The organism is Magnetococcus sp. PR-3 (assembly GCF_036689865.1).
GTDB lineage: Bacteria > Pseudomonadota > Magnetococcia > Magnetococcales > Magnetococcaceae > Magnetococcus.
Window position 1 is genome coordinate 57,672 of sequence record NZ_JBAHUQ010000012.1, and the last position, 55,171, is coordinate 112,842.

Sequence of the window (55,171 nt, forward strand, 5' to 3'; positions counted from 1 at the left end):
AGGGGTATCCTCGATGCGCAGAGATTCAAGCTGATAGTGGCCTTGGCCGATGCAGTGGAGTTGATGCAGGTACTGCTGATTGTCTAAATATTCGGTGTAGGGGGATGCAGCGATATCGGGATAGATGAGGTGTCTGCCGTAGATGACCGGGATGGGTTGTCCCAGGCGGGCCTGATTACCCTGGACCCCCAGGGCATAGGTGGGGCTTGGCGCTTGAATGCCACTGCTGCCAAAGCTGGACATCTGGGGCATAGGGGGAGGAACAAGGACATTAACCAGCGTTGAGCCAACTACAGCCAGGGTTGCCGTGATGGCTGCTTCCCCCACCTTGGTGGCCCAACCAATCTTGCCTGCTATGACAGGCCCGAAATAGTAGGCCGCTACCATTACGGCAATCATCAGAACCACACGAAGAGGATTGGAGCCACCACCACCGCCACCTTGAGGTAGCGGTACGAACACTACGAGATCATCAGACTGAATAAGCTCAGTTTGCCACTCACCCCGGAGCAAGGGCTCGCCGTTTTTGATACAGATGGTGGGGAGGGTAAATTCAGGGGGTTGGCTCTGCAGGAGCCAGTCCTGGATGGTAATGGGCTTTAGGATGGGAAACTGCTGGCGGTTTAGGTGGGGTTGAAAGGGATTTTCAACAATGATAATGGAGCCGTTCATGTGGCGTTCTCCTGGAAACGGTAGTAGCCCTCTGTAAACCATCCATGCTGTTGCAGAGCTTGCAGATTCTGGAACACCACCCCTGCCCCCTGTACGCAGTGCAAGACACCGCCACCATCTACATCCAGCCAAAGCCCCACATGCACCGGATATCGAGCTTGGCGCATGAGCACACAGTCCCCCTCACAGGCCGCTTGAACTCGCTGCCAGCGGTGACGTTCATCATGATTTTGAAAGGCTCTGGCCAGTGTTGAGAGATCGTTGCCAGAGATAGGAATAAAGGGAAGTTGCCGATCAAAATGGTGCTGCTGAATCCACCTGATCAGGGTCCAGCAGTTAAAGGCTTCTGGACCTTCTGCGGTTGCTGACCAGGGCCTACCAATATATTGGGCAGCAAAATGGCTCATCGGGCCAGCCCTGGGAATCTGGAGGCGCTGTAGGTAGCTGCGGGGAAAGCTTTATTACCGATGTCCATCATGCGGGCTCGAGCTCTGACCTGGAGCATGTCCGCTTCCACCTCAGTGATGGTGAGGGTCAGAGGAGGATCCATCTGCGGGCCTTCCAGATCAGTCGAAAGATAAGGGCGGTAAGTGATCTCAATGGGGTCCATGGTCTGCACCGCCCGATCCAGATGCTTCATGATCTCCCCGGAAACATTGTCCAGGGTGACCACAATCTCCGGCATAGGGGTGGACTCCACTGGTGGCAGTTCCAGATTGAAGGCCAGAGCAATAAAGGTGACTGGCTCGCCAGGATTGAGAGGCGCTGAAGACTCCAACTTGGCGGTGAGATCCACATAGTCCCTTACCACCCGGATAGCTGTGGGCACCCCTTCATCATCCACAAAGGCTGGGTGGCGGATCTCCAGGGTATGCAAAATCACCACATCAGCAGGTGCTGAAGCATAGGCCTCCCGGATGGCCTGGGAGAGTCGATCGTCAGGCATTGAATGTTACAGACCTAAAGCAGCCTTGGCGGCATCGGCCTGGGAGACCAAACCTTCTACAAAGGCGTGATAGCCAGGGTCCCCCACCCGCAAGGCTCGGAGCTCATCTTCCAGACCATATCGATCACGGATATCTGCTTGTAGCTGCTCATTGATCTCCAAGCAGGGCAGCGCTTGCTTACGCAGTTGATGCTTCAGGCCTGGCTCTTCCGTGAAATCAACAGGCCCTTGCCACTGCTCAGCTTTGGGATGATCCAGAGGAACAGAGAGATAGATCTGACCATCCAGCTCACAGAGGTAGACCACAGGCTGGTTGGGATCGCCCCCTTCCGGGTAGCGGATCTGTAGGTAAGAAGAATATCGATAGATCTGACGCATAGCGACCTCCATCAGAATAGAACCGTGGAGAAGGCATAGAGACCGGAGTTAGAAGAGTCGGTACCGGCCTGACCATGGCCGTTATAGCCAGATGAGAGTACTCGGCCATCGGAAAGCAGAACATGGGTACAGAACCCTGAATTTTCCCCATTAAATACGATATCCACCGGTTTAACGCCGAATGAACCACCCAACCCGATACCACAGGCCGGTTGGAAACTGGTTTGGTAGGTCGTATGTCCCAGCCCAAGCTGACCGTTACCGTTGTACCCTGCGCTCCAAAGAGTACCACTGCTGTCCAGCGCCATGGAGAACTGATAGCCGTAGTAGCCGCTTCCACGAATCTGGACGATATCGGTTAGACCCGGATCCTGGGGCGTATGCTGATTGGTAGTATTGCCCACCCCCAGTTGGCCATAGTTGTTTCGCCCCCAGGTGCGGATGGAGCCATCCCCCAACAAGGCCATGCCGTGGGCAGTTTGACCGCCACCAATAGAGACATCCACCACATTGGCCAGAGCAGAGATTTCCACCGGAGTGGTGCGTTCGGTGGTATCCCCCACCCCCAGTTGGCCATAGGTGTTGTACCCGGCTGCATAGAGCCGCCCATCCTCTAACTGCCAGAAGGTTGAAGCGTAGGGGTTACCGTTGCCATCCCCATCGCAGTTACCCACGATGGTGTTCACATTACCGGGCAGGGATACTGGGGTTGGTCCATGCTGGTCGGTAGTATTGCCCACTCCAAGATTGCCACGACCGTTATAGCCCCAAGAAAAAGCATTACCACTGGCATCGATGGCAAAGGCATAGCTGCAATTAGCCCCTGCACATCCCACCCACACCCAGTTTTGTGCCCCGGAAACCTGCACCGGCTCCAGACGGTTGGTGGTGGAGCCATCTCCCAGTTGACCATAACCGTTAAAGCCGCAGGCCCAGATGCGCCCCTGGTCATCCAGAAACCAGACCGAGGTATAGTCTCCCCAATAGGATCCCGTTGTGGCCATCTGGGTGATGCCGGTAAGCCCTACAATCTTGGTAGGCACATAGCGCAGGTTGGTATCCCCCTGCCCCAGCTGGCCATAGCCGTTGTAGCCCCAGGAGTAGACAGTGCCATCCTCCATCAGAGCAAAGACAGAACGCCCAGCCAGATGCACCTCTTTGACCACGGTGGTCAGGCCAGCGGGAAAGGCACAGGTCATAGGCTGTAAGCGGCGACTGGACTGGGCACCGATGCCCAGCTGTCCCTGACCGTTGTTGCCTACGATTCGAACGGTACCATCGGTCATGAGATAGGCGCTGTTGTACATGCCGATACCACTGCCGCTACGCTGGACCTGCAATGCTTTCACCCGGCACCCTGGGCGATCATGCAGTGCGGTCCATGAGGGGTCCCCACTCACCCCACCTGTTTGCAGAATCTGACCAGCCGTTCCCGCTGGCAGTCGAGCAGGACCTATCCCATCGTGAAAAAGCAGGTCGCCTTGCTCAGTCACCTGATTGGTACCGGCCGCCAGCAGACTCCAATGACCACTGTCCAGCGGTGTGATTCCGGCAGTTGCATCAGCAATGCAGATATAGCCGGAGCCATTGAAGTGCACCCCATCGTTTTCCAGATAGCTCAGACCTGAATCGTAGGCCCCTTTCCATTTGATGGTCAGGGCATCATTGGCAGCGGCTTGAGCAGCGGTTGCTGCGTTTTCAGCCTGATCCTTTAAGGTCGTCAGACTGGTCATGTTGGCATTCAGGGTGGCATCCATATCCGCCTGGGCTTTGGCCAGAGACTTAACCGAACCACCCTCTGTGCTCACCGTGGTGGCATCATCCCCATGCACCACCTGATGCAATAGATCACCATCGGATTCCAGTTGGTTGACCAACTGTTCCAGTTCCGTAGAAGAAGACATCTCAACACCTACCAGTGATTGGGCCAGGATTGATGGATAAGAGAGTGAAGGCGATTGGCTTGGATCATAAAGGCATCACCCTCACCTGAGAGGAGCAGATCCAGAGCAGCAGCTCCCATAACTGGGGGATCTCTAATTTCTAGGTTAGCGGTAACCTCCCAGAACAGCCCTCGAAACAGGGGCTGGGCTTTGTAAGGGCCATGAAAGCGTCCCTCCTGCTCTTGCAGTCCCATGCCGTTGGCTAAAATGATCGAAAACCAAGCAGCTCCCGAGTAGGCCTTGTGGCGAAACCAGGATTGGAACAGGGCGAACTGCTCTGGATTCATACGCCAGCGAACGGTAACCACGGTGGGAACATGAGTAAAGATTCGACGCTGTCGGGCAGGCCCTGCGTCCATCTCCGTACGCAGCAGGGCATCTTCCGGTTTGATCACATAGCCCTGCACGGTGGGTTTGGGCAGTTGCCCAGGCCAGGATTCCATCAGCGGTAGCTACCCACAGCTGGGTTTAAGCCATATCGCCGTTCCAGGGTCGGTGCAATACCCTCACCACGACCGATGTTGCGGTTCATACGGCTCTCCACCTGATCCACAAACACATCCAGGGTCAGATCCCCATTGCCTTGCTGCTGCCACTGGGCTTTGGCCTCCACGTTTTCGGCATTATTGTGGATATTGACCATCACCTTGACCTCAGGCTTGCGGTTGAAGCCCTCTCCCAGCAGTTGCATCTGGCCACGGGTAAAGACCGTTTCACCTTGTTGCAAAACGGCGGGCACCTCACCGGGTCCGATGACGCCACCACTGTGATATCTGGGCGCTTGCTCGTAGAGAGAAGCTGGCACCAGACGGGAACTACCCTCACCACTGCCCACCACACCGCCACCGTGATAGACCAAGGCGTTGCTCATGCCGGGCTTAGGTGTGAGCACAGCGGCTTCCGCCGTTCCACCACCAAGACCGATACCACCGAAGATGGCGCTGCCGATGGTAGAGAAGAGACTCTCCATGAGACCACCCAACGGTTTGACCACCGCCATGCGATAAGCAGTGCGAATGGCTTCCTCCGCAATGGTGTTGAAAAGATCCGTAGCCGACAGCTTTCCGGTCATAGCCCATTTGACAAAGGCGTTTTCACTCTGCCGCAGTGCACCACTGGTGACCTGTTCAAAGGTTTGGGAAGCATTGGTGGCTTCATCCAGATAGTCGCGAATAGCCCGCTTAATACCATCAGACCAGTGGCTGCTGGCATCCAGCATTCGGCCATGGGCTTGCTCAACAGCCTGGGAGAAAGTCTGCTGATTAATGGCTCCTTCAGCCAGGAGTTCATTAAGATTGGTTAATTCTGACCGGTACTGTTCCTGTGCAGTGCGATACTGCTCGGAGAGGTCTTTTCCCTCTTTGAGCCGCTGCAGCCTTTTTTCTTCGGCCTTTTGCTGAGCCTCAATGGCATGTTTTTCATTAAACAGCATGGCTGCCAGTTGCTCCACTTCAGCCCTCTGCTGGGCAGTGGCCTCGGCAGATAGTCTGCGCAGGGCTTGGGAGATGAAACGCTGGCGATCGGTCTGGCTTAACGCATCCTGTTCTACTTTGAGGGCTGTCACCACCCGCTGGTTTGCCGCATGGCGTTGATCCGCCAGCTTCTGCTCCTGGGCTGCCAACTGGGCCAGTTTGGTACTGCGAACATCCGCCGCAGTTCCCAGCAGTTGGTCCACCTTTTTTTGGTTTTGATCGGTACGGATCTGCCCAAGCTGCTCAACATGGCGGTGATACTCTGCTTCAATACGGGCTGCGCCTTGTTGGGTTACGCTGAACAGTTGCTGTTGCAGCGTGCGCTCAAGCTGAGCCAGCTTTCGGGCTCTCTCCTTTGCGCTTTGCAATTGGCCTTCATCACCAGACGCAGAATCAGGTGTGGACGTATTAGGAGATTGTGCCTGACTCTCCCGTTTGGCCTGCTCAATGTTGGCATCCTGGATGGCTCGAAGCTGTTCATTGATGGCGATGATTTCCGTTTTGAAACTGGCCAGACGATTTCGGGCAATGGGGTGCAGGTTACTGCGGCCCGCCAGTTTGGCCACCTGCTCTTGAAGGCGCAGACGTTTGGAAAGCAAGGTGTTAAACCGCTCATCATCGGAAGGATCACCAAACAGCTGTTGATAGCCTTTACCCACCGTAGAGAAGAAGGTGGCAAAGGCGCTGGAGGCGTCGGAGATCAGTGGGGCTAGATCCAGAAGGGCTCGGTTGAGGTTGGCTGAAATGACCTTACTGAGCGTATCCAGATCGTCCCTGGCCTGTTCTGCATTGCGGATTAGGTCCCCCTCAATAACGATGCCCAGATCCCTAGCTTTGAGCATAGTCTGTTCCAGGGCATCGGAACCGCCCCGCAGCATGTTAATCAGGCCGACACCACCGGAATCAAACAGCTTGAAGGCCAAGCGCACCCGCTCTGAGCTGTTTTCGGTTTTGGAGAGGGCATCGGCCACTTCCAAAAGCAGATCTTCGGTTTTGCGGATCTGACCATGCTGATCTCGTAGGGTAATGCCCATCTGGGCCAGAGCATCCTTGGCTTCTCCACTTCCAGAGGCGGCTTCTGCCACCCGGCGGGTGAAACGCTGTAGAGACATATCCAAGGTATTCTGGGAGATGCCAGCCGATTCGGCGGCATAGCGCAGGGCTTGCAGAGACTCCACCCCCACGCCGATTTTGTCTGCTGTCTTACCGATGGCATCCGCTGTGGTAATGGAACGATTTACCAGGGCGGTCAAACCACCGGCTGTGGTCAAACCTGCAACCACCCCTGCCAACATGCGCATACGGGATTGTAGTCCACTGGCCCGGCCTGCCAGAGTCTCCAAGCTACGGGAAGCATCGGAACTGGCGGTGCGAATACGCTTAAAGGAGCGCTCCCCACCCTCCCCGATCTGAGCCAGTTCAGCGCGCACACGTCCCCCATCCTCTACGGACAAGCGGATGGAATAGGAGTGTCGTGTACGGGTCATGGTTCTTCTGAAAGGTTGGCTTCAATAAGTCCGGATTCAGCAACAGGTAGAAGTTCTGTGGCCGTCCATTCATCGAGTCCTACAGATCTGGCCATCTGTAGAGCTACATTCATATCGATACCCAGAATCTGCCCCGATGGAGCCAGCCTCAGCTGATTTTGACAGGCTTGCATAATCTCAAAAAGCTGTTGCTCTTCCAGGGATTGAGGGGCGTACTCATCATAGGGACAACGCTCCCCACTCAGCCCAGGCTTTCCTCGGGCACAGGGGGCTCCATCTTCTCTACATCCTCTGCAATAGGCTGGCCCGCCGCCTTGTTGAAAGTGCCATCGGCAGAGGGCCCGGATACGTTTTTTGCGGCATTGAGCATCACTTGGTGCAGGGTGAAAGCTTGGAAAAAGCGCTCACCCATGGGATAGAGATCAAGTAGTACTTTGATATTCTCCTTGGTCACAGGAGCATCCTGCTCACCGGAATCATCCGCAACCCCCTGCCAAGCCGTGATATGGGCAAAGGCCAGTTCCTGAACCAATATCACCTGATAGTGGCCATCCCGTTCGATCTCATCATCCAGATCGGGGTATTCCCGATTGAGTCGTTTTCGGGCTGCTGCCTGACACAGAGACATCCCAGCTGAAGTGAGGGGCTTGACCGTCACCACCACGTTGTAGGGCAGTTCCAGATCATAGGGTTCTTTTGGGGGCGTAAGGGAGATCATTGGTAGTCGCTCCCATCCAGATCACTGTTTAGAGTTACGGTGAGCATGCGCCCGGCCGCTTCATTGCGTGCTCCTTGAAAATCAAAACTGGCCTGCACGCCACCGGGCCCCTCCACAGCCAGCTTGGGCTTGGGCAGATAGACCTCATGACAGGTAAACAGAATGCTGTTGTTGGCATCCACCCGGTAGCCAAACTCCAGATCCATAGGTGTACCGTTGCTGGCCAGATCGATGAGGCTGGTATCGGCAAAGCGCACATCGATACGCCCTGTGAGAGATGCCACCGTGGGATCTGCTCCATCGATGAGACCGTCATCTCGGATGGTTTCGATTTTTTCCAGATTGTTGCTGTAGGTAAGAGAGCCGCCGGTTAGATGGGCCAGAGAAGTGCCACCCTTTTTGATGGAGCCCTGAAACTGGCTGATGCGTTCAAAGGTAAGAGCGGTGGGTGTGCCTCCTTGAGATGAAGCCGAACGGTTTTCCCCTTGGGCAACCAGATTCAGCGTCGCCGCAGCAGCCCCTGAGCGTTGAAACTCCAGCGCAAGAGAATTCACCATCACTCCAGCACTGAGAAAGAAAGCTGGCACCTCCAGCATACCCACCTCAATGCTGTAGCTGGGTAGTACCTGTTCACCGGAGGCAAAGGTGTGCACATAGGGGCCACTACCAGTAGTATCGGCATTGCCCAACAATCCGGTCAACCACAGCCCCATGTAACGTAGGTCCATGGGCGTTACTACCTCACCCTCCACATTGATCACATCCTGTAGAGGGGGTAGCGGGTCTCGCCCCTGTCCCAGTACCGGATCATCTACCAATCCCTGTTCGCTACCCAAACTGCAGCGGTTGAAAGGCATGCGGATAAAGTTGCCGGAGGGCTTTTGACCGTAGACGGTTTCCCTTTTTAACAGCAGGTGGGCATTGGCCCCATAGGCTCTGGCCATGATGCAAATTCCTTAAAAAAGGCATCCGGCACTGCTGCCGGATGCCTTGAAAACCAAAGGGGGAGCCTGGGTCAGGCCAGGGTGATGCCATCGGTGGCTTCGAAAGCCAGTTCGGTTGCAGAAACCGCCTTGCCCAGATATTGAACAATATGCCCAGAACCGGTTGGCGGAGTGTTGGTGGTGGCCCCTGCAGTGTCAGCAGAGAGGAACATGCGTTCACCGGGGGTAAGCCCAGAAAGCTGATCTGACACCCCTTCAAAGTAGACCGCCACATCGTTACCCACGGTGGCGGCCTCCTTCACGAAACCGTCCGCCTGGGTGATGTTGGCATTGGCCTGGGCGGGCCGAACTTTCAGGGTACCGGCATCGTCGTAGATGTTGACGAAATCACCTGCCGCCACATCCACCCCCACGGTGATGCTCTTGAGGTCTGGTCCAATCCCCGTGGGCATCATGCCTAGAGAAAGCTTACCAGTGGTATCCAGCGCCACCACCTTACCGGCATCACTGACACCGGTGGTGGAGTCCACCGCAAGGGCCTCCTTGGTTTTACCGTCGGTGGTGTCGATCTTCAGATATTTGCTAACAGCCATGGGCCTTACTCCTTAAATAGTTGGCCTGGAACAGAAAACCCGCCGGAATGGCGGGTGGGGATTACTTCTTCTTGGGTTTATCTGGGTGGTGGCAGGAGCATCGACAACATCCTGCGGGAAGCATGCTCCTGGAGAGTCTGCCGTGCCGGTCCAGAGCTACGATCTTTCCAGCATCCTTGCGCCCTTTAGATCGGTCGGTGGCATAGGCCTCCTCGGGCTGGCCGGAGTCCCCGTTCAGTCGGATAAACTTTTGAGTGGTCATGGGTTAAACCCTTACAACAGTTGAATAGTGGGTTCGATACTCAGGAACAGTTCTGTAGGCGATAGTGCCCGCCCCACCGTGGTGAGATAACCAGATGTTGGGGGTGTTTGAGTGGGTAGACCATCCAAACCCAGAAACACCCCATCGGGATCGGTGGACCAGTTCCAGCCAGGGTTTGAGATCGGCCCAAACACCTGGATAGGGATCGCCTCCCCTTGCTGTGCAGAGATAAGATTCATCCCCAGCACCGTACCAGAGCCCACCTGATCGGCCAGCACCAGTTGGGTATCGTTGTTCAGGGTGATCAAGCGGAAGGCTTCCAGATCCTCCCCTGCTACGAAGGTGACGTTGTTGCTGCAGCTTGCAGGCTCATTAAGAGGGCCTGGAACAGCGCAGTGACTCCAGGAGGCTGGGGATTCATACTCAATCACCGGCTCCAGCACAGCAGATTTGATGGTGGCGGCTCCCTCGATCGCTTCCAGATCTGTGGAGGGTTGCCCGATGGTCATGCCGTAGGCCAGACCACCCAGAGTGGGATTGGCGGCCAACCGCTCCCCTACCCCTGCGATCAAGGCATCCAGGGCCAGATCCCGCTTTGCCGCATCACCCTCTTGCACATAGAGTTCGATCTCCACTTGATGGCTGTAATAGGCACCACCCAAGCCACCCAGCGCTAGATCCGGACTGCCAGGATCGCCATCCCTAAGAATAACCAGCCCACCCACAGGTACCTTGATCGGCACTGCAATATTGCGTTCAACTTCGGCATCAGGAACGGTATCTAATACTGCTTGGAGTATCTGAAGGATCTGTTCTGTTTGTGTGGGCATGGAATTCCTGTTCAATTTATAGCTTTTTTGCTATATGATAGAAGCATGACATGGCACGTTGAAACATTGAACGCCACGGTAGATGCCGAGTTGGCTGCATTAGATCCTCATCTTCGCGGGAAATTTCTCTACATCGCGGAGCTATTGGAGACATTTGGCCCTCAGCATGTCCGGGAACCCTATGTAAAGTCCTTGGGCAACAAGCTCTGGGAAATGCGCATGAAAGGGCCTCGCGGCATTGCCCGCGCTATTTACATCACCGTGGTGGATCGCCGAATTGTGGTGCTGCACGTCTTTGTCAAAAAGACCCAGAAAACGCCGCGTTCCGCCATTGAAACCGCTCTTTCCAGAGCCAGGGAGATCGAGCAATGACCGCCCTTAGCGAACTGAAAAAACAGTGGATGAAAGATCCCGAGTTCCGTAAGGAATACGAGGCTATGGCCCCCGAGTTTGAAGTGGCCAAGGCTTTGATCGGTGCCCGCGCCAAAGCTGGGTTGACCCAAGCCGAGGTAGCCGAGCGTATGGGGACCACTCAATCGGTAGTGGCTCGATTGGAAGGGGGAAAGACCATGCCGAGCATGAAGACCCTCTTCCGTTATGCCAAAGCGACAGGGATGAAACCGGAGATTCACTTCGTTCCTGCTTAAATCAACCGGTTGAGCCCATCTTCTGATCAATCAGCTTCGGTAACCGAGCCAACCAGCGGTTGGTGGCTCTGGCCACATCCAGTTTCTTGGGAATACGTGCCTGGGGCACCATGACGAACATCACAACCGTGGTGATGCCGCTTTTCAGCCTTCCTGATTTGGTATAGCTCCCACCCTTTGCCCGCCTGCCCATCCGACCAGTCTTGGCGCTGATGCGCACCCCATCCACCACCAGAAGTGATGGCTTTCCCTTTCGGTAGACAAACCGAAGAGGTCCATACCTGCCTTCGGGGAAATTGCCTGGGTGTACCCGTTTACCATCGGTGCCCCGCTTTGGCGCAGCAGGTGTGGGAATAGCCAGCCACAAGCCACCCTTACCCTTGATCACCGCGCCACGATCAAAGGTACGCATGATCTTGGGTGCCTTGGACCAAACCAAAGAAGCGGCATTGGTACCCTGGTTGGGGTAGGTCCGATTGCGCCAGCTTCGGGAGAGACGAACCCCCAACCCAGCAGCAACCACCTGCTGACGCAGTTCCGTTTTCAAACCCTGGCCCGCTTCTTTGGTGCCAGTCGTCACAGAGTGTTTGATACGCAGAAGATCCTGTTCCATGTCCTGACGGATGGATCCAATGATGGTGGTCGCAAGGCGCATGTTCAGGCCGGGTAGCAGTCCAGGGTCCAGACCAACCGATCCCGACCAGCCATGGGTTCTCCCTGAACGATATAAGTCACACCGTTCACCTCTACTTGATCATCAGGCTGGGGATTGGCTACTTCAGAGGTTCGAACCTCAAACAGTGAGGTTTCAGCATGGATACGGGTCTCCCCAAAACTCACCACTTCATCGGGACGTTTGGAGATGACACTCACCAAAACAGGATCACCTCCACTGGGTCTGTAGGTGACTGGGATACCAAAACTCTGAAAAGTGGCATCCACTGCCATGCTGAAAGGGTTCATGTCCTGGCCTCCAGGTGGTTCAAGATCAAGGCGTCAAGGAAGAAGCGACGAGACAGTGCGTCAGGCACGGTGAGGAGCTGATGACGCAGACAACGAAGATATTGGGCCATCCTGGAGGTCAGGAATTAGGTACGCTTGGCTTTGAGCAGTACGCGTGGGCGCGTGCAGATGGGCAGCGGATTGGACTGCACATGCAGCATCACCCAACGGGCAAACTGCTGATCCACCGCCTGCTTAGCATACCGAGGCAGACCGATGGTGTTTACGGTCTCCACAAAATCCGCCGGGGCGTTGTACTGACGGAACAGGCCGGGCACACCCACCGGGAAGAAGTGGGCCTTGCTGGGATCGTGGAATTCCACCGAGCCCACCTTACCCCGATACTCTTCAAAGATAATCCCCGCATACTCAAAGGAGCCACGAGCCTGTCCCTGACGTAGGAACAGTCCATCCATGTAGCGTTCGTAAGCAGTGCTTACCTCAGGGTGGGTGATCAGATCATCAAAGAAATCAGGTCCGCAGATGGCATGGATATGGTCATAGGGCTGGGCTCCCAGTTCATCCTCAATCTTGCGGCGGATGGTGTGGCATTTCTTTTTTACCGCACCAGCCTGGGGATTGGCATTGTCCAGATCGAAATCCACCTCGCCCTGCTGACTGACCCCAAACTCGGTGAAAAGATCATAAAGTACGGTGCTACCATCGGCATCCAGAATCTGCCCTTTAATGGCCCCGATACGCAGATGCTCCAAGGTGGCGTCGATCTTCCGGGCCATCTCCTCCAGGCGGTTATTCACCACCGTCTGCACACCCTCCAGATTGCTCTCGGAGCCAAAGGCACGGAGATTCTGCACCTCATCGGCCAGAATGGTGTCCTCCAGAGCGATGTGGGGCACGGTCAGGGAGCGGGCTTTGCGCTTATTGCTGCTGTTCTGAATGGCAGGTGCGCCACGTGCGGTGGTCTCCACCAGATTGAGGGATCCCTCCCGCTCTTCGATGAGCACCGTGGTGGTGGAGACCCCCTGTTCGTGAAAAATACCCAACTGGCCAATACGGCCTGGGACAAAGGGCATCTTGTTGATGGCATCGGTCAACGACACCATAGAGAAAGCGTTGTTATTGAATACGTCGAGTGCAGCCACGGGCGACCTCCTTACCGGGCAATGATGTTTTGATCGGCCAGTTGGCCAAGGGCGGTGGTTTTCTGGGCATCGGTGACAGCGGCATCGAAGACCAAACGACCGGCATTAACCTCTGCCAGACGATGGATCACCACCACCACGGCATCACCACTGGATGCATCCACATGGTCATAGAGAATGGCCACCGCCACCTCGGCACCACTGGTGGCGGCGGGATCGATCTCCCGGTACTTACCACTGCTGGTGATTTTGCCCAGCACCGTGCCGGGTTCCAGAGTACGGCCATTAAGGATGGTCACCGTCTCCCGGCTGATGGAGCCGTTTCCTTCGGAGACAACAAACTCCCCGGCATGGTTGGTTTCATTCATCTCAGGCATGGAACGGACTCCTATGGATTGGGCTGATTACGGGCGGCGTAGATGGCGTGGGTATCGATGGTTGACTGGGGATGTTCGTCCAGTGCTGGACCATGATGGTGACGGATATCCAGACGGTAACCTTCATCGGCTCGCGCATCAATCAAGGCTCGCCGAATCTGACCAGCCTCCACACCCTGAGCAATAAAGTTGGAAGCCCGTCCCGGCATACCGGCCAAATCGCAGATCTCATGCACTTCATTGACGTAGGCCAGGGTCTTCTTGCGCTCGTCGGAACGGACAGAGTCCAGATCCACCACATTGTTCTGGGGCTGTTTGGGTTCCGGAAGAGACATCTCACAGTTGGTCAGGCACTCAGGTGTATTCTTGAAGCGTCCCAAATCAAAGGAGGCTGCCATCTGCACTGGCTTGTCCAACCGATCAGCAAAGCCCATCTCCACCGCCTCTTCAGCGGTGAGCCAGCTTTCATTGGCCATCAGGGCCTCGATCTCCTCATCAGAGCGTCCGGTCTTTTCCCGGTAGGCGGACACCAACCCTGTCTTTATTTTATCCAGAGCTTCAGCCATGGATCGCATCTCATCCGCTGTGCCCCACACCAGACCCGACGGATCATGGATCATCATCATGGCGTTTTCCGGCATCACCATCTCATCCCCAGCCATGGCAATGACCGAGGCGATGGAGGCGGCGATGCCATCCACAACTACCGTGACACGGGCCGTGTGGCGCTTGAGGGCGTTGTGAATGGCGATGCCATCAAACACAGAACCGCCTGGGCTGTTAACACGCAGGGTAATAGTCTTGGCGTTCTCTACCGCTTTCAGTTCATCCAAAAAGCTCTTGGCGGTAATGCCGTAAGCGCCAATCTCGTCATAGATGGCGATCTCAGCGGGCGCATCCCCTTTGGCGCTGATGCGAAACCAGGTTCTGCTCATGCAGCACTCTCCTCTGGTGGTTGAATATCTTGTTCAGGTGCTGCGGAGGAATCCTCAAACCGCAGACCCAGCTCCCGTTCACGGCTATGGTCTGCTGCGATGCGGCGATCCACCTCTTCGGCGTCATAGCCTTCGCTTTCGATGACATCGGAGCGGGATTTAAGACCAGCACGAATGGCCTCTACTTCCGCTTTGCGATCTTTCAACGGATCGACCCAATCCCATTTGGGCGGAATCCACTTCACCTGTTTGAGTCCAGGTTGGTTCATGATTGCCCCAGATAGGGCAGCCTCCCGAATCCAACGTATCCATACCGGACGGCAGAGTTGAAAGACCAGGGTGTTGTGTTGGAACTGCTCCATACGCCGCCTAAACTCCAGCTTCCCCTCCCGCAGAGAGGAGTAGTTGGCTTGGCGCAGGTCCCCGGTAACATTGGTGTAGGGCACCCCCATGGCGCTGCAGCAGGCCAGTAGGGTCCGGTATTGGAAGGCTTCGTAGCTGCCCCCAACATCGGCTGGGTCGGAGAACTTGATGTCCTCTCCAGGCAACAGCAACTGCATGGTGCCGGGCTGCAACCCCAACAGAGCGGCCCCCTCATCATCACGAGGCGCATCCTCCTCCCCCATCACATCCTCAGCCTGGGGGCGAGTGATGAACGCGGCGAACATGGCCGCCACCTTTTTGCGATCCAGCTCTGCATCGTCGTACTGATCCAGCAGCCACAGCTTGGGCAGGGCTGGAGCAATCCAGGGCAGGCCCCGAATCTGGCCCTCTTGCAGGGGCTGGAAGATGTGGATGATCTCACTGGCTGGGATACGGACGGTCTGTCCACCACCCCGCTGCCGCAGATCACCGGGATGATTCTTTAGAAAATGGTAGGCCCGGCGCTGGCCTCGGCTGTCAAACTCCACCCCCATAAGGATTTCTCGCCCATAGGGAAGCTGTTCGTTCTTCTCCAGCGGTAGTTGCTCTGCGGGAAGAAGCTGCAGTTGTAATGGGACTGAAAGTCCATCTTCCACTCGTCTGGGACGAAGCCGGATGAAACACTCCCCCGCCTCAAACAGGGCCCTGGCCACCATGGCTTGCAGGCCGTAGAAGTCGGTCAACCCATCGGCATCGGCCTCATCAGTCCAATCCAGCCACAACCGCTGCAATTGATCTTTCAGTGCTGCATCCTGGGTCAGGCTGGAGGGTTTAATCCCCGCCCCCACCGCATGGGCAGCAAAGCTGGCAGCTGCATTGGAAGCATAGGGGTTGGACCGAACCAGCTCCCTGGATCGGGAACGAAGTAGGCTTCCACCCTGCAGAATCAGACTATTGAGACTCTCATTTCCGCTACGCCAGCCCGCCAGTCGCCGGGCTGCACGGGCCGCCTCAAGCTGGGCTCGAGGCATAGGGATTCTGCCGGTTGCCAGATAGCGCAACCGCTGGAGCAGATTCATGAGAGGTCAATATCCTTTGGTGGTGTGGACGCGGATCTGTCGAACTGGTTTAGTGCCACTGGCCTGAGCAATCTGGCGTTCCAGATCTGCAATGGCGGTTTGGATCTCATCTTGGCCCCGATACTCCACGGTGCGGCCATCGTAGGAGACACGAGCAATGGGGCTGTGAGCCTGGGCACGGACCGTTTCCAGGCGCGTTTGCAAAGTGGTGAGATCTGCCATAATTTATCGATTCATGTAGCCTGATTGGATGATGCGGCGACGGTTCTTCTGTTTGAAACGAGACTCCACCTCATCCGTGATGATCTGTAGCGGCTCTTCCAGCTTGGCCCAGTGCTTGTCCTGAAACCGATCCATGCCATAGATACTGGCGGCTGCTCGTGCATAAACCCGGCAATCCAGCGCCTCATTGCGGCGATTGGCTTCCTTCTCCCAGCTTGCTTTGGGAAAGCCCTTCACCATGCGGATCACCAACCGCTCTGCTGTGATCTGCTTGAAGAACTCATCGTTGTATTGGGGAAAGTGGCAGCTACCGGGCGCATAGGTCTCACCAGCTTCCAATGCTTCATCAGTGGGTCGCTCCAGCTTTAGCCAGCGGTAGAGTTCCCCTTTTGCCACAGGAGTACCGATGGACCACACTTTCAGGCCACGCTTACGGGACCCAGAGTCAGCCTTGGAAACTGATAGCAACAGCGCCGTATCCCGATCCTGCCCCTTCACCGCCACCACGGTGCGAGGCTGACGCGCCACAGCACCCGCAGGCCCCCAGGTGGCTTGGGGATGGTTACGCACCCAGGCGTAGACATCCTGGGTGGCATAACCGGAATCCACACACATTACCCGAATGGGCATCAACTGGCCCGAAGGGTGTGGGTACTCCTTAGCCAAGGCCCGGTCCAGCAATCGCCACACTTCCGGCTTGGCTGTATCGCCATCCAATACATGGTAGTCCACGGACCAGGAGATCTTATCCCGACCCCAGGCCACCACTTCGCATTCGATGCGATCCTTTTGCACATCAACGCCTGCTGTAAGAAACAGCCCGCCTACTGGCACCGTGCCGATACGGTAGTTCTCCCGCCGCTCATAGAGCCGCTGCCAGTCCGGAGCTTCGAATTCTTCCTCAAAGGGTTCCCCCAGCACCGTGTTGACGAAACCTTTCATCAGATCGGGATTTTCCTGTGCCTGTTCATACATGACCACCGCATCGGCCCAAGAGAACCAACCTACGGGGCTGTAGAGTGAGGAGAGATGGAAACCAGCGGTTCGACCATCTCCTTCAGCCGTTGGCACCCACTGCCCCGTTTCCAGCATGGCCCCTTTGCGATGCTCAGGGATGTGCGCCTCACAATGGGGACAAACATGAACCACCGTCTCTGGTTTGGCCTCCTGCCAGTGCAGATGCTTAAACTCTAAGGTGTGGCGCTCATCACATTCCGGACAGGTCAGGAAAAACTTCCGCTGGTCGCTGGACAGATACTCCCGCTCGATACGGGAGAGCCCCTTACGGTTGGGTGTACTGACCAGCAGGATCTTCCGGCGCTGAAAGGTAGCGCTACGCCGCTCTGCCAGTAAGATGGGATCTCCTTCCCCCTCCACATCCCCCGGATAGCCATCCACCTCATCCAGAAACAGATAGCGGGCGGGCATAGAGCGCAAACCCACGGCGCTGTTGGCCCCTGTGAGGATCAGCACCCCACCTGGGAAATCCTTGGAGAGCACCGTATTGCCAGAATCCCGACTACGGGCTGGCTTGACCCGCTCCCGCAGCACATCGCTCTCCTCAATGAGGGGATCGATGCGCTGCTTGGAGTTCCTTTTTGCAAGTTCCACAGTAGGTGAAACCGCCAACATGGGACCGGGAACCCGGTGGATCACATAGCCGATCCAGCAGTTGCCCGCCTCGGTTCCTCCAATCTGCGCCCCTTTCATGAATACCACCCGCCGCACCGGTGAGGAGGGCGAGAGGCAATCCATGATCTCTTTCAGATAGGGGGTGCGGTTGGTCCGCCAACGCCCCGGTTCCGAGGAGGCCCTTTGGGACAACATGCGGTGCTTATCGGCCCACTGGGAAACATTGAGCAGCGGGTCGGGTTTTATCCCTTCCCGCCACTGGCGTTCTACCGACGCCGCACCATCATAGATCTCCACATTTTATGATCTTTTTCAGTCGATTAACCTGGATAAGAAGGGCCACCGATGGCTATATGGTCACAACAGCATCACCAACCAACGGAGAGCCAAATGAACACACTCAGCAACACTCAAATCGATACTCTGGAAGCCGCTTCCAACCGCCCCGATGGCGCAATCCACCCCCTACCCCAACGGATCAAAGGGGGCGCTGCTTTGAAGGTGATCAAAGCCCTTTCTAACAGAGGGTTGATTGAAGATAAGGGAGACAACGATTGGCGCATTGCCGAAGCCGGATTGCTGGCCATTGGCAAGGAACCCAAGCCAGCCCAACAGGAAGATCCCCAGGAGGATCCCAAAGCCAAGCTTTTTGGCCAGATCGCCCAGGATCATCTTTTCATCGACACACTGGAGACCCGCAACTCAGACAGCCTGGATTTTCACAATGTCAGCGTTTGGGGCATCCAAAACGCCCTGGAAGCCGCCTACAAAGCAGGTCTGGAGGATGCCAAAACCATGCGCCGGGCCGATACCCGACAGAACTCCAAACAGGCCAAAATGATTGCCCTGATGAAACGCCCCCAAGGAGCCTCACTGGATCAGATCACCGCAGAGACCGGATGGAACAAGAACACCATTCGCGGCGCGATTTCCGGGACCTTAAAAAAGAAGCTTGGGCTTATCATCACCCGCCAAAACATGGAAGGGGTCAGCCATTACCACATCAGCGAGGACTGAGCCCTTACACATTACTCCGGCACTGCTGCACTTTTCACTTGAACACACTACGGCAGTGCCATACCACATAGGGATAAAATGCTCCCTATCCACATCTACTCACAAAAAAAACGTTCAGCGTCTCCACTGAACGTTTTCCTACTATAAAAAACAGATATATTCTTAATCGTTTACTGCATCTTTTAGGGCTTTGCCAGCCTTGAACTTTACACTCTTGGAAGCAGCAATCTGCATTTCTTGGCCTGTTTGGGGGTTCCTGCCAGTTCGGGCAGCTCGCTCGCCAATGGAGAAAGTCCCAAAACCAGGAAGCTGTACCGTCTCCCCTTTACCCAGTGCATCTGAAATGGCTTCAAAGCTTGCTTTGATTGCCTTATCTGCATCTGCCTGGGTCATTTCAGCTTTTTCAGCAACAGCTTTTTTCAGTTCAGCCAGTTTCATCATCCACTCCCATGTCTATGTAAGGTCTACTTTTTGTTCTTTCTATGATTGAAATAGTACAGAGCTGTACCACAAGCAATTCCAATCGCAGGAGCGATCAATGTCAACCCTATAACCATTTTGCTACTAGCAATAGCTACAGTTCCACCTCCTGCCATACCACCTGCCACGCCAAAAGCTTTCATTATCCCAACCTTACTGGGGCCAGCCATATGAACCCCTGAGCCATGTCCTGCAATTGGTCCATGCCCAGCACCTACTGTATGTGCAGAGGATTTAATAGCTGGCGAACTGCTTGAAACATTGGGTGTAGAAACCGTTGAAGAACTATTATTTGATGTTGCTATTGACACATCATCGAGGAGACTGGCTGGTCCATCCATGATATTGGATGTGGGCTTCTTTTTTTTAGATTTAGGTTGATTCATGATCATTCCCTGCGAAGAGTGATTAATCCCCACAGAAACTTAGTTCATGCATACCTTCAGGAGTTCCTCACACCATTTTCATTATTCAGATCAACATCTCTTTTCAGCGCAATTTCCTCATAACTCTGCCCACCCGATCCATCCAAATAGACAATCTTCCCGGTTGCCTGGATGAATCGTTTGACTGCTACATCCACATAGACCGGCGAGATCTCCATAGCGTTGACCCGTCGCCCTGCCATTTCCCCCGCCATGATCTGGGAACCCGATCCACTGAAGGGTTCATAGCAGAGCCCGCCCCGCTCCACATGCTGACGCATAGGAATAGCAAAACAGTCCAACGGTTTGGGCGTTGGATGGTCAGGACGCTCCTCACCAGAGAGACCCTGAATGTCCCAAACGGTGGAGAGAAATTCGGCATCTGCCACTTTGGGTGGCATGTTGCCTTTGATCCAGCCCATCAGGCAGGGCTCGTGTTTCCACAGGAATTTGGAGCGGGTTAGCACCCCCTTTTCCTTGTTCCAGATGATCTGCTGATGCTGAAACGCCCCTGCCTTTTCCCACACCGCTTCCAGCATCGCCTGCCGTTTGGAAGCATGCCAGCAGTACCACGCTGCATTGGGCTCAATGGCATGGTCGATGGCGGCCCGAATGAAGCCCTCATAGAGTTCCGGGCCCTGGGATGAATCATCCCATGTAACACCGTAGCTACTGGACCAATCCTTATTCAGGGATTCCCGCTTGCGGCTCTCTTTGGAGCCGGGATGGTTGGTGCCATCGTAGTCCACCAGATACGGGGGATCGGTTGCGAACAGGATCGCCCGTTCACCGTTCATCAACCGAATCACATCCTCTGGATTGAGACTACTGCCACACAGAAGACGATGTTCACCCAGAATCCAAAGATCTCCAGGTTGGGTAACGGGGTTGGCTGGTGGCTCTGGTACCGACTCCGATTCAAAAGACCCAGAGCCAGAATCACCTTCATCATCTAAAGGCTGGAGCAAGTTCGCCAACTCCTCATTGGAGAAGCCGATCATATCCAGATCAAAATCGGCATCCTGCAGTTCGGTGAGTTCCAACGACAGGAGGTCGTTGTCCCACTCCGCCCAGTTGGCAGACTGGTTGGCCAGAATACGGAAGGCCTTGATCTGAGTTTCAGTCAGATCATCGGCCAGTACCACGGGAACTGCTTCCAACTCTAACTGTTTTGCTGCCTTCAGACGCAGGTGACCATCCACCACCGTGCCATCGCTTCTGGCCACCACGGGAATGCGGAAGCCAAACTCCCGAATGGCGGCGCACATGCGATCTACTACATCGTCGTTGCGACGTGGGTTGCGCGCATAGGGTACCAACCGCTCAAGAGGCCACTGCTCCAGCGTTAGCTCACCAAATTGATCCATGATTAATTATTCCAACGAGAAGTTTTGATCAGAGATCTCTTCCAGATGCTCACGGACGTACCGCTCCAGGCAAAGATGCATCTGATGATCATCCACACCCAGTTCGGCTGCCATGCGGGAAGCGACCCTTGAAGGCCAATTTTGCCAAGCATCCCGAAACTGGCGGGCGTTCTTGAAGACGTGGGAAAGCACCTTCTCCCGATCAATCAAAGAGCGCTTCTTCTCTTCCAGCTCAATCTTGCGGAGTTGGGCCCGGAGAGCCATATCAGCCGTTTTTGCTTGCGCATAGGAAGGTGGCCCTCCTGATGGAGAAGCACTTTGCTGTGCAAGGGTGTCATTCACTACCTGCTGTGCAGAGACTGGCACCGGCTTTAAGTTTGACTTTGGGGTTCCACGCTTTTTTGCGGGATCAGAGTTCTGCTTCCACTGCTTTGAGACTTCTTCAAGATCCCATACCCCATCAGCATCTCGGCTAATCCGCCCCGTTTTTTCAGCCTTTCGAACAGCACCTTCGCTAACCCCTATGGCTCGAGCTAATGCACTGTTTGAAGAAAGTTTTTGCATGATGGCTGATCGCAAACATTGGATGGGTTACTCATGAGCCAAGACCCCTACGCCATGCCGAATCAATGTCGTTTTTTAGCTGTTTCTCTAATTTAGAGTATTGAGCCAGGATTTGCCGGATCTGAACGACGACAAGAAGCTGCCTTTCTTTCAAAGCCAACCAAAACATAAGCTTGGCTGTTTTAGAATCTTGCAGCATCCATTCAATCTTCCTGAATGCCTCATCTACCCGGCGATGACATCTGCGACAGAGCGGAATCAGGTTGCTTTGGCTATTGTCCTGGGATACTCGAAATGGAACGATATGATGAACTTCCAAATGCTCTTGTGCACCACATACACCACAAAATGGAGCACGGCGCAGTGCTTCAGTTCTGGCCGCATGCCATCCACTTCCCCGATCGTTACTCAAAGTAAGATCCCAGGTATTGATGGTCTTCTGAAAATCCCATTCAGCACGACCACATGCGTGACACTCATGCTGCAGTTTCAGATCTTTAGGAAGAGCGTGCCCCTTCTGCCCCCGAAGCCATGCCTCCCTGATCAGCTTACCGATGACCTCCGTATCAAATGATATCGACATGTTCATCTGCCCCCGGCAGCGCATGAAACCATCTCGTACTTCGTACCTCGGACCCAAAAAACGGGCCTGTCAGTAGCGAAATCCTGAGCCTTTGCGCGCCGCATACGTTCACGCCACAGAAGGAACCAATTTATCAAAGGGATACGAGACACCTGCCAAGAGATTACTGGCCACCACAGATCTGCTCCACCTGCACCACACGACCTTCCAACGCCTTGATGGCCTGATCCCGCAACGCCAGATCCCGTTGGGCATCAGAAATCCGGTAGCGATCCGAAGAGGCATCATCCACCCGAGCAGCCAAGGCATCCACCCGGCCACTGAGAATGGCCAGCTCCACCCGCATCTGCTCGATGGTGGTGAGTTGCCACCCCATCAACGCCGCCACACCCATGGTTAGGATGGTCTGAACGTGGCGCTCAAACCCTCGACGGCGATCCATGCTCTGTTCCTCAGCGGTCATTGATCATTCCCTTTTTCACCCATCAGTACCGAAGCAGCAGCTGTCCCTGCTACCAGCAGCTCAGTAATAGCGCTGGCTTCTTCCTGGGACATGCCAAACATGGCCAGCAGCACAGCAACCCCGCTCCACGAAGAAGGTTCCCGCACCCGGCTCAAGAGAGAGTTAACAATGATATTGAGGGACATGGCGTACTCCTGACTTTCTGACATGATTGCAAACACTTTCGATGTCGGTTAACATCGCAGTGCTTTGTATTTCTTGACAACTTTCCAACGGGGCTGAGCATGACCAAATCAGAGCTCATCGTAGCCATTGCAGATAAGTGTGATCTGAGCAAACAGCTTGCTGACAGAGCTGTTGATCTTGTGTTCGATGACCTGTCTAGTGCATTGGCCCGTGGTGAACGGACCGAAATTCGGGGCTTTGGTGTTTTTGAACCGAGAGCCCGCCAACCTAGAGATGCCCGCAACCCAAAGACGGGGGAACGGGTTGAGGTTGAAGCTAAGACTGCTGTGCATTTCAAACCAGGAAAAGCACTGCGTGAGCGCGTTGATTACTGAGCTTTAGTAGCTCCAGATCCAGGGCCGAGGACGACCTTGTGCGTTGTTCAGCGTGTCCAGGTGAATAAAGCGTGACTGATGTGGTCCACGCTGTTTGATACCAAGACCCGTAAAGCCATGGTGTGTTGCCAGGGTAAGCAATGCATGAGCATCGTGCCCAGCCACCTGGACATCAACGGCACACCCAGTGGTGTGTGGACCATCATGCCCCGAGGAGGACACAGCTGCGTTGTGGCTTGGGCAGCGGTATGCGCTGGTCAGGGGCATAGGCTTACCAAACGCCATGCGCAGTTCCTCCAGCTGGGCCATGAATCCCCTATCCATCAGGGCTTGACCACAGCCACAACGACACTGCAGCTCACCGTGAGAAAAATGGGGCCAGTGCTGTTCAGACATGATCCCCACCTTCGCCGAGTAAAAAACGCAGCATGACACCCAACACGGCGACCGCCACCAGTCCCACAAAAATTGACCCGGCTAACGATGCTACCAACATCAGTGGACTACCCATTTCAAACTCCATAAACGCAGAAACCCACCGCCAGGTTACCCCGGGGTGGGTTTCGTGTATTCTTGCTCAGCTCTCGCCGACTGTAGCTACGAGACTACCAAATTCAGGTCCGCATGTCCGGAATTAAAACGTCCGGACATTTTAACCTCGGTTCAAGACAGCAACGATCTGGAAGATGCCTGCTTTCCAGTGAGCAAACAGAGTCGATCTAGCACGTCCAAAACGGCGCATAATCAGCTTCCATGGCACTCTCTCAGCACGAAACCACAGTAGGCGCCTATCATCGGTTTCCAGCCACGAGAGCCACTCCAAGACCTCGTCCATACGATTGATGGCATCAGGTGAGGGTGGCCCCAACCTGACCTCCGCTGATCCCCATCCATAGGCATCGTAAAACTCATGAATCACCTCTGGCCATGACGAACGAGCTTCCTCCGGTTTCAACCCTTTCTCCGGCAAGCGTTTCATGGTTCTTGCCGCCTCTTCAAGCCGCTTGGCCACAACAGTGGCATCCCATTTTTCAGGCATAACGCACCTCCTTGTGGCGACGTCCATACAACCGATCTCCCAATTGCTGAACCAACTCCCGTTCCGGCCAGGTCAAACGATTATCGTCCTGCGAGACCACCAAGATGCCATGGCGATTCCACCCTTTGCGCTTCTGCTCATCCACATCCTCCCGGCTCTCCTGGTAACGAGCCAAGGGACTACGGGGCATGTTGGGTCCACCAATCATCGTGCACCTCCCTTCCCCAGCACGTAATGCAGCAGAGCCAAGGCATCGCTCTCATTGTCATCGGCAGGTTGGTGCCCAAGCCGCTTCATGGCGTGGATCACCTGGGCCTTGGAAGCATTACCCTTCCCTGTTGCTGATTTCTTAATCGTGCCCACCGGCACCCCTTGGTAAGGCACCTCTGAATTTTCAGCCCACTCGGTAAGGTGAGCCAAGAACCCTCCATAGACGTGGGCTGCTGTCGTGCCGATATGCCTGCGTACCTCCTCAAAATAGATCTGTTCCAGCACCACAGCGGCCCCCAGTTCATCCAGCCAGTGTTTGAACCGAACCCACTGCATACCACCCCCTTCAAAGCGGCCCAGCTTGAACGACATTGTGCCGCTGACGATGCTGCCATCAGGGTGGTGTAGTGCCCATCCCATCTGGGAGCCCAGATCCAGGGCAAGGATTGCCCTATTTTCATTTCTGCCCTCTTGGGGCACACTCGGTACAGCCATTTCTAATCCTCCTGTGGATTGTGAACTGGTCAGGGTGGCGGTGGGTGACCCGCCAAGATCTTCACCGCCACCCGTTCCAAGTAAAAAGCTGGTTGGGCAAACCGATGCCCGCGCCCGCATAAACCCCTACCTATGGGGGGCCCCGTTTAGGGGTCCCCCCGTAGGGGGGGTGGTTTAACTCCATAAACTTAACACCACACTTAAAACTCTGATTTATCACTGAAATAAGTTTGGGAAACATACTTTTACCCTTTCACATAGCCCTAAACTTAAACGACCACTTATCAAGGACTTACAGAGTAGTTTGGAAAATATAACCAAACTTCAATTCTCATAATTTTCAAAGAGTTACTTATAAGTTTGGAAAAACACCCTAAACTTCCCCAAAACTTACACTTAACAGGTTGATTTTATTGTTATAGAAACTTCCCAAACTTAATTCCCACGAACATCCTCCGGATAGATCCAGATACCAGGATTTTCCACCGGTAGGGTTGCCCCACTGAATGGACATTTGTAGTGACTGGGCAGTACATCCACCTCCCCTGCTTCCATGAGATATTTCATCTCCTCCACACAGAGGTATCCAAAGCGTGAGCGTGAGCCTTGAAGACCCAATTCCTCACCATTTTTCAGGAACTTCACATAACCCTGTGTCGCGAGAACGCTTAAACGATTTCGGATGGTGTCCTTGCCGCCCAATGACGCTTTGGTTTCAAACGCTTCTGTAAACTGGTTCATGGTGTACATACGGCCTGCCAGGGCTTCGTCATAGAGCAGTTGCAGGATCACGTCATGCTTGCGTCGACGTTCGGCGTCCAGCTTCTCCCCCATGCCCTGTCTGGCCAGTCGTTCATGCTGTGGATCCACCTCCGTCCACTCCCCCTCTAACTTGTCGATGACCATGGTGTGGATGGCCGGGCCATTACGCAGTTCAAACTGCAATCGACGTTCAGACCTCTCCTCATCAGGCCGGTACATAAGCAGACCGCTGGAGTAGAAGCTGCGTAGACTCCCTGCCCCGCTCAAGGCCTGAAAAGGGTCTTCCAGAAGCTGCTTCTTGCTCAGCTTACGAGTGTGATGGCTGAGGATGACGCCAGCCTCCGGGTTGATGGCATCCCGGATTCTTTCCACCCGCTCCTGAAGGAAGAAGAGCATGGCGTTGTTGTCATTCTCCCCTGCTCCATCAGGGCCACCATCAAATAGATTACGGATGGGGTCGATGCAGATGATGTCAGGCGGTTCATCTGGAAACGCCTGTTGAATGGTGGTGATGGTACGGGTAACACCGTTGCTGTTAAGCAGCATGCGCACCTTGGGAGTCATCACTAGGCGCTCCCCTGCCATGGCCAGGGCCTCCGGTGAGATCTGCAACTGCTTCATACGCTCCCGCAGGTAGTGGTATTGGATCTCAGCCTGGAGGAAAAACACCTGCAGCGGCCTGGGAGGCGCAAAGCCCAAGAACTCCATGCCCGCTGCCATGTGGACCAATAGATTAATAAGCAGATCACTCTTGCCCACCTTGGGGGCACCGCCGATCACCAACATGCCCCCAGGAGTGAGTAGCCGAGGGGCAATGAGATCCTCGGGCATGGGGGAGTCATCCGCCAACAGATCGTTCAGGGCAACATGGGGGAGCACCTCCTGGGCATTGTCTGGATCCATACCCTCTCCATTCTTCTCACAATGCTTTTCCCACAGGCGTTGCGCTTCTCCAGCCAGTCGATCCAATGGCCACGGTGGTTGCAGCATGGCGGCGTTGTATTGGCAGATCGCCTCCCACGCCTCAGCACGGTTCATCTGTCCCGTATGGGTCAACCGGATGTAGTGACCGATGGCGGCGCTGACGCCTGCAAAACGGGTCCAGGCATCCTGGGCTCCTTCCCGCACTGGGGTGGTGAGCACATCCAGAAGAGAAGGTTTGTTGGTCTCAGCGCTGTTGAAGTCCATGGCTGAGAGATCAATCCCCTCCATAGCTGGCATCTCTTCCACCGCCTCAGCCAGTTCCTGAAGGTGGTACTCCTGGTTGGTTTGGGATCGGAAGGTCACCAACCGCTGGGCCCCATATTTGTGATAGACCGACCCTGCCACTCGTATGGGCTGATGAGCCGACTGAAAGCAAGGATCCCCTCCCGCCTTCAGGGCAATCTGATGGCGGAGTTTACAGACCTGGACGACATCCTCCCCCTCAGCCGGTTCTGACAGCTTCCAGTAGAGGTGGAGCTTGTCCTGCCCCTCTGGGGTACGCCCCCCGGACGCCACAATGGCGGTAGGCTCCCCCAGGCAGTTGGTCAGATGTTTCCGTTTGGCTTCAATGTCACCTGAATCCAAATCCACCAGTACCACCTGGGTCTGGATGATGTCTTCTGCCTTGGCCCGTTTTGGCTCCGTGACTGCTCCGGGAATCACATAGAACGCCATGCCTTCACGGGCTGCCCAATTGCCGAAGGTGTGGGCCTTTTCCTCCATGGCCGCGTCGATCTCCAGCCAGATGGCGTGGGGACGCTCTTCCTCCTGCCCTCGTTCCGCAAAGCCACGCAGTGGGGCCCAGCCTTCGCAGTAACCAAACACCAGATCCAGATAGGTGTTGATGGCTTCGAAGTCAGGCTCTAGATCTACACTGGGTTCAGCAACTGACAGTGATGCAGCTGTGTTAAAATCGAGCCAGACATTCATAGCGACAGGCTCCAACAGCGGTCCTGCCAACTGCACATTCGGCATTGAAAGTGGGTGGAATCCCGAGTGATACGGGGCAACAGTTCCTGGGCCTCGGTCGCCTGGATCACCCGCACTGCTCGATCCGACATCTTCTGCGCCAGTGCAGTATCGAACGGCACCAGTTCATGATGCAGTTCTGCGGTATCCTTGTTGATGGCAGTGAACAGAGCTGGGTTGGCGGAAATCCCGTTCACCTGAGGTTCCATGTAGGCCTGATAGATGGCTATCTGTGCGGCATAGACCGGCTTGGAAACCGCTACACCCCGCTTGACCGTATCCTTCCACGACTTATTGTTGAGAGATTTACACTCCCACAGGCAGGGGAAGCCCATAAGCACACTGGGTGGACCGGACATAATGATGCCATCCACATGCCCCTGAATGCGTCCACCCGCAGCTTCAAACCCAAACTGTGCTCCATTAGGGCGATTGCCCTTGGTGGTGAACAGTTCAAAACCCGCCATGCGCAGCCATTGGATGGCCATATCCTCAAACAGATGCCCCGCCGCAAAGATGCGCAGTAGTTGACCATCAAAGCCCCGCTCCGGATCCTTGGGCGCATGGGCATACTCAAACTGCAGAGCCCGTTCGCACGCCACTCCTAAGCGAGAGGCCCCCAGGTAGTTGCGGGGTGTCTGTGCTTGGTTTTCTGCTTTCAGCGCCTGATCAATAAGGTGGTTGATGGCTGGAGCCACACCACCGGCACCATGGTTAAAGTCCAACATGGCCACCTCCTAGAACGGGATCTCACGGCTGTTGGCGAAATGATCCTGGTAGGCGGTGATCACCACCTCCACCAGTGCCAGAACCTCCTCCTTGCTGTATTCCGCCAAGGGGCGCTGCATGCCAATGCTGGCCACATACTCCCCCAATGGCTGAAGCGCTGCCGTCATGGCTGCTTTTTCAAGTTCGGTGGCATCCACCATGTCCGTTCCTCCTCGAATCATCCCCCTGGAGACCAAGCGCACCCGCCCGGCCAGATAAACCAGAACTCGGCCCCGGTTTCGTTTCATCAGGGGTTTGAAGATCTGTCTTTCTTTGAGCGGCAGCTGTTTGAATGGCACCCTTTGTCCCTTTATCCCAGGAGGCAACACGAAGAAGCCTCGCCCTGGCTCATGCCACTGGCTTGGGCATCGGGTCCATACGATTGGGCCGTTCACCTCACGCCACCTGCTGAATGTCGTGTTGATGATCCGCTTCAAAAATCAGGCGGCGAATCATCGCCTTATTGAATCGAAAGCTGAGCAGTGCTGAAGCCTGATACCGGGTCAGCCCCATATCATGGCGATAGGCCACCGGCAGGTATTGAAGCTGCTTTTCCGTAGGCGGTTGTTTCAGCCAGGAACGGCTTTTGTGGGCCGACTCATCAGTCTCATTCTCATTGAGCCAATCATCCGCTGTGGCCAGACAGATGGAACGTTCACCAACGGCCAGCAAACGGGTCGCTTGGCCCTTGGCTCCCCCTACTCCATGCCAACGGCCATTGAGGAAGAAGATCCCGCTCCAGGCGTTAAAGCCGTTGGCCATCATGGCGGCATCATCGCCAAACAGATCCACCCAGCGGAAACTAGAGCGTTTGAGCAGATCCACTTCGGACATGATGAAATCCATGACGGGCTCATCACCGGAATCAGAGCTTGGTTCCCAGAAGTAACCACACAGAGGACACTCCCTTACCCCAAGCGGAACAAGGGCCTCGCACTCTGGACATTCCTTGGTTGGCGCTTCCCCTTCTGAGGTCTGGTCGTCCAGATTGACATCCTGCTCCAAAGAGCCATGCAGCATGGATGAGGTCCCAAAATCCAACACGATACAGTCGGTTTTCACCACCCCTGGGTATTCATTGGGATCGACGATGCGTAAGCCCCGCCCCACCATCTGGATCATGGTGGACTTGTAGGAGCTGGGACGTAGCAGCACCACACAGGAGGTGGGTGGATAGTCCCACCCTTCCGTGAGTACGGCCACGTTCACCACCACCTGGGCACCCCCGTTTTCAAATCGATCCAGTGTCTCTTTGCGCTCATCATGGGAGAGCTTGCCGTGGATCATCACCGTATCCACACCGGCATCCTGAAAAGCCTCAGTCACATTGCGGGCATGATCCACCGTGGAACAGAACACCACCGTTTTTCGGCTGCCAGCTTTTTCCTCCCAGTGATCCACCACTGCCTCAGTGATGGCAGAGCGATTCATAATGCGATCCACCTCCCCCATATCGAAGTCGTCTACAGTTTTGCGAACATCCTGCAACGCTTCCTGTGCACCCACATCGATGACGAAGGTGCGTGGTGGCACCAGATGACCCGACTGGATCAACTCCCCCAGCCGTACCTGATCCGCCACATTGGAGAAGATAGGGCGAAGGCCACGGCGATCCCCCCGGTTGGGGGTGGCGGTTACCCCGTAGATATGGCAATCGGGATTATCATCCAGCGCCGCATCGATGATGCATCGATAGCTGCTGGCTGCTGCATGATGGGCCTCATCAATCACCAATAGATCCAGCTTGGGCATCCTTTCCAAATTGGAGGGGCGCGCCAGGGTGGGCACCATGGCGAAGGTGGCATCCCCCCGCCATGATTTCTCCCTGGCATCCATCACTGAAGTAGAGAGCTCCGGATTGATGCGCTCAAACTTCATACGGTTCTGGCTGGTAAGTTCATCCCGATGGGCCAGCACACAGGCCTTGCCAGGGGTCTCCTTGAGGAGGTTTCCCACCACAGCAGAGAGCATCACCGTCTTCCCTGCTCCGGTGGGTGCCACCCCCAAGGTATTACCGTGTTCGTGGAGGGCCGTTACCGACCGCTCCACGAACTGTTTCTGTCTGGGTCGCAAGATCATGCTTCACCTCCTCACTGCGCCCAACTGGGGGTTTGAGGGGGTACCGCTTCTTGTTGCTGAGGTTGTGCAGACTGTTGGGGTTGGGGTTGGGGTTGCTGCTGTTGCTGATTGGCCTGCTGCCATCCCTGGTTAGGCGGGGGAGCCGCTGGCGCAGGAGTGCTTCCACCGGCAAACCCCTGGTACTCCTTATGATCCGGCGTCACGGCAAGACGAATTTCATTCTTGTCGTCATAACCCCCCGTTCCTTTCTTTTCATCCACCTTGGCCAGGAAAACCAATCCATTCAGATCAGCCAGCCCGTTGAGTCGACGTGCCTGTTGGGCTGCAGGGGAGTTATCCTTGTCTTTCAGACCTCGTGATGAATTCAAAATGGCACGAATGAAAGAACGCCCCATATTGCCCCAATCAGGTCCCTTCTCACTGTGTAACCCAATCAAACTCCAGATCTTGCGCTTGGCATACGGGCCTTCAAGAACAACAAATTCACAATCCAAGTAGATTGCGCCGGTATCTGGGTTACGCTTCGCATACCCGCCGGTCCATCCTCGGTTAGGATCATCAAATCCACCCGGCCTGATGGTCATACGGACCGGTACAACCGTTCCTTTGGGTATAAGATCAAAGCTTTGGGCGTCTGCATCGTTGAAGTCGTTCCAGTTGCCATTCATGTCATGCTCCTTGATTGTTGTTCTGTTCGGTGGTGGTGGCTTCAGGGGGACTGAAACGCATGCGTTCGGATGCAGAAATACCGGGCTGATGGATTTTCTCCATGAGGCGTCCCAGATGGGGCTCTTCAACTACAGTGAGTCGTCCACTACGATCCTTGGCGGGATAGCTCCAGGGATTAATGGTGTGGCAGACGAAGGCACGGTAGGCATCACCCTCTTCCGGTTTGATCTCCGCCATGGTGATCACCTGATCGACGATACCGGGAAGCTCCAGCCCGGTTTTGGAACCTTCGATCTGAGGCGCGAAGAAGACCCGGTTAAAGTCGTCATGCTTCTCATCGAGGATGCCTACGAACCAGACGTTCTTGCCTCGGGTGTGCTGTAGGTGGGTGATCCAAGCGATCATCTCCTGACCGTGCAGTCCATAAGCGCCACGCAGATCGGGCTTGCCGGTTTTATCGGAGAAGGCCTGAGGTTGGCCCTTGCACCACTGAAAGCAGAGCCGCCCAGCTACGGTGATGCTGTCAACAAAGAGGGTCCTGTATTTGGCCAGTACGCTGGGGTCGCCATACTTTTGCAAAACCGCATCGTAGTGGGCTTGGCTGTAGGCTTGGTCCTCACGCAGGGCAGGATTTGGGCCGCCGATGAAGACGGCAAAGTCACGGCACTCCTCCCAGGTGCGGGGGCGGATGGTATCCCCCTGCCACCCTTCAACGGCCAGATCCCCCGCCTCCAGATCAAAAAACAGGGTGGATGGGGCATCCAGAGTCCAGAGTAGAGAAGTCTTACCGATACCGGACTTGCCGAAGATGCAGCCAGTAGATCCCCGCTGTTCTGTCATGCGCTGATCGGCGCTGATAATGGGAAGGCCACTCATTGCATGCCTCCCATGCCCATGGAGGATTGCATGGACTGGCTGGGATTACGGGTGTGGGCTAATTCGTATTGCTCCACATCCTCCAAACGGTAAACCACACGGCCACCGATTTTGATGTAGGAAGGCCCCTCATTGAGGTGCCGCCACCGTTCAAGGGTGCGATGGGATATGCCCCACCGCCGGGAAAGCTCGATTTGATTCAAATGTCTGATGGTCATCTCTATCTCCATCGCTGTGTGTTTTGCTGATGGGTGTAGGATAGAAGGGTCACGGGGAGGAAATGGGGGCCCTCAAAGGGAGGAGATCAGGGAGGAATTATGTTGACGAACGGATTGCAGATTTTTTAATACTGCAAGCCTCTACATTGATAAGAAGTGCGAGGAGATGGTTATGGAGGATGAATGTGTGGAACCGAAAACAGAGTCCGATGACCAGATAGCGTGTGCGAAAACGCCTGCCCCCTGTTGTCCCGTCTGTGGGGGAGAAGGGCCGGAGGTTCCACAGGTTACGCCGCGATTTACCCTCAAATCCTCTTTCCGGAAGGATGTGCTGGAGCACGGCCACTACCACTTTTGTGAAACTCCCACGTGTGATGTGGTCTATTTTTCCTGTGACGGTAAACAACAATTTACCACGGCGCAGTTGATTAACCGCGTGACGGTCAAGGATGAGGATCCCAAAACGCCCCTCTGTTACTGCTATCGAATCTTAAAACAACATGCCCTGAAGCAGCTTGAGAAACAGGGAAACACTGATGTGGTGGCCATGATTAAGGCCCGTATGCAGGAGCGTCCCTCCCAGTGCTTAAAGTTCAATCCCCGTGGCCGCTGTTGCACGGGGGATATCGAACAGTGGTTACAGAAACAGGGGGTGGAGCTTGCAGAAAAAAACGAAGGGGACGACCGCTGTTGCAGCAAGTCGGATGATGCGTCCTAGAGTCCTGCCCAAGATACAAACTTACAATCCATTCACTATCAGATTTTCAACCAACAAAGCCCTCTATCCCCATAGCCAATGATCTCCTTCCAAGCCTCATCAGCTCCTTTAAAGGCACGGCGGATGCTGGTGGCGTTGGACTCAGCCTCTTCCAATATCTCTGACATGTGAGATCGGGGCTCCCCCCGTTCGTAGCGGCGAACAAGCGCTTCCACAATTTTACGCTGTTTAACGCCACGAAAGCTGTAGGTTCGGCCATGCACCACAACGGAGCTGAAATCACTGCTGTAGCGGAGGGGTTCAACCTCTCGGTTTAGGGAATCCCCGCGAAGCACCCCTTCCAGAACCGGCATATCCAGTTCGATGGTTTCAGCGGTTGGATTTAGACAATCCGATAGCATCACCATGCGGTGACCACCGGGGAAGATCGGCATGGGTTTGGGCAGGTCAAAGGCGCTGGTGAGAATGAGGCCCGGGGGCTTGCCGGCCCGGTCCCTCAATCGGTTAATGATCTGTTCCAGGAGCTCCCCTCTGGATGTTCCCCTGGACAAGAAGATGGAGGCCTTTCGCTTGCCAAAACGCGCCTCGCCGAAGTCCCACAGCACTCCTTCCAGCAGCTCAATGGGTGCTGCACGTACGTTCAACCCTTGCTGAATGCTTTCAACCAACCAGTATCGGTTGACCACATAGCTCCGCATGTCTGCTTCTTCAGCAGCCACGTATTGCCCGGAATCAACGGCTACATAGCAGTAGGCTTCCCGGTCTGCATCCCACTCCACATCCACGGGCTCTTGGCCAAAGCTGTGGCGGTCCCTCACCACGTACTCAAGCGGCCCACGACTGAATGCTCCAGATTCCAACATGCGCTCGGCAAAGCCATCAGGATAATCATCCCGTAGGATATACCCAGCGATAGATGGATCCTTGGCCTCGAACTTCCTGAGTGCCAGCCGCAGCAAGGGATCTTTGAACTCCCGATAATCAGACATCACCCAGCAGGCCCCACCGCTCCAGATACTTCTCACAGATCAGGCGCTCCTTCTCTGTGGAAGTACCGAGGCTACACCCGTTGGGCAAGGTAATCTTCACCGTGATGATTTTACCCCGTGAACGCCCCTTTTCAGGGAGGAAGCGCACCGACAGCTTAGCCTGATGGATGGAGAAGGATGCCCCATCGGCCCGGCTATCCCGCTGCCAGTTAGCCATCTCTTCATATACCGTGGCCTTGGTGCGTCGGGTCGCCTCAAAGGTGACCCGCTTACTGCCGTTGTCATCGGGCCGAAGTTGCAACAGGGTGACCTTCACCGATTCAATGTGGTCTTCCGGTTCTGTGGGGAAGTCGAATGGCTTGATCAGATTGGAAAGATCATACCGGCGCAAGGGCACCCGCTTATCGGTAAAGTCAGTCTCCAGCAGGGTCTCAGCAAAGATCCGAGCAACAGCCTCCCTACTCTCTCGCCCCTGGGTGACCACTTCGATCACACCACTGTCTGCCTCATAGGTGAGGACCATTTCAAATACAGGCCGATGGGGTCTGGTGACCAGATCATCCCCTTCAAAGGCCAGCAGGCTATCGGGCAGCCCTTCCCGATAGACCACAACCTGTACCAGATGAACTGGCTCCCCCTTGAAGATGATGCGCTCACGGGGAAACACCTCCACCTTTACACGAGATGAATGGAAGTGCTCACGGATCCGCTGTTCAAACTGTTGATGATGTTCAGGGGATGCGCTAACGGTAACATCAGCCGGGCCCATGAAGCCTTCCCACATCCGCCCCAAACGACGGGTATCGGCGTAGTGGACCTCCTCAGCCCGTTTGAAGGTTTCAGGCTCGTTGAGGAACAGCCAAAGTGCCCGAGCATAGCCATTGCGCATGCCCGCCAGCGGTTCACGCTCCTGCTCCCCCACGGTGGAGAAGATGGCATCCTGCCCGGATTCGGTAGAGAGAGCATGGATACGGTCAGCGTCCAATGCCAACACGCTGCGGTCCTGAGCGTCCATCTGCTGGGCCGCTTGAATCAAGGGGGTGGCGATCTGTCGGGCGTCCGATGCCCAATCGATCTCGTGGCCAATGTGCAGACCAGCCGTAGCAAAATAAGCCTGCAAGCCATCAGGTGGTGTGTTTCGGATAAATCGTGCGATGTTAGTCATAATACCTCCACATGGTTTGATCCAATGTTGAGGTTATTATCCAACAGGTAGTGACTCACCAGATGAGCCACTGAGAGAAAAATTTCGTAATGATGCGTTTTTTTGAGGGGGGATGTCGACTCTTGGCAGTTTAGAAATGGGGCTTAGGTCACAAGATTCCCATATCCAACAACTTTTCCTGAACCACTCGGGACAGTTCATACTGCTGATGATAGCGTAGCTTTCCCGAGTTAAGCACAACCAGATCCGCCACCACTTCAGCGTGGAGGGTAAGAAACCGCTGTTCATCCTCATCACGCTCAGCTTCTGGCAGACTCTTCAACTCCTGGTAGCGCTCCTCCAACTCCTGAAGGCTATCCTCCAGCACGGTCACGATACGTTCCCGGAATCCTGCTGCTGCATCACCCGCTGCACATGGCCCGAACTCATTACAGTCCATTGAAGTATACCCGTTTTATTTAGCCTGCTTGCGTAACTACCCACCCTTCAATCGTCACCACTTACTCAGTTAGGCAACTATTATCACAGGATTTAAAGTAGGCCTCAAACTCATCCGTTGGCAGTGGCTTGCTGAAGAAGTACCCCTGTATATGCCCACACTGCTTCTGTTCAAGAAACCCTAACTGTTCTTCTGTTTCTACGCCTTCTGCAATCACAGCAAGCCGCATTGCCTTAGCCATTGAGATGATCGACTCAACAATCGCCGCATCATCGCTATCTACTGTAAGATCTCGAACGAAGGACTGATCAATCTTGAGGGAGTGTAGAGGGAATCTTTTCAGATAACTCAATGAAGAGTAACCGGTGCCAAAGTCATCAATGGAGATATAGATCCCAAGCGCCTTTAGCGCATCAATGGTCTCAATAGCTGATTCCACATCATCCATCACCACACTTTCTGTAATTTCAAGCTCAAGCAAACGCACTGGCAGCCCTGTTCGCTCTAATGTGGCTTGGACTTTATTCAACAACTCAGGATCCTGGAACTGCTTTGCAGAAAGGTTAACAGCTACGCGAAGCTCTGTGCCTGTGGTATCCAACCATGCCTTGGTTTGAGAACAAGCTGTTTCCAAAATCCATTCACCCAGTGGGATAATCAGTCCAGTTTCTTCAGCCAACGGAATAAAATCAACCGGTGAAACCATGCCTTTTGTCGGATGTATCCAGCGGATGAGAGCTTCCATACCCGAGATTTTATTACTGCCAACTTCAATCTTAGGCTGATAAAAGAGGGTGAATTGCCCCAACTCAAGTGCTTTTCTCAAATCGGCTTCAAGGGAAAGGCGTAGCTCACTTTTCAGGTTCATCTCAGGGGTATAGAATCGGAGCGTTCCTCGACCCGCATCCTTAGCTTGATACATGGCCAAATCAGCATTTTTAGTCAGCGTTTCAAAGTCATTACCATCTGCGGGGAACATGGCAATCCCAACACTTGCCCCGATAAAGACCTCATGCCCCTTAAGCTGAAATGGCTTTTGTAAAGCTTCAATAATGTGTCTTGCAACCTGACTGACCGATTCAGCACTGCCAGGATCCGGAAGGATTACTGTAAATTCATCCCCTCCTAAACGACAGACGGTATCGCTTTTACGTAGGCAGTCAACGGTACGGCTAGACACCTCAATTAAGAGTTCATCTCCAACGTCATGGCCGAAGGTGTCGTTGACATACTTAAAGCGGTCCAGATTAATGAAAAATATGGATAAGGAGCCGCCTATTCGTGAGGTTAATGACATTTCATGATTCAAACGATCACGAAAGAGAGCACGGTTTGGTAGGCTGGTAAGAGGGTCATAAAAAGCAAGCTTCTCAAGGTTTTCCTCTGTAGACTTTTGCCGACTGATATCTGTGAAAATTCCCATATAGTGGGAGATCTCGTCACGTCGATTCTTGATCGTATTGATGGTCAACCATTTGGGAAAAACCTCACCATTTTTCCGCCTATCCCAAATCTCACCTTCCCAGCGACCAGTCTGACGAATCTTGGCCCACATGGCATTATAGAACGATTTGTCATGCCTACCTGACTGGGTGACGTTGGGATTTTTTCCAATAACCTCACTTGCCGAATAACCCGTAACCTGCTCATAAGCAGGGTTCACATCAACGATTTGACCTTTATGGTCGGTAATCAAAATGGCTTCACTGGCATTTTCGATCACAAGTTTGGAGAGAATCAGCTTTTCTTCAGTACTCCGAAAATCTGTAACATCCTGTACAGTACCCCGCATATAAATGGGTGTGCCTTCCTGGTTTCTCAGTACATGTCCTATTTCCCGAACAATACGTTCATTTCCATCAGGCTGAACAACCCTGTGTTCAATTTCATACTCAATACCAGCATCCTCCAAGGATGCTGCAACAGCGTTTTGGACCAACTGTCGGTCATCTGGGTGAATGGATTCCACAAAGGCTTCATAGGTCGCCGCAAAAGCTTGTGGAGATTGACCAAAGATGCGGTAGATTTCATCTGACCAAGCCAGCGTGCCATTCTCGATATCCCAGTCCCAGTTACCGATATGGGCAATAGCCTGGGCTTTATCAAAACTCTCTTTACTCCTTTTGAGATTGATCTCCGTTTGATGGCGTTGCTCAATCTCTGCTTTGAGTTCTAACTCAGTTTGATGACGTTGATTAATCTCTGCTTTCAGCCTGCGGTTCCAATAGATGATGAAACCGATGATCAAGCCCCCGATGGTAATGGCATAGCCAACGATGGTGTAATCAACCTGCTGTGAAAAGTCGACGCGGATCCATTTATTGAAGATCTGGTCCTGCTCTTCCTGAGTGATGCTATCCAATGCCTTTTGAAGAATAGGTACCAGTTCAGGCCAGTCACTGCGGACAGCCATGGAGAGTTCAAACCGGAATGGCGTTTGCCCAGAGATCTTCAAATTAGTTAGACCGGACTCACGCATCACTTGGCTTACCACGGCAAGGTTGCCGATAAAACCGAACACCTGACCACTGGAGACCAACTCCAGGCCCTCTTTCACATTGGCCGAGGGATGGAGTGCAAGCTTGGGAAAATTCTGGACTAACAGCTCATGGGAGGCATAACTCTCGACCACAGAAACCGTATGGTTATGTTTTATAAGATCTTGGATACCATCAACAAATGACTGATCTTCCAAAGTCACAATAACCATGGGAAAGGTGAGGTAGGGCTTGGTAAAGTTGGCGTATGTTTCACGCTGGAATGTTCTTACAACACAGGAGAAAATATCCAAATCACGGTTTTCAACGGCTTTGATCATTTCAGGCCATTTACGCTGTTTGTCGATCTGAAATTGAATCCCCAACTTTTTTTCAACCAGACGCATATATTCGGCGGCCATACCCCGATAGTTTGCCTGAGGGTCGACAAACTCAAAGGGAGCCCAGTCGGTGTCCACTGCCATTCTGAATTCTGGGTGGTCTTGCAGCCAAGAACGCTCTTCTGCTGTAAGGTCAATGGTGGGGGAAGCCGTTGCATGACCAACCATTGACCATGCACAGAAGATAGAGAACAGAACCTTAGCAAGCCTAGAAAAGCTTGACCGTTTTGTAGATGAGCTTCCCATAGCAACCTCGTCATGCCATAAAAACGACTAATTCTTGCAAAGCTGAATATATCACTTTTCCTTGTACTGGGGTATTCATATAAGAGATTCAATATTCAAAAAAAACACAACATCTTGCTCCCACCTTACTGCTAAACTCCAGCCCTTATCATTTTGTTATTAGTCATACTTATTTAAGGATCAGCAGGCGTTTTGCCAGAGTCTAATACTTACTTATAGCCATTTTGAGTTTCTCTTTTACGCTTTTACGTAAGGTTGGAGGCTCCAACACCTCTACACCAGAACCATGGCGGAGGATGTCCATGATCAGTTCGGTATCGTTGGCGTAAGGCACCTTTAGGATGTAATAGCCCTCTGCATCGAATTCCCCCTCCTGCTGGGAGTGCCAATGCTGATGGGCAACCCAGCGGGCTTCTTCTGGTGAAAAACGCAAAACGGCGGTTTGCACATCGGTACCGGAGAAAATGCCATACCCCGCTCGGACATGCTCATCCAGTTGGGTACTATCCACCTCAATGGCCGGTTCGTTCAGCGACTCCACTTGCCTGATGGCATCCATACCAAAGCTGCGTAGGGCATCCCGCTCATGGCACCAAGTGTCCAAGTACCAGCTATCCCGGTAAAACACCAGCCTCTGGGGAGAAACTTCCCGATCCAAATGGTCATCCCGGCGTCGGTTATGGTGACGGATCTTCAGCCGCTTACGGGAAAGCACTCCAGCAGCTACCTCCTGAAACAGCCTGGGCTCCACTGTGCGCCCGGCGATATGTACTACGCTGATATGGTTGGCCACCTCATCAGCATTGTGGCCTCCGGATTCCAGCATAATACGCAGGCGAGTTTTCAACGGTTCGATCTGACTGCCCAGCAAGCCCGGTTGAAGATTGCTTAGCAGATGCTCCATGGTGAGAAGCGCGTAGATCTCTGAGGCGTTGAACCAGACACCCGGCAACGTCGTCTTGTCCCAGCCGTTCTTTCCCCCCTCAAAACGGTATCCACGCCCCTTACGATCCCAAATGATAGGGGCGCTAAGGCGATCCCGCAGGTATTCGATATCCCGTTTCACCGTGGCACGAGAGACCTCCATCTCCTCCACCAATTCATGAATGGAAACTGCCCGCCCTGCAGAGAGCAGGCCGGTGATGCGATAAAAGCGTTCGGTGCGATCCATAGGTACTCAACCCATCTTCTAGTTCTTCGATCCCCAAACAGATGCAAGCATCATACGCACCTTTTCGCTACGACTTATTTGTTTTCTACACTCTACATCAACCCATTGATTTCTCTGTTTCTTCGAAAGTTCTCCTGCTACATCTGGTTCCCGAACCATAAAGACGAACTCGGTCAAAAATCGGATTGGTTGGGAATCATGAAAACCGGATACGACCCAGATTTGATGAGTGCAGAAGAACGGCTGGAAGAGGTGGCTTCCATCATTGCCACAGGCATCGTTAGGCTGTTCAACAAGCGCGCAAAACAATCTGAAAACTCAGAGATTATTTGCCTGGATAAAAGCGCCGAACAGAGCGTACATGTCATGGAGAAAACAGACCACGGGAGAAGCCCATGACACAGAACATAATGAAACGATTGGCAGAACTTCCAGAGATGAGCACCCAAAAACTCAAAACCTTATGGCGCGAATTGTTTAACAAGGAGCCCCCAGGATATGACCGCCGCTTCATGATCAAGCGTTTGGCTTATCGCATCCAGGAACTGGCTTACGGAGGCCATTCGGAAGAGACCAAAGCACGACTTCAACAACTGGCCAACGATGATGTGCTTCAGGCCCGAGTACACATCAACCAACGATCAGATGGCTACCCCTTGCCGGGGACCAAACTAATTCGGGAATGGAAAGGAACCGAGCACAGCGTAACGGTTCAGGAGGGTGGATTTGAATACCAGGGACGTCCCTTTGGAAGCCTCTCAGCAGTAGCTAGGGAGATTACCGGCACCCGCTGGAATGGATGGACTTTCTTCGGCATTAAACGGCCAGGAAAGGTGAAGCAATGAACCGCAAGAAAACCACGACACCCAAAGTAAGGTGCGCCATCTACACCCGGAAGAGCACCGAAGAGGGGTTGGACATGGAGTTCAACTCTCTGGATGCTCAGCATGAAGCTTGTGCAGCCTACATTGCCAGTCAACGATCTCAAGGGTGGCACCTGCTACCGGACCGTTACGACGATGGCGGCTTTACCGGTGGTAATATGGAACGCCCTGCCCTCAAACGGCTGATGGCTGATATCGAGTCCGGCTTGGTGGACATTGTGGTCTGCTACAAGGTGGACCGCCTTTCTCGCTCCCTGCTGGATTTCTCCCAGCTTATCCAGGTATTCGAAAGACACAACACCTCCTTCGTCTCCATAACTCAGCAGTTTTCTACGACCACCTCCATGGGGCGGCTGACCCTTAACATGCTGCTGAGTTTTGCCCAGTATGAACGGGAGGTAATCGCCGAGCGGATCCGCGACAAGTTCGCAGCCTCCCGCCGTAAGGGCATGTGGATGGGGGGCGTCCCACCCCTGGGTTACGACGTTGTGGACCGGAAATTGGTGATTAACCAGGAAGAGGCGGATTTAGTGAATAAGATCTTCAAGCGCTTCACCCAGCTTGGATCTGCTACAGAACTGATGCGTGAACTTAACGATGCTGGCTACCACACCAAAGCGTGGACTACCCAGTCAGGCAAATTTCGCATAGGAAAGCCTTTTGACAAGGGGGCCCTCTACCGGATTTTGAATAACCGCACCTATCTGGGGGAAGCAGTACACAAGGACCAAGCCTATCCGGGAGAGCATGAGGCAATCATATCTCAGGATTTATGGCAGCGGGTACGTAGTATCAATGCTCGAAACAGCCATCAAAGGGCAAACGCTAGCCGTATTCAAACCAGCTCCCCCTTAAAAGGGATCATCCGCTGTGGCCACTGCAACCGCTCCATGAAGCCCAGCCACACCCGTAAGAAGGGACGGCAGTACCGTTACTACACCTGCATGAAAGCCACTAAGAGCGGCCACTCGGCCTGCCCAGTGAGAAGCGTGCCTGCGGGAGAAATAGAAAACATCGTTTTGGATCAGATTCAATCCATTCTGACCACGCCAGAGATGGTGGTGAAGATCTGGCGCTCTGCCAACCAAGAAGGGATCTCCATGACTGAACGTGAGGTGGTTGCAACTCTACAGAGCATACCCCCCATCTGGGAAGAACTATTCCCCTTGGAACAGTCCCGCTTGATTCAGCTACTGGTCACCCGAGCAGAAGTGACCACCAGCGGCCTGGAGTTGGAAATTCGCGGAGATGGCCTGGAAGGATTGATCAAAGAATTGCGGGAGGAAGAACTATGCACACTGAACTAAGCCCCGACGGGCGTAACATCATCATCCGTATCCCGCTGCACCTCAAAAGGCAAGGAGGGCGCAAGAAGGTCCTTCCCCCTCAAGGAATTGATAGCATTTTTGCTGAGCCACATGTGCAAGATGAGGCTCTACTCAAAGCCCTGGGGCGTGCGCATCGTTGGTTGAATATGTTGGAGAATGGCAAGGCTGCATCCATCAAAGCGCTTGCAGCAAAAGAAGATATGGACCCCTCTTACATCATGCGTACTTTGCGTTTGACTCTGCTGGCCCCTGACATCGTCAAACAAATTTTGGATGGTCGTAAACCAGAAAACATCACGTTGGAGCGCTTTCGAAAATCGTTTCCACAGGCATGGAAAAAACAGCATGTCTATTTTTTAATATCTAAAGGAAACATATATTTGTGAGTTCTGCAATTCAACTTACTGTAATGAGACAACAACACTTCATTACCATCACAACTCAAAAGGGGCCCAATTAATTTGTTGAGGATAGATTATAATTCATCCGTTCAGCTAAACCCCCTAAAAATGCTAATAGCTCCTTTTTCTTAATGGGTTTGGTCAGATGACCATCACAGCCTGCATCCAGGCTATGTTGATTAGCTTCTGAAAAAGCATGGGCAGAAAGTGCATAAATAGGGACTTTAGAACGTGAATTTTCTTGCTCCCAGGCTCGGATTTCCCGAGTAGCTGTGTAACCATCCATTTCTGGCATCTGGACATCCATGAGTACCAAGTGATAGTTGGTGCCCTGCCGAAACGCTTGAACAGCATCCAACCCATTGGTCACAAAAGTAAGCTGGTGGGGACTATTCTTTAGATAGGCTTTAAGCAGCGTGATATTGTCTTCGGCATCTTCGGCAATCAAGATGTTTAGTGATGTGATCTTCTCTTCCGTCAAAGGCTTTTTTTGGACTGCCCTTGAAACATGTTGATCAGGCTTGGCCTTTGGCAAAGGGATCGAAAATGAAAAGCTACTACCCTTATTTTCTACACTGGTAACACGAATCGTCCCCTTCATTTTTTCAATGATTCTTTGACAGATGGTCAAACCCAACCCAGTCCCACCAAATCTACGACTGATACTTGAATCCGCCTGTGAAAAGGGTTTGAAAATTATGTCGAGCATTTTATCTGGAATACCTATGCCCGTATCCTTTACGCTGAAAAGACAGTGACCCTGGTCGTCCGGCTCTACTTGAATATCAATGCCACCCCTAGAGGTAAACTTCAGTGCGTTTCCTGTCAGGTTTATTAATACCTGACGTAATCGGGACATATCACCCACTACCCACTCGGGAATGAGAGGGTCGATCGAGATGGTTAATCGCAACCCTTTTTCACGGGCTGGATAGATAAAAATATTATCGATTTCACTAATGAGCGCCCTCACCTGGAAGGCTTGTGACTCCAACATCAATTGACCGGATTCAATTTTTGAAAGATCTAAAATATCATTAATCAAAGCTAACAGCCCTTCGCCAGCACTATGAGAGACCTCAAGATAGTGCTGCCGTTCGGTATCTTGTTCGCTTTCAAGAAGCAACTCTGCCATACCCAGGATCACATTCATTGGGGTACGAATCTCATGACTCATCGTGGCAAGAAATTCGGTTTTTGCACGACTGGCTTGTTCAGCTTGACGCTTAGCTTCTTCTGCTTGTGCTTTAGCTTTTTCAAGCTCCGCCTGAGCTTTTTTTAGATCTGTAATATCCTTATGGATTCCACTCATTCTCAACGGAGATCCACTATTATCTCGGGCCATTACGCGCCCACTGTTTAGAATCCAAACCCAATACCCCTGCTTATGGCGCATTCTAAGTTCAAGCTCAAATTTCGAATCAATATTTTCCAGATGTGCACGCAGAGCTTCCTGAGCCTTCTGTTTATCATCTGGATGGATTAACGCTTGCCAGCTCTGAAGAGTAGGATTGATCTCTTCTCGATCATAACCCAGCATGGCAAGCCATTCATCACTGAGAAACGCATCATCCGTTACGGGATCCCAATCCCAAAAACCTGTATTAGAAGCTGCTAAAGAGATCTTCAACCTCTCTTCACTCTCTTTAAGGGTCTTTTCTGCTTTTAACCTGGCACTAATGTCACGGAACACCACGACCGCACCGACGATCTCAGACTCTTCCCGGATAGGGGCCACCTTGAACTCAACAGGAATGGCGTCACCATTACGGGTCCAAAAGGTATCATCATCGACAAACCGGACAACACCATCCTGAGTCGTTTTTAAAACTGGACATTCTTCTGGGCGATATTGCTCACCATCAGGATGGGCATAGTGGATTCGTTCATGTTGGGGGTTCTGTAAAAGCTCTTTGGCTGACCATCCCAATGATTTTTCAGCTGCTGGATTAAGGAATGTCATACACCCTTGTCGATCCACACCGAATATACCGTCCCCCACGGCATTAAGAATGGATTCGTTATAGCGGCTTAATCTTTCGATCGCCTGTTCGGCCTCTTTTCTTTTTGTAATATCCTCCTTTACAGCAATGTAATGCGTGCTAACACCATCTCCATCACGTATAGGGGAAATGGAAGCGTGTTCCCAATAGATACTGCCGTCCTTCCGTTTGTTCGCAAAAACACCTGTCCATTGACGCCCTTGTGAAATTGTTTTCCACAACTCTGTATAGTACGACTTGGGTTGCAAACCAGAACTTAGAACGCGAGGATTTTGCCCTTTAACTTCCTCCGCATGATATCCAGTAACCTGTTCAAAGTGCGGGTTTACATATTCAATGGCTCCTGTCAAATCAGTGATGACAACGGAGACAGGAGCCTGTTCCACAGCTCTCCGCAATTGGCGCATTTCACGTGTCAACTCGAGATGACTGGAAACATCCTGAAAGACCAATACCAAGCCACTCTCGCGATTCGAGTGGTCAATAGAGGTGAGTGAAAAATTGACTTGGCGTGACTCACCACTAGTAGAAAGGAGCTGTAATTCTTCATAGCTGACTGGCGATTGTCGTGCTTCTTCAAATACAAACCGACCGTCCGTGATGCTGTTACCACTCACTGGCAGCCTAAACCTATCCAGTATTTGCTTACCGAGAAGTGCCGTTTCTTTTTCTCCGATCAGCCTTTCCGCTTCTTTGTTCACAACCTCAACACGGCCATCATGATCGAGACCGCACACCCCTTCATGCAAAGCTCCGAGCAGATTGATCAAGTGGGTTCTTCTTATAATGGTTGCAAATCGAAGCAAATCTCCCTCTGACGTTAAAGGACGAATATCAAGCTGTACGGTACAGGGCAAAACACCACCTGAATAAGTATGCAAACTGGCATCAAATTCTGTTGCCTTATTTTGTTCAAGCAGAGTGGTAATGCGCTTACGTACTTCAGAGCCCACAAAAAAACGCGTAAAAGGCTCCCCTTTAAATGTCCTTCCCTCCCCACCCAACATCACTTCTAAAGCAGGATTCACCTCAAGAATGCTTCCATGCTTATCAAGCAATACAAGACCTTGACTCATTGATTGAATGATCGTGTTGAAACGTTTATCTGAAGCCATGAGCCTACGGCTGGCAAAGGTCGATGCAAGCGCTAAAAGTATGATCAGGCTGGTAACAGCAGCAACAGCCCAAGCCAACATGGTGGGGTTATTTGGATTGATATTATTTTGGCTACCGCTAGGTATAAAATAGGCGGCTTCCATCGCGGTATAGTGCATGCCAGATATGGCCGACCCCATCACAACGGAACTGATGATCTGTTGCCACCTTTGGCCTAAAGAAAAAGGCATATCACGGACAGTAAAACGTATGGCCAGGGCAATGATAGCCAATAGAACAGCCACCACGATTGAAGCTAAAAACCAAGCCAAGTCATAGCGCAAGATGCCATCAAGACGCATGGCCGCCATGCCAGTATAGTGCATGGTACCAATACCACCCCCCATCACCAAACCACTTCCCAAAAGCTTGAGACGTGACAAGGTTGAGCGACTGATTACCTGCAGAGCTACGGCAGCAGCCAAAACACCGGGTAGCATTGAAAAAAAGGTGATGAATGGATCGTAAAAAATTCCGCAATCTAATTTAAAAGCCAGCATACCAATGAAGTGCATGGCCCAGATACCTGCACCCAAAGCCAAAGCTCCAAGAATAAGCCAGACGTAGTAGCCCTTTCCTGTTTTGGCACTTTCACGCATCCTTCCTGACAAATAGAAAGATACCCACGATGCAAAAATGGCAATAAATATGGAGATGGTCACCAAAAAGGGATCATAGCTACTCTCGTAGGCACGGAAGGTCTCCTCTGGTCCAGAAAGGAAACTCAAATATGGGCCAAGATCCATTCAAACCTCCTTCTCTTCATCGCCTAGAGATATTTTCAGACTACAAGAGGCACTGACAGTCTGTCATATATCTAATCCAATATATTAGCAGACAGCTCCTCGCATTCACACAAAGGAGATCACGAAAACTCACAAAGTCTTATGATGTAAACTTATATCTTAAAACAATCGAAAAATGGGCGTAGAACATAGACACCTTATCCAATGTAAAATATTGAGTTCGACTCTAGACCTTTTTGCACCCACTTTTTTTGGAAAAACGGTCCAAACCTAGAAACACATAAACCATTGATATTAAAAATCCTTGCCCGGTCTATTTTAGCGCTTCAAAACGGACCGGGTCTGTTTTGGCCAGAGAAAGAGAGAGTATTCGGAGAGATAAGGGCCAGAATTTGGCAGAGGCGGTCTGAAATGCTAACGGCTCCCCGCAGACAGTGAGTTACGCTATCCATTGGAATAATTGGCGAAATTAGGGCACAAAAAAACCGTCGCAGAGGACGGTTTCTTGTCAGAGACAGGTTCTCTGGGACCTAACTGGTGGAGGTGCCGGGAGTCGAACCCGGGTCCGCAATATGTATTAAGATAGAAGGAATTACGACCATTTTGCCAACCCTCCTGCTTTGTGGCGTTTCAGGCTGGCTGACCACAAAGCCCCCGTTACCTCGGAGAACTGGGTGTCCCTGGATTTCAACCGGCCTACACAATTCCGGCTTAACCCTGCTAAAAGCTTCTGTTGCCGGGTCCGGGTTCAGACCCCGCTAACGCAGACTGTTTTAGGCAGCTGCGAGAGCCGGAGCGTAGTGCTCGTCATTGGCAATTGTAAAAGTTGGTCCTTATACGTCGGTACCATTCCGGGCCGCCTTACTAGCCGTTCCATACCCCGTCGAAGCCAGTTCACCCCCACAAGGCCTGAAAATATGCTATCAGGATATTTCAGGCTATCACTTTAAAGCATCATAGACAATCTCTAATCCATTCATCACCCCAAGCCTGCCTGTGAAAAACCCCAAAATCAGTTTTTTTCATCCCTTGATATCGTTCACCCTTGCCCGTAGCTCAAAGTTCAGCCACCATGCGCCACTATGGATAAAATTCTCGTCCGTGGCGGACACCCCCTTGAAGGTACTATTCCCATCAGCGGCGCAAAAAACGCCTGCCTGCCAGAGCTGGCGGCTACCCTGCTGACAGAGGAAACCGTAACCCTGCGCAACATTCCCCACCTGCGGGATGTGACCACCATGCTGGAATTGCTGGGGCAACACGGCGCTGCCATTACCATTGATGAAAAACTTGGGGTGGCCATCGACTGCAGTAACATTAACAACACCATGGCCCCCTATGACTTGGTGCGTACCATGCGCGCCTCTGTTCTGGTTATGGGTCCATTGGTTGCACGGTGTGGGCACGCAGAGATCTCCCTTCCAGGCGGCTGCGCCATTGGCTCACGCCCCATCAACCTACATCTGCGTGGTTTAGAGCAGATGGGGGCAGATGTCACGCTGGAAGATGGTTATGTTCGTATCAAGGCGGGTCGCCTAAAGGGTGCCCATATTGTGTTTGATCTGGTCACTGTAACCGGAACAGAGAACCTGCTGATGGCAGCAGCTCTGGCCGACGGTACCACGATCTTAGACAACGCGGCGGCGGAACCTGAGGTTGTTGATCTGGCCAACCTGCTTAACTCAATGGGTGCAAAGATCCAGGGTGCAGGTACACGGACCATCACGGTTGAGGGGGTTCATAAGCTTCACGGAACCACCCATGATATTTTGCCAGACCGCATTGAGACCGGAACCTTTATGGTTGCTGCTGCCGTAACTGGTGGTGATATTACCATGACGGGCACCCACCCAGCGCTGCTTGAAGCTCATATTGCCAAGATGCGTGAAGCAGGCTGCCAAGTGGATGAGATGGATAAGGCCATTCGGGTACAAGCGGAACCTGGCGCCCTTCAGGCTGTGGACATCACCACCCTGCCCCACCCCGGCTTCCCCACCGATTTACAAGCACAGATGATGGTGCTGTTAACGGTGGCCAATGGTGCAGGACAGGTTAAAGAGACTATTTTTGAAAACCGCTATATGCACGTCTCTGAACTACAGCGTATGGGGGCTGACATCACCGTACAGGGCAACACAGCTGTTGTGCGCGGTGTTCCTCAATTACGCGGTGCACCTGTTATGGCGACAGATCTACGCGCTTCAGCCTCATTGGTCTTGGCTGGCTTATGCGCAGAGGGTGAGACCTTAATTTCCCGTGTTTATCACATTGACCGGGGATATGAGCGGATTGAAGAGAAACTCAAGGCATTGGGGGCGGATATCCAGCGACTGGGTCGCTAGAGTTTGCACAAAAGCTAAGAAGACCCCCAAATTATAAGCCCGGATCATCAGATCCGGGCTTAACTTTTTCTAAGTGTGCCGTTTAACCCTTAAACTTGGCAGAGCCCCACCCGCTTATTTCTATCTTCTGTATTGAAGAGATAGAGCAACACCGACCACCCGGAATACCACCTTATTTCAACAGCTTCACAATCCACATTGAAATACTTTCAACGGCATTTCGCGGTCATGGGTCGCACCATGCATAGTCAATGGCAAGTAAGCCAACCTAAAAAACAGGAGATCATAAAACCCTCTGAGATGGATGGATACAGGGCCAAATATCAACGCTCCCCCTTCCCCATGAGAACAAACGCTGTTAGAGCTTTTCAGCCACTCGCCATTCAACCTCTTTGAGCGAAACAACCACGTTTCATCACTCGACGAGCCGCCTTCGATCGTTACGCCCGAAAAATAAAACATGGTTCGATATGATCACCATGCATGCGGATAAAAACACAGAGCTCATCTTTTGAAACAAACATGGAACAGATAGATTGGACAACCCTACCAACAAAAACGCCATTAAAAGAGAGAAGCCCCTAAGATTCATCACACCCAGTCTGTACTCATGGTGAATAGGGAGAGAAACTAAGGGTGAATATGTCAGGCTTTTAAAGTCATCTCTTGATCTATCATTTTTCTTTTGAGTATCGATCCAGCCCTCCGTACAATATGCCCCTTCGTAAATAGAACGTATTTCTGACATAGACGGAATTTCCATGAGCGACCTGACCCTCACCACCCTGCGCACCACTGATACCGATTTTGAATCCCGTTTCAAGGATCTTATAACCTGGAACGCTGGAGACATGGCCGATATTGAAAGCCGGGTTGCGGCTATTATTGCGGATGTACGTCAACGTGGAGATGCTGCGGTTATTGAGTACAGCCACCGTTTTGACCGCATTGAGTTAACACCTGAAGGCATGGCGTTTACCGAAGCTGAGCTGGAAGATGCGCTGGCAAATGTACCAGAAGAGGTCTATAAAGCGCTGGAGTTAGCAGCACAGCGTATTTTTGACTACCACAGCTGGCAGCTCCCCCAGATGGGCATTCAAGAATTTATGGATTCTTCGGGTACGCTACTGGGGCAACGGGTACAGGCTGTTAAAAAAGCCGGGCTATATGTTCCTGGTGGCTTGGCCAGCTACCCCTCCTCGGTACTGATGAATGCAATCCCCGCCAAAGTTGCTGGGGTTGAAGAGCTTGTTATGGTGGTCCCCACACCAGACAACCAGGTAAACCCCGCCATTTTAGCCGCAGCCAAATTGGCTGGGGTGGATAAGATTTTCCGTATTGGTGGCGCGCAAGCTGTTGCTGCTATGGCCTATGGTACGGAGCAAGTACCCAGCGTAGATGTGATTGTGGGTCCAGGTAATATCTATGTGGCTACAGCCAAGCGACAGGTATATGGCAAAGTCGGTATTGATATGATTGCGGGGCCATCCGAAATTTTGGTGATTGCCGACAACCAAAACGACCCTAAATGGATTGCAGCAGACCTGCTCTCCCAAGCGGAACATGATACCGACGCCCAATCCATTTTGGTTACGGATGACGCCACGTTTGCTGAACAGGTTCGTCAGGCCATGGCAGAACACCTCAGCACCCTCTCCCGTTCTGAAATTGCCCATCAATCCATTACGGAACGTGGTGGTATTATTTTAGTCAAAGATCTTGAGGAAGGTGCGGCCATTGCCTCCCGCGTTGCCCCCGAGCATTTGGAGCTGGCCGTGACCGATCCACGCCGTTTGATGCATAAAATTGATCATGCTGGTGCCATCTTCATGGGACGTCACACCCCCGAACCCATTGGGGATTATGTGGCTGGACCAAACCATGTATTGCCAACCAATGGAACGGCGCGTTTTTCCAGCCCACTGGGTGTGCATGACTTTATTAAACGAACCAGTTTAATTGGATGCACCGCAGATTCATTTTCCAGCATTGGACCAGCAGCCTCAGCCTTAGCAGGTTCTGAAGGTTTGACAGCCCATAAGCTGAGTGTGGATCTAAGGATGAAAAAGCCATAACTGGGTAGAGGGTGCTCTGTACCTGCTAAAAACGCGCCCCGAACCCGCATCATCGCTCTGCGCGTAAACAGGAGGCTCTCTGATGTATCCCCGATCCCCGATCAAAGCTACTTTGCCAGCGGGCAAACATGTGATCTGTCGATGTGGCCGCAGCAAACTGCAACCTCACTGTGATGGTACCCACAAAGGGAGCGGTATGATGCCTGAGGTTATTCTATTGGAAACCGAGCAACAGGTTGCGGTTTGTCGCTGCGGTAAAAGCACCAAATTTCCATTTTGTGATGGCACCCACCGAGATTTAACAGAACCCCTCTAAAAAAAAGCCAAGCCCCCTCTAAGTGAGGGGGCTTGGCTTTTTACACAAGCGCGTTGTCTATACTAAAGCTGCTTCATCATGGCGACCAGCTCTGTCCCCATCCACCCCATGCGTTGAAAAAAAGCCAGCGTCGCGCCATTATTTTGATCGACCACTAACCGCAATTGCGACAACCCCTGCGCTTTAGCCTCCTGCTCTAGCGCTTGCAATAACAGATGGCCAAGTCCTTGGTCCCGGTGGCTCTGTGCAATGACCACATCTTCAACAATACCAACTGCCCCGCCCTCCGAAGAGGAGACGATACTCTGCAAAGAGCACATCCCCACAACTTGATACTGATCTTCAATCACCAGCAAACACGCGTTCGGGGTTTGAAGTAGTAAGAGCAACCCCTGTCTCTGGGTGGGGGCATCGAATTGAAAATCAACTTCCATGGCAAACAACTGTTCAAGCAGCGTTACCAGGGCATCCAAATCCCCTCGTCTAGCATGGCGCACAATGGGTTTCATAACCACTATCCAAAAAGTTTAGCCAGGGTACCTTGCAGTTGAGCTTCCATCTCCTGCGGCCCAAGATCTTTACGTATCCAGTCCATAGCACCTGCAACCAAGCAGTCATCAACCACACTATTGCGCGGTCCTGGTACAGATGAAAGCATAATAACAATACGGTCTGAACCGGCGTTCATGACCTGATTTAGGGCATCCAATCCACTCATAGTCGGCATATGATAGTCCAGCAACATAAAGTCAGGATGGTGCTGATCGTAGAGAATGGCCGCATCACCACCGTCTTCTCCTTCGGCAACAACAATTACACCCTGCGCTTCTAAAAGGGACATCACGAGGGACCGCATATTTGCATCATCATCGACAACAACAGCTTTTAAGGGCTTGTTCATGGCATTCTCCTTTTCAGTTTGGACCCGTTACAACCCCTTAAGTTTGATCTGGGTCGACAAAAAGTGAGACCAGATTACGCCCACCATTTTTAGCCACATAAAGCGCCTGATCCGCATGATCATTTAATTCAGAAGGGGATTGAGTGGCTGGGAATGTTGCAACACCACAGGAGAATGTTTTGGTAAAAACCGCATCCCCTTCCTGATGTTCAATACGGGAGAAGGCCTCGCGCAAATCATTGAGTAGCCTCATGGCCGTATCCTGGTCGGTATCCATAAGGATTACGGCAAACTCTTCCCCCCCAAACCGACCAACAATATCGGTATTACGCAAGCGCTGTTTTAGCAAACGGGCCAAGCTCTTAATCACCCGATCCCCACAAGGGTGGCCATAGGTATCATTCACCTTTTTAAAATGATCGATATCCAACATGGCAAACGCCAGCTCGCCATGTTGCCGTCGTGCGCGTTCGACCTCCTGAATTAATCGCTCTTTGGTTGTCGTATGGTTAAACAACCCGGTCAGGCCATCCCTCACCATCATGGAACGTAATTTACGGGTGCGTTTAATCCGTGCAACCACAGAAGAGATCAGATGATCAGGCTGAATAGGCTTGGTGAGAAAATCATCGCCCCCCAGGTTCAGGGCCTCCAACTGTTTTTCCAGGTTTTTTTCACCAGATAAATAGACAATAGGAATACTTAAAAAGGCTTCCTGCTGACGAATAACCGAGGCAACTTCAAACCCATTACACTGGGGCATATAAAGGTCCATCAATACCAAGTCAGGCTGAAAAGCTTCTAAATTCTCCATCACAGTCATAGGGTCCAACACCACACAGGTTTCCATACCAGCCCCTTGAAGAATAAGGGCAAAATACTCAGCCAGGGATCTTGAATCCTCAACAATCATAATGCGGTTTCGTTGGGCATCGCTTATGGCGGTATAGGTATCCAGCAAATCCACCAAACGGTGGGTGTCTACCGGTTTTTCAAAGTAGGCAACCCCACCACTACGCACCGCCTCAAGCCGAGCCTGCATATTGTGCTCAACGGATAAAAAGATTACCGGTAAAGGTGCCTCTCTACCCATTTGTATCTGTTGCATGGCTTCGGTACCACGGCCATCAGGCAATAGAATATCCATAATGACCAGTGCGGGCTCTTTGTTTTGCATGGCAGCTTTAAAATCTGTTATATTTTCAAACAGATCAATACCAAACCCATAGTATTCCAGCTGCTTTTTTAGCTCTTTTGACAGCGCATCATCATCATCGACCAAATAGATTGAGCGGTTATTTTTTAAAGGGGTCTTCACTTCAGCCGCTTGGGAAATCAGCGAGGGTTTTTCCACCTCTAAATTTTCCTTAACCCCTTCAATGATATGTTTAAGTAGATCCAGCCCCCGCTGTACGCCCTGAATTTGAGTCTGGGCAGGTTGCTCAACGGCAGAGAGCCATGCTTTAAGCCTTTTTTCCACATGCCGGGCACGCTCTCCGACCTCTTCCAACCCAAACGAGCCTGCAGAGCCCGCCATGGTGTGCACCATACGGTGCAGCTCCACCAAGCCATCCTGGTTATGGGAATTAGCCTGAAAAGCCTGCCACGCTTGATCAATCTCTTGCCATTTTTCAGGCAGCTTCAAGGTGTAGTCTCTTCGAGAACTCTGCAGCTTCTCTAAAAAGGCCTGTTGCTTATCACTACTCATGCATCCAATCCCTTATGACACGGAGCCGTTGGCATCCCATATCTGGCGCACACGATCGGCCAGTGTCATGGGATCAAAAGGTTTGGTGATTACATCAATGGCCCCTAAAGCTTTATACTCAGCTATTTCTTGGGGTTGAACTTTGGCGGTCATAAAAATAACGGGCAGCGACTGCATTTCAGGCATGGCTTTTACCTGTTGAAGCGCGGTTGGGCCATCCATAATAGGCATCATCACATCGAGCAACAATAAATCAGGCTTAAAGTCGATCACCTGCTCAACCACAGCCTGCCCATGTTCACAGCTTTGTATGGTAAATCCCCCCATAGCTTCCAACGCCATAATGGCCACATCACGGATATCCTCATCATCTTCCGCATAAAGAATGCGTTCCAATTGTCTAGCCATCTTCAGCTTCTCCCTGGGTCGTCGTGGGCTTTATTGCTTGCCCAACCACCTGTTCAATGGTGCGAACAAGTGTATCGTTACTGGTACGGGACTTGACCAAAGCCGCGCTAATCTGTTGTGACATATCCTGCTGGAGATCTTCACCAGAAAAAACCACCACAGGAATACTCTCGGCCCCTTTTTGCAGCATAGGCAGAAGATCAGTACCTTGTCCATCGGGCAATGTCATATCCAGCAAGACCAAGTCATACTTTTTGCTAGAAAGTGCTTCTTTTGCTTCAGAAAGAGAGCCAACCCCAACCATATGGGCCAGCGGTTCCAACATCACCTCAACAACCTGCCGTAGTGCGGGATCATCCTCGACATGAAGAATGGTCACTTTTTCCCGGTTTTTATACCTAGCCTGCTCAATAGCATGCATAAGCCGCTTTTCATCAATGGGCTTATTCAGCCAGTCCACCACCTCTAAGGCACTGCCATCTAGAGCCTGATGCGCTTGATCAACCCATGCTGAGACCACAATAACCGGTAAATGCTCCCACCTGGGATCTTTCCTCAGCTCCTGAAGAAGTGAAAGACCATGTTGATCCGGCAACATAAGGTCCAAGGTTAAAGCTGAAAAAGTATGTTGAAGAAGTAGTACTTTGGCCTCAGCCGCTGTTTGTGCAACATCCACCTGATAGCCTTCGTTTGCCAACAACATGGCCAAAACACGACCAATATCACGATCATCTTCACAGACCAGAATCCGAGCCCCCGCAGAGGCTTGGTCAAGTTCTGGAGGAAGGTCAGAGACCTGATTATGTTTAGGCAACGTGAAGAAAAAAGAGGTACCTTTACCCTCTTCACTTTCAAAATTCAGCACTCCACCCATACGCTCGACAATTAACTTGCAGATCGCCAGCCCTAACCCCGTTCCACCTTGTTGCCGGGTATCGCCAGAATCCGCTTGAGAGAATTTATCAAAGATATGGGGTTTAAAAGCGTCGGGGATCCCAATACCGTGGTCCACGACCTGAATGAGCCAATTGCTCTTGTGCGAAGAAAGCATCACTTCAACTTGACCTTGAGGTGGCGAAAATTTCACAGCATTTGAGATCAAGTTTGCCATCACTTGCGCAAACCGATCACTATCAACCACCCCGATCGCTTCAGGCATATCTTC

Annotated in this window: 63 protein-coding genes and 1 other RNA gene (2 of these 64 only partly in view); 12 read left to right on the forward strand and 52 right to left on the reverse strand. The window is 52.7% G+C overall.

Going from position 1 to position 55,171, the window contains the following annotated elements; translation table 11 throughout:
* The 13 genes from V5T57_RS08490 to V5T57_RS08545 form a co-directional block, all read right to left on the reverse strand.
* Positions 1-672 carry the 5' portion of a host specificity factor TipJ family phage tail protein gene (locus V5T57_RS08490; RefSeq protein ID WP_332890765.1) on the reverse strand. The gene continues 1,599 nt to the left of window position 1, outside the view, so only the first 672 of its 2,271 coding nucleotides appear in the window; its start codon is at positions 670-672; its stop codon lies off the left edge, out of view.
* Positions 669-1,079, reverse strand: a complete 411-nt coding sequence (locus tag V5T57_RS08495) for an NlpC/P60 family protein (protein WP_332890766.1) — start codon at positions 1,077-1,079, stop codon at positions 669-671. Before V5T57_RS08495 ends, V5T57_RS08490 begins: the two co-directional genes overlap by 4 nt.
* Complete coding sequence (locus V5T57_RS08500) at positions 1,076-1,618, reverse strand: DUF1833 family protein (RefSeq protein ID WP_332890767.1); 543 nt, start codon at positions 1,616-1,618, stop codon at positions 1,076-1,078. The genes V5T57_RS08495 and V5T57_RS08500 overlap by 4 nt, the downstream gene beginning before the upstream one ends.
* Positions 1,619-1,624: 6 nt before the next feature.
* The gene (locus tag V5T57_RS08505) at positions 1,625-1,996 is read right to left on the reverse strand and encodes a hypothetical protein (RefSeq protein WP_332890768.1); all 372 of its coding nucleotides are present in this window, start codon (positions 1,994-1,996) and stop codon (positions 1,625-1,627) included.
* 11 nt (positions 1,997-2,007) lie between these two features.
* A complete protein-coding gene (locus V5T57_RS08510) occupies positions 2,008-3,900 on the reverse strand; it encodes an RCC1 domain-containing protein (RefSeq protein WP_332890769.1) in 1,893 nt (630 codons plus the stop codon).
* An 8-nt stretch (positions 3,901-3,908) separates the two neighbouring features.
* Positions 3,909-4,382, reverse strand: a complete 474-nt coding sequence (locus tag V5T57_RS08515; RefSeq protein WP_332890770.1) for a hypothetical protein — start codon at positions 4,380-4,382, stop codon at positions 3,909-3,911.
* Positions 4,382-6,898 (reverse strand): phage tail tape measure C-terminal domain-containing protein, encoded by a 2,517-nt coding sequence (locus tag V5T57_RS08520; protein ID WP_332890771.1) that lies wholly within the window; start codon positions 6,896-6,898, stop codon positions 4,382-4,384. Before V5T57_RS08520 ends, V5T57_RS08515 begins: the two co-directional genes overlap by 1 nt.
* The gene (locus V5T57_RS20915) at positions 6,895-7,071 is read right to left on the reverse strand and encodes a DUF7697 family protein (RefSeq protein WP_442918186.1); all 177 of its coding nucleotides are present in this window, start codon (positions 7,069-7,071) and stop codon (positions 6,895-6,897) included. Before V5T57_RS20915 ends, V5T57_RS08520 begins: the two co-directional genes overlap by 4 nt.
* 68 nt (positions 7,072-7,139) lie before the next feature.
* Positions 7,140-7,616, reverse strand: a complete 477-nt coding sequence (locus V5T57_RS08525) for a hypothetical protein (protein WP_332890772.1) — start codon at positions 7,614-7,616, stop codon at positions 7,140-7,142.
* Positions 7,613-8,560, reverse strand: a complete 948-nt coding sequence (locus V5T57_RS08530; RefSeq protein ID WP_332890773.1) for a phage tail tube protein — start codon at positions 8,558-8,560, stop codon at positions 7,613-7,615. The genes V5T57_RS08525 and V5T57_RS08530 overlap by 4 nt, the downstream gene beginning before the upstream one ends.
* Before the next feature lie 71 nt (positions 8,561-8,631).
* Positions 8,632-9,153 carry a hypothetical protein gene (locus tag V5T57_RS08535; protein ID WP_332890774.1) on the reverse strand — a complete coding sequence of 174 codons (522 nt, stop codon included), beginning with the start codon at positions 9,151-9,153 and terminating at the stop codon, positions 8,632-8,634.
* 61 nt (positions 9,154-9,214) lie between these two features.
* A complete protein-coding gene (locus tag V5T57_RS08540) occupies positions 9,215-9,415 on the reverse strand; it encodes a hypothetical protein (RefSeq protein WP_332890775.1) in 201 nt (66 codons plus the stop codon).
* A gap of 11 nt (positions 9,416-9,426) precedes the next feature.
* Positions 9,427-10,245, reverse strand: a complete 819-nt coding sequence (locus V5T57_RS08545; RefSeq protein WP_332890776.1) for a hypothetical protein — start codon at positions 10,243-10,245, stop codon at positions 9,427-9,429.
* 45 nt (positions 10,246-10,290) lie between these two features.
* Here V5T57_RS08545 and V5T57_RS08550 point away from each other — a divergent pair, with 45 nt between their 5' ends.
* Positions 10,291-10,617, forward strand: a complete 327-nt coding sequence (locus V5T57_RS08550) for a type II toxin-antitoxin system RelE/ParE family toxin (RefSeq protein WP_332890778.1) — start codon at positions 10,291-10,293, stop codon at positions 10,615-10,617.
* Positions 10,614-10,892 (forward strand): helix-turn-helix domain-containing protein, encoded by a 279-nt coding sequence (locus V5T57_RS08555; RefSeq protein ID WP_332890779.1) that lies wholly within the window; start codon positions 10,614-10,616, stop codon positions 10,890-10,892. The genes V5T57_RS08550 and V5T57_RS08555 overlap by 4 nt, the downstream gene beginning before the upstream one ends.
* A gap of 1 nt (position 10,893) precedes the next feature.
* Here the strand turns inward: V5T57_RS08555 and V5T57_RS08560 are convergent, their stop codons facing one another.
* The 8 genes from V5T57_RS08560 to V5T57_RS08595 all read right to left on the reverse strand — a co-directional run bounded on the left by V5T57_RS08560 (position 10,894) and on the right by V5T57_RS08595 (position 17,902).
* On the reverse strand, positions 10,894-11,547 hold the full coding sequence (locus V5T57_RS08560; RefSeq protein ID WP_332890780.1) for a DUF6441 family protein: 654 nt from the start codon (positions 11,545-11,547) through the stop codon (positions 10,894-10,896).
* A gap of 2 nt (positions 11,548-11,549) precedes the next feature.
* On the reverse strand, positions 11,550-11,855 hold the full coding sequence (locus V5T57_RS08565) for a head-tail joining protein (RefSeq protein WP_332890781.1): 306 nt from the start codon (positions 11,853-11,855) through the stop codon (positions 11,550-11,552).
* Between the two features lie 125 nt (positions 11,856-11,980).
* Positions 11,981-12,997, reverse strand: coding sequence for a major capsid protein (locus tag V5T57_RS08570; RefSeq protein WP_332890782.1), 1,017 nt, complete (start codon positions 12,995-12,997; stop codon positions 11,981-11,983).
* A gap of 11 nt (positions 12,998-13,008) precedes the next feature.
* On the reverse strand, positions 13,009-13,374 hold the full coding sequence (locus V5T57_RS08575; protein WP_332890783.1) for a head decoration protein: 366 nt from the start codon (positions 13,372-13,374) through the stop codon (positions 13,009-13,011).
* Positions 13,375-13,385: 11 nt separating this feature from the next.
* Positions 13,386-14,309, reverse strand: coding sequence for a head maturation protease, ClpP-related (locus tag V5T57_RS08580; protein WP_332890784.1), 924 nt, complete (start codon positions 14,307-14,309; stop codon positions 13,386-13,388).
* On the reverse strand, positions 14,306-15,751 hold the full coding sequence (locus tag V5T57_RS08585; RefSeq protein ID WP_332890785.1) for a phage portal protein: 1,446 nt from the start codon (positions 15,749-15,751) through the stop codon (positions 14,306-14,308). The genes V5T57_RS08580 and V5T57_RS08585 overlap by 4 nt, the downstream gene beginning before the upstream one ends.
* 6 nt (positions 15,752-15,757) lie before the next feature.
* Positions 15,758-15,973, reverse strand: coding sequence for a phage head-tail joining protein (locus tag V5T57_RS08590; protein ID WP_332890786.1), 216 nt, complete (start codon positions 15,971-15,973; stop codon positions 15,758-15,760).
* 3 nt (positions 15,974-15,976) lie between these two features.
* Positions 15,977-17,902 (reverse strand): phage terminase large subunit family protein, encoded by a 1,926-nt coding sequence (locus V5T57_RS08595; RefSeq protein WP_332890787.1) that lies wholly within the window; start codon positions 17,900-17,902, stop codon positions 15,977-15,979.
* A 93-nt stretch (positions 17,903-17,995) separates the two neighbouring features.
* On the opposite strand from V5T57_RS08595, the gene V5T57_RS08600 reads away from it, so the two are divergent.
* Positions 17,996-18,622 (forward strand): DUF3489 domain-containing protein, encoded by a 627-nt coding sequence (locus V5T57_RS08600; protein ID WP_332890788.1) that lies wholly within the window; start codon positions 17,996-17,998, stop codon positions 18,620-18,622.
* 162 nt (positions 18,623-18,784) lie between these two features.
* Here V5T57_RS08600 and V5T57_RS08605 read toward each other — a convergent pair whose 3' ends face one another.
* From V5T57_RS08605 to V5T57_RS08635, 7 genes are all read right to left on the reverse strand, one after another.
* Positions 18,785-19,060, reverse strand: a complete 276-nt coding sequence (locus tag V5T57_RS08605) for an HU family DNA-binding protein (RefSeq protein WP_332890789.1) — start codon at positions 19,058-19,060, stop codon at positions 18,785-18,787.
* A 26-nt stretch (positions 19,061-19,086) separates the two neighbouring features.
* Positions 19,087-19,488: a hypothetical protein gene (locus V5T57_RS08610; RefSeq protein ID WP_332890790.1), complete on the reverse strand. Its 402-nt coding sequence runs from the start codon at positions 19,486-19,488 to the stop codon at positions 19,087-19,089.
* 56 nt (positions 19,489-19,544) lie between these two features.
* Positions 19,545-20,894, reverse strand: a complete 1,350-nt coding sequence (locus tag V5T57_RS08615; protein ID WP_332890791.1) for a DNA modification methylase — start codon at positions 20,892-20,894, stop codon at positions 19,545-19,547.
* A gap of 6 nt (positions 20,895-20,900) precedes the next feature.
* On the reverse strand, positions 20,901-21,458 hold the full coding sequence (locus V5T57_RS08620) for an elements of external origin (RefSeq protein WP_332890792.1): 558 nt from the start codon (positions 21,456-21,458) through the stop codon (positions 20,901-20,903).
* A 31-nt stretch (positions 21,459-21,489) separates the two neighbouring features.
* Positions 21,490-22,041 carry an HNH endonuclease signature motif containing protein gene (locus V5T57_RS08625; protein WP_332890793.1) on the reverse strand — a complete coding sequence of 184 codons (552 nt, stop codon included), beginning with the start codon at positions 22,039-22,041 and terminating at the stop codon, positions 21,490-21,492.
* A 163-nt stretch (positions 22,042-22,204) separates the two neighbouring features.
* Positions 22,205-22,504: a hypothetical protein gene (locus V5T57_RS08630; RefSeq protein WP_332890794.1), complete on the reverse strand. Its 300-nt coding sequence runs from the start codon at positions 22,502-22,504 to the stop codon at positions 22,205-22,207.
* Positions 22,501-22,689 (reverse strand): hypothetical protein, encoded by a 189-nt coding sequence (locus V5T57_RS08635; protein ID WP_332890795.1) that lies wholly within the window; start codon positions 22,687-22,689, stop codon positions 22,501-22,503. The genes V5T57_RS08630 and V5T57_RS08635 overlap by 4 nt, the downstream gene beginning before the upstream one ends.
* A 99-nt stretch (positions 22,690-22,788) precedes the next feature.
* Here V5T57_RS08635 and V5T57_RS08640 point away from each other — a divergent pair, with 99 nt between their 5' ends.
* Positions 22,789-23,064, forward strand: coding sequence for an HU family DNA-binding protein (locus V5T57_RS08640; protein WP_332890796.1), 276 nt, complete (start codon positions 22,789-22,791; stop codon positions 23,062-23,064).
* Between the two features lie 3 nt (positions 23,065-23,067).
* Here the strand turns inward: V5T57_RS08640 and V5T57_RS08645 are convergent, their stop codons facing one another.
* From V5T57_RS08645 to V5T57_RS08700, 12 genes are all read right to left on the reverse strand, one after another.
* Positions 23,068-23,460 carry a D-Ala-D-Ala carboxypeptidase family metallohydrolase gene (locus tag V5T57_RS08645; RefSeq protein ID WP_332890797.1) on the reverse strand — a complete coding sequence of 131 codons (393 nt, stop codon included), beginning with the start codon at positions 23,458-23,460 and terminating at the stop codon, positions 23,068-23,070.
* Positions 23,453-23,575 (reverse strand): hypothetical protein, encoded by a 123-nt coding sequence (locus V5T57_RS08650; RefSeq protein WP_332890798.1) that lies wholly within the window; start codon positions 23,573-23,575, stop codon positions 23,453-23,455. The genes V5T57_RS08645 and V5T57_RS08650 overlap by 8 nt, the downstream gene beginning before the upstream one ends.
* 141 nt (positions 23,576-23,716) lie before the next feature.
* Entirely contained in the window at positions 23,717-24,103 is a 387-nt protein-coding gene (locus V5T57_RS08655; protein ID WP_332890799.1) for a DUF6362 family protein, read from the reverse strand.
* A complete protein-coding gene (locus V5T57_RS08660; RefSeq protein WP_332890800.1) occupies positions 24,096-24,311 on the reverse strand; it encodes a hypothetical protein in 216 nt (71 codons plus the stop codon). Before V5T57_RS08660 ends, V5T57_RS08655 begins: the two co-directional genes overlap by 8 nt.
* Positions 24,308-24,808, reverse strand: a complete 501-nt coding sequence (locus V5T57_RS08665) for a crossover junction endodeoxyribonuclease RuvC (protein ID WP_442918188.1) — start codon at positions 24,806-24,808, stop codon at positions 24,308-24,310. Before V5T57_RS08665 ends, V5T57_RS08660 begins: the two co-directional genes overlap by 4 nt.
* 435 nt (positions 24,809-25,243) lie before the next feature.
* Positions 25,244-27,484: an AAA family ATPase gene (locus V5T57_RS08670; protein WP_332890802.1), complete on the reverse strand. Its 2,241-nt coding sequence runs from the start codon at positions 27,482-27,484 to the stop codon at positions 25,244-25,246.
* Positions 27,481-28,251, reverse strand: a complete 771-nt coding sequence (locus V5T57_RS08675) for a hypothetical protein (protein ID WP_332890803.1) — start codon at positions 28,249-28,251, stop codon at positions 27,481-27,483. The genes V5T57_RS08670 and V5T57_RS08675 overlap by 4 nt, the downstream gene beginning before the upstream one ends.
* A 9-nt stretch (positions 28,252-28,260) precedes the next feature.
* Positions 28,261-28,452, reverse strand: coding sequence for a DUF6511 domain-containing protein (locus V5T57_RS08680; RefSeq protein ID WP_332890804.1), 192 nt, complete (start codon positions 28,450-28,452; stop codon positions 28,261-28,263).
* A 235-nt stretch (positions 28,453-28,687) separates the two neighbouring features.
* Positions 28,688-30,370 carry a DEAD/DEAH box helicase gene (locus tag V5T57_RS08685; protein ID WP_332890805.1) on the reverse strand — a complete coding sequence of 561 codons (1,683 nt, stop codon included), beginning with the start codon at positions 30,368-30,370 and terminating at the stop codon, positions 28,688-28,690.
* Between the two features lie 11 nt (positions 30,371-30,381).
* Positions 30,382-31,038 carry a hypothetical protein gene (locus V5T57_RS08690; RefSeq protein ID WP_332890806.1) on the reverse strand — a complete coding sequence of 219 codons (657 nt, stop codon included), beginning with the start codon at positions 31,036-31,038 and terminating at the stop codon, positions 30,382-30,384.
* 1 nt (position 31,039) lies between these two features.
* Entirely contained in the window at positions 31,040-31,915 is an 876-nt protein-coding gene (locus V5T57_RS08695; RefSeq protein ID WP_332890807.1) for an ATP-binding protein, read from the reverse strand.
* A complete protein-coding gene (locus V5T57_RS08700) occupies positions 31,912-32,133 on the reverse strand; it encodes a helix-turn-helix transcriptional regulator (RefSeq protein ID WP_332890808.1) in 222 nt (73 codons plus the stop codon). The genes V5T57_RS08695 and V5T57_RS08700 overlap by 4 nt, the downstream gene beginning before the upstream one ends.
* 172 nt (positions 32,134-32,305) lie before the next feature.
* Here V5T57_RS08700 and V5T57_RS08705 point away from each other — a divergent pair, with 172 nt between their 5' ends.
* Positions 32,306-32,851 carry a hypothetical protein gene (locus V5T57_RS08705; RefSeq protein WP_332890809.1) on the forward strand — a complete coding sequence of 182 codons (546 nt, stop codon included), beginning with the start codon at positions 32,306-32,308 and terminating at the stop codon, positions 32,849-32,851.
* Positions 32,852-32,889: 38 nt separating this feature from the next.
* Here V5T57_RS08705 and V5T57_RS08710 read toward each other — a convergent pair whose 3' ends face one another.
* From V5T57_RS08710 to V5T57_RS08730, 5 genes are all read right to left on the reverse strand, one after another.
* Positions 32,890-33,840, reverse strand: a complete 951-nt coding sequence (locus tag V5T57_RS08710; protein ID WP_332890810.1) for a hypothetical protein — start codon at positions 33,838-33,840, stop codon at positions 32,890-32,892.
* Positions 33,833-35,005, reverse strand: a complete 1,173-nt coding sequence (locus V5T57_RS08715; protein ID WP_332890811.1) for a hypothetical protein — start codon at positions 35,003-35,005, stop codon at positions 33,833-33,835. The genes V5T57_RS08710 and V5T57_RS08715 overlap by 8 nt, the downstream gene beginning before the upstream one ends.
* Positions 35,006-35,153: 148 nt before the next feature.
* Complete coding sequence (locus V5T57_RS08720; RefSeq protein WP_332890812.1) at positions 35,154-35,444, reverse strand: hypothetical protein; 291 nt, start codon at positions 35,442-35,444, stop codon at positions 35,154-35,156.
* Between the two features lie 61 nt (positions 35,445-35,505).
* Positions 35,506-38,490 carry an EAL domain-containing protein gene (locus tag V5T57_RS08725; RefSeq protein WP_332890813.1) on the reverse strand — a complete coding sequence of 995 codons (2,985 nt, stop codon included), beginning with the start codon at positions 38,488-38,490 and terminating at the stop codon, positions 35,506-35,508.
* Positions 38,491-38,770: 280 nt separating this feature from the next.
* Positions 38,771-39,739 carry a helix-turn-helix transcriptional regulator gene (locus V5T57_RS08730; RefSeq protein WP_332890814.1) on the reverse strand — a complete coding sequence of 323 codons (969 nt, stop codon included), beginning with the start codon at positions 39,737-39,739 and terminating at the stop codon, positions 38,771-38,773.
* Between the two features lie 198 nt (positions 39,740-39,937).
* Here V5T57_RS08730 and V5T57_RS08735 point away from each other — a divergent pair, with 198 nt between their 5' ends.
* The 4 genes from V5T57_RS08735 to V5T57_RS08750 are packed head-to-tail and all read left to right on the forward strand — an operon-like array spanning position 39,938 to position 42,337.
* Positions 39,938-40,138 carry a hypothetical protein gene (locus V5T57_RS08735; RefSeq protein ID WP_332890815.1) on the forward strand — a complete coding sequence of 67 codons (201 nt, stop codon included), beginning with the start codon at positions 39,938-39,940 and terminating at the stop codon, positions 40,136-40,138.
* Entirely contained in the window at positions 40,135-40,584 is a 450-nt protein-coding gene (locus V5T57_RS08740) for a DUF2924 domain-containing protein (protein WP_332890816.1), read from the forward strand. Before V5T57_RS08735 ends, V5T57_RS08740 begins: the two co-directional genes overlap by 4 nt.
* The gene (locus tag V5T57_RS08745; RefSeq protein WP_332890817.1) at positions 40,581-41,930 is read left to right on the forward strand and encodes a recombinase family protein; all 1,350 of its coding nucleotides are present in this window, start codon (positions 40,581-40,583) and stop codon (positions 41,928-41,930) included. The genes V5T57_RS08740 and V5T57_RS08745 overlap by 4 nt, the downstream gene beginning before the upstream one ends.
* A complete protein-coding gene (locus tag V5T57_RS08750; protein WP_332890818.1) occupies positions 41,915-42,337 on the forward strand; it encodes a hypothetical protein in 423 nt (140 codons plus the stop codon). The genes V5T57_RS08745 and V5T57_RS08750 overlap by 16 nt, the downstream gene beginning before the upstream one ends.
* Positions 42,338-42,407: 70 nt before the next feature.
* On the opposite strand, the gene V5T57_RS08755 is transcribed toward V5T57_RS08750, so the two are convergent.
* On the reverse strand, positions 42,408-46,256 hold the full coding sequence (locus V5T57_RS08755; protein ID WP_332890819.1) for a PAS domain S-box protein: 3,849 nt from the start codon (positions 46,254-46,256) through the stop codon (positions 42,408-42,410).
* Between the two features lie 535 nt (positions 46,257-46,791).
* Positions 46,792-47,158: a transfer-messenger RNA gene (ssrA, locus tag V5T57_RS08760) on the reverse strand.
* A 180-nt stretch (positions 47,159-47,338) separates the two neighbouring features.
* On the opposite strand from ssrA, the gene murA reads away from it, so the two are divergent.
* From murA to V5T57_RS08775, 3 genes are all read left to right on the forward strand, one after another.
* On the forward strand, positions 47,339-48,598 hold the full coding sequence (murA, locus tag V5T57_RS08765; RefSeq protein ID WP_332890820.1) for a UDP-N-acetylglucosamine 1-carboxyvinyltransferase: 1,260 nt from the start codon (positions 47,339-47,341) through the stop codon (positions 48,596-48,598).
* 761 nt (positions 48,599-49,359) lie between these two features.
* Positions 49,360-50,673, forward strand: a complete 1,314-nt coding sequence (gene hisD, locus V5T57_RS08770) for a histidinol dehydrogenase (protein ID WP_332890821.1) — start codon at positions 49,360-49,362, stop codon at positions 50,671-50,673.
* Positions 50,674-50,755: 82 nt separating this feature from the next.
* Positions 50,756-50,989 (forward strand): CDGSH iron-sulfur domain-containing protein, encoded by a 234-nt coding sequence (locus V5T57_RS08775; protein WP_332890822.1) that lies wholly within the window; start codon positions 50,756-50,758, stop codon positions 50,987-50,989.
* 62 nt (positions 50,990-51,051) lie between these two features.
* Here V5T57_RS08775 and V5T57_RS08780 read toward each other — a convergent pair whose 3' ends face one another.
* The 5 genes in view from V5T57_RS08780 to V5T57_RS08800 are tightly spaced (at most 37 nt apart) and all read right to left on the reverse strand, a layout consistent with a single transcriptional unit that may run on beyond the window.
* Entirely contained in the window at positions 51,052-51,498 is a 447-nt protein-coding gene (locus V5T57_RS08780; RefSeq protein ID WP_332890823.1) for a GNAT family N-acetyltransferase, read from the reverse strand.
* A gap of 5 nt (positions 51,499-51,503) precedes the next feature.
* A complete protein-coding gene (locus V5T57_RS08785; protein ID WP_332890824.1) occupies positions 51,504-51,890 on the reverse strand; it encodes a response regulator transcription factor in 387 nt (128 codons plus the stop codon).
* Between the two features lie 37 nt (positions 51,891-51,927).
* Positions 51,928-53,598 carry a GGDEF domain-containing response regulator gene (locus tag V5T57_RS08790; protein ID WP_332890825.1) on the reverse strand — a complete coding sequence of 557 codons (1,671 nt, stop codon included), beginning with the start codon at positions 53,596-53,598 and terminating at the stop codon, positions 51,928-51,930.
* Between the two features lie 12 nt (positions 53,599-53,610).
* On the reverse strand, positions 53,611-54,006 hold the full coding sequence (locus tag V5T57_RS08795; RefSeq protein ID WP_332890826.1) for a response regulator: 396 nt from the start codon (positions 54,004-54,006) through the stop codon (positions 53,611-53,613).
* Positions 53,999-55,171: the 3' portion of a CHASE domain-containing protein gene (locus V5T57_RS08800; RefSeq protein WP_332890827.1), read on the reverse strand. 2,040 nt of this gene lie beyond the right edge of the window; the window shows 1,173 of its 3,213 coding nt (coding positions 2,041-3,213); its start codon lies beyond the right edge, outside the window — the gene reads right to left on this strand; its stop codon occupies positions 53,999-54,001. Before V5T57_RS08800 ends, V5T57_RS08795 begins: the two co-directional genes overlap by 8 nt.

Excerpts from the sequence above, each read along its gene's own strand:
- V5T57_RS08585 (WP_332890785.1), bottom strand. The coding sequence starts at position 15,751 with ATGAATCTGCTCCAGCGGTTGCGCTATCTGGCAACCGGCAGAATCCCT.
- V5T57_RS08530 (WP_332890773.1), bottom strand. The coding sequence starts at position 8,560 with ATGGCCAGAGCCTATGGGGCCAATGCCCACCTGCTGTTAAAAAGGGAA.
- V5T57_RS08610 (WP_332890790.1), bottom strand. The coding sequence starts at position 19,488 with ATGAATCAACCTAAATCTAAAAAAAAGAAGCCCACATCCAATATCATG.
- V5T57_RS08650 (WP_332890798.1), bottom strand. The coding sequence starts at position 23,575 with ATGGGTAGTCCACTGATGTTGGTAGCATCGTTAGCCGGGTCAATTTTT.
- V5T57_RS08600 (WP_332890788.1), top strand. The coding sequence starts at position 17,996 with ATGAACACACTCAGCAACACTCAAATCGATACTCTGGAAGCCGCTTCC.
- V5T57_RS08640 (WP_332890796.1), top strand. The coding sequence starts at position 22,789 with ATGACCAAATCAGAGCTCATCGTAGCCATTGCAGATAAGTGTGATCTG.
- V5T57_RS08695 (WP_332890807.1), bottom strand. The coding sequence starts at position 31,915 with ATGAGTGGCCTTCCCATTATCAGCGCCGATCAGCGCATGACAGAACAG.
- V5T57_RS08625 (WP_332890793.1), bottom strand. The coding sequence starts at position 22,041 with ATGTCGATATCATTTGATACGGAGGTCATCGGTAAGCTGATCAGGGAG.
- V5T57_RS08740 (WP_332890816.1), top strand. The coding sequence starts at position 40,135 with ATGACACAGAACATAATGAAACGATTGGCAGAACTTCCAGAGATGAGC.
- V5T57_RS08795 (WP_332890826.1), bottom strand. The coding sequence starts at position 54,006 with ATGGCTAGACAATTGGAACGCATTCTTTATGCGGAAGATGATGAGGAT.
- V5T57_RS08775 (WP_332890822.1), top strand. The coding sequence starts at position 50,756 with ATGTATCCCCGATCCCCGATCAAAGCTACTTTGCCAGCGGGCAAACAT.
- V5T57_RS08505 (WP_332890768.1), bottom strand. The coding sequence starts at position 1,996 with ATGCGTCAGATCTATCGATATTCTTCTTACCTACAGATCCGCTACCCG.
- V5T57_RS08690 (WP_332890806.1), bottom strand. The coding sequence starts at position 31,038 with ATGAATGGCAACTGGAACGACTTCAACGATGCAGACGCCCAAAGCTTT.
- V5T57_RS08495 (WP_332890766.1), bottom strand. The coding sequence starts at position 1,079 with ATGAGCCATTTTGCTGCCCAATATATTGGTAGGCCCTGGTCAGCAACC.
- V5T57_RS08755 (WP_332890819.1), bottom strand. The coding sequence starts at position 46,256 with ATGGATCTTGGCCCATATTTGAGTTTCCTTTCTGGACCAGAGGAGACC.
- V5T57_RS08705 (WP_332890809.1), top strand. The coding sequence starts at position 32,306 with ATGGAGGATGAATGTGTGGAACCGAAAACAGAGTCCGATGACCAGATA.
- V5T57_RS08675 (WP_332890803.1), bottom strand. The coding sequence starts at position 28,251 with ATGTTGGACTTTAACCATGGTGCCGGTGGTGTGGCTCCAGCCATCAAC.
- V5T57_RS08680 (WP_332890804.1), bottom strand. The coding sequence starts at position 28,452 with ATGGTGGATGCCACCGAACTTGAAAAAGCAGCCATGACGGCAGCGCTT.
- V5T57_RS08550 (WP_332890778.1), top strand. The coding sequence starts at position 10,291 with ATGACATGGCACGTTGAAACATTGAACGCCACGGTAGATGCCGAGTTG.
- V5T57_RS08670 (WP_332890802.1), bottom strand. The coding sequence starts at position 27,484 with ATGAATGTCTGGCTCGATTTTAACACAGCTGCATCACTGTCAGTTGCT.
- V5T57_RS08725 (WP_332890813.1), bottom strand. The coding sequence starts at position 38,490 with ATGGTTGGTCATGCAACGGCTTCCCCCACCATTGACCTTACAGCAGAA.
- V5T57_RS08555 (WP_332890779.1), top strand. The coding sequence starts at position 10,614 with ATGACCGCCCTTAGCGAACTGAAAAAACAGTGGATGAAAGATCCCGAG.
- V5T57_RS08515 (WP_332890770.1), bottom strand. The coding sequence starts at position 4,382 with ATGGAATCCTGGCCTGGGCAACTGCCCAAACCCACCGTGCAGGGCTAT.
- V5T57_RS08780 (WP_332890823.1), bottom strand. The coding sequence starts at position 51,498 with ATGAAACCCATTGTGCGCCATGCTAGACGAGGGGATTTGGATGCCCTG.
- V5T57_RS08790 (WP_332890825.1), bottom strand. The coding sequence starts at position 53,598 with ATGAGTAGTGATAAGCAACAGGCCTTTTTAGAGAAGCTGCAGAGTTCT.
- V5T57_RS08660 (WP_332890800.1), bottom strand. The coding sequence starts at position 24,311 with ATGATTGGTGGACCCAACATGCCCCGTAGTCCCTTGGCTCGTTACCAG.
- V5T57_RS08580 (WP_332890784.1), bottom strand. The coding sequence starts at position 14,309 with ATGAGCAGAACCTGGTTTCGCATCAGCGCCAAAGGGGATGCGCCCGCT.
- V5T57_RS08525 (WP_332890772.1), bottom strand. The coding sequence starts at position 7,616 with ATGATCTCCCTTACGCCCCCAAAAGAACCCTATGATCTGGAACTGCCC.
- V5T57_RS08510 (WP_332890769.1), bottom strand. The coding sequence starts at position 3,900 with ATGTCTTCTTCTACGGAACTGGAACAGTTGGTCAACCAACTGGAATCC.
- V5T57_RS08665 (WP_442918188.1), bottom strand. The coding sequence starts at position 24,808 with ATGGCTGTACCGAGTGTGCCCCAAGAGGGCAGAAATGAAAATAGGGCA.
- V5T57_RS08730 (WP_332890814.1), bottom strand. The coding sequence starts at position 39,739 with ATGGATCGCACCGAACGCTTTTATCGCATCACCGGCCTGCTCTCTGCA.
- V5T57_RS08745 (WP_332890817.1), top strand. The coding sequence starts at position 40,581 with ATGAACCGCAAGAAAACCACGACACCCAAAGTAAGGTGCGCCATCTAC.
- V5T57_RS08655 (WP_332890799.1), bottom strand. The coding sequence starts at position 24,103 with ATGCCTGAAAAATGGGATGCCACTGTTGTGGCCAAGCGGCTTGAAGAG.
- V5T57_RS08535 (WP_332890774.1), bottom strand. The coding sequence starts at position 9,153 with ATGGCTGTTAGCAAATATCTGAAGATCGACACCACCGACGGTAAAACC.
- V5T57_RS08620 (WP_332890792.1), bottom strand. The coding sequence starts at position 21,458 with ATGCAAAAACTTTCTTCAAACAGTGCATTAGCTCGAGCCATAGGGGTT.
- V5T57_RS08575 (WP_332890783.1), bottom strand. The coding sequence starts at position 13,374 with ATGCCTGAGATGAATGAAACCAACCATGCCGGGGAGTTTGTTGTCTCC.
- V5T57_RS08590 (WP_332890786.1), bottom strand. The coding sequence starts at position 15,973 with ATGGCAGATCTCACCACTTTGCAAACGCGCCTGGAAACGGTCCGTGCC.
- V5T57_RS08750 (WP_332890818.1), top strand. The coding sequence starts at position 41,915 with ATGCACACTGAACTAAGCCCCGACGGGCGTAACATCATCATCCGTATC.
- V5T57_RS08500 (WP_332890767.1), bottom strand. The coding sequence starts at position 1,618 with ATGCCTGACGATCGACTCTCCCAGGCCATCCGGGAGGCCTATGCTTCA.
- V5T57_RS08545 (WP_332890776.1), bottom strand. The coding sequence starts at position 10,245 with ATGCCCACACAAACAGAACAGATCCTTCAGATACTCCAAGCAGTATTA.
- V5T57_RS08720 (WP_332890812.1), bottom strand. The coding sequence starts at position 35,444 with ATGGACTGTAATGAGTTCGGGCCATGTGCAGCGGGTGATGCAGCAGCA.
- V5T57_RS08630 (WP_332890794.1), bottom strand. The coding sequence starts at position 22,504 with ATGACCGCTGAGGAACAGAGCATGGATCGCCGTCGAGGGTTTGAGCGC.
- V5T57_RS08520 (WP_332890771.1), bottom strand. The coding sequence starts at position 6,898 with ATGACCCGTACACGACACTCCTATTCCATCCGCTTGTCCGTAGAGGAT.
- V5T57_RS08715 (WP_332890811.1), bottom strand. The coding sequence starts at position 35,005 with ATGACTAACATCGCACGATTTATCCGAAACACACCACCTGATGGCTTG.
- V5T57_RS08685 (WP_332890805.1), bottom strand. The coding sequence starts at position 30,370 with ATGATCTTGCGACCCAGACAGAAACAGTTCGTGGAGCGGTCGGTAACG.
- V5T57_RS08710 (WP_332890810.1), bottom strand. The coding sequence starts at position 33,840 with ATGTCTGATTATCGGGAGTTCAAAGATCCCTTGCTGCGGCTGGCACTC.
- V5T57_RS08735 (WP_332890815.1), top strand. The coding sequence starts at position 39,938 with ATGAAAACCGGATACGACCCAGATTTGATGAGTGCAGAAGAACGGCTG.
- hisD (WP_332890821.1), top strand. The coding sequence starts at position 49,360 with ATGAGCGACCTGACCCTCACCACCCTGCGCACCACTGATACCGATTTT.
- V5T57_RS20915 (WP_442918186.1), bottom strand. The coding sequence starts at position 7,071 with ATGCAAGCCTGTCAAAATCAGCTGAGGCTGGCTCCATCGGGGCAGATT.
- V5T57_RS08540 (WP_332890775.1), bottom strand. The coding sequence starts at position 9,415 with ATGACCACTCAAAAGTTTATCCGACTGAACGGGGACTCCGGCCAGCCC.
- V5T57_RS08785 (WP_332890824.1), bottom strand. The coding sequence starts at position 51,890 with ATGAACAAGCCCTTAAAAGCTGTTGTTGTCGATGATGATGCAAATATG.
- murA (WP_332890820.1), top strand. The coding sequence starts at position 47,339 with ATGGATAAAATTCTCGTCCGTGGCGGACACCCCCTTGAAGGTACTATT.
- V5T57_RS08560 (WP_332890780.1), bottom strand. The coding sequence starts at position 11,547 with ATGCGCCTTGCGACCACCATCATTGGATCCATCCGTCAGGACATGGAA.
- V5T57_RS08700 (WP_332890808.1), bottom strand. The coding sequence starts at position 32,133 with ATGACCATCAGACATTTGAATCAAATCGAGCTTTCCCGGCGGTGGGGC.
- V5T57_RS08565 (WP_332890781.1), bottom strand. The coding sequence starts at position 11,855 with ATGAACCCTTTCAGCATGGCAGTGGATGCCACTTTTCAGAGTTTTGGT.
- V5T57_RS08605 (WP_332890789.1), bottom strand. The coding sequence starts at position 19,060 with ATGAAACTGGCTGAACTGAAAAAAGCTGTTGCTGAAAAAGCTGAAATG.
- V5T57_RS08645 (WP_332890797.1), bottom strand. The coding sequence starts at position 23,460 with ATGTCTGAACAGCACTGGCCCCATTTTTCTCACGGTGAGCTGCAGTGT.
- V5T57_RS08635 (WP_332890795.1), bottom strand. The coding sequence starts at position 22,689 with ATGTCCCTCAATATCATTGTTAACTCTCTCTTGAGCCGGGTGCGGGAA.
- V5T57_RS08615 (WP_332890791.1), bottom strand. The coding sequence starts at position 20,894 with ATGGATCAATTTGGTGAGCTAACGCTGGAGCAGTGGCCTCTTGAGCGG.